The organism is Streptomyces sp. SudanB182_2057 (assembly GCF_964272715.1).
GTDB classification, from domain to species: Bacteria; Actinomycetota; Actinomycetes; order Streptomycetales; family Streptomycetaceae; genus Streptomyces; species Streptomyces rubradiris.
Genome location: NZ_OZ186798.1, coordinates 1,552,688 through 1,610,358, shown reverse-complemented (window position 1 = coordinate 1,610,358; position 57,671 = coordinate 1,552,688). Strand labels below are relative to the sequence as shown.

Annotated in this window: 50 protein-coding genes and 2 pseudogenes (2 of these 52 running past the window's edge); 34 read left to right on the top strand and 18 right to left on the bottom strand. The window is 72.4% G+C overall.

All coding sequences use genetic code 11. From position 1 onward, the window contains the following. Positions 1-578 carry the beginning of a M1 family metallopeptidase gene (locus ACSURM_RS06710; protein WP_436954024.1) on the bottom strand. It extends 910 nt beyond the left edge of the window, so 578 of the gene's 1,488 nt are visible here — the first part of the coding sequence; the start codon lies at positions 576-578; its stop codon lies off the left edge, out of view. Positions 579-757: 179 nt separating this feature from the next. On the opposite strand from ACSURM_RS06710, the gene ACSURM_RS06705 reads away from it, so the two are divergent. Beyond that, entirely contained in the window at positions 758-2,713 is a 1,956-nt protein-coding gene (locus tag ACSURM_RS06705; protein ID WP_436954023.1) for a Xaa-Pro dipeptidyl-peptidase, read from the top strand. Positions 2,714-2,924: 211 nt separating this feature from the next. Here ACSURM_RS06705 and ACSURM_RS06700 read toward each other — a convergent pair whose 3' ends face one another. After that, the gene (locus ACSURM_RS06700) at positions 2,925-3,839 is read right to left on the bottom strand and encodes an FAD-dependent oxidoreductase (protein WP_436960966.1); all 915 of its coding nucleotides are present in this window, start codon (positions 3,837-3,839) and stop codon (positions 2,925-2,927) included. A 149-nt stretch (positions 3,840-3,988) separates the two neighbouring features. On the opposite strand from ACSURM_RS06700, the gene ACSURM_RS06695 reads away from it, so the two are divergent. Next, positions 3,989-5,626 carry an ABC-F family ATP-binding cassette domain-containing protein gene (locus tag ACSURM_RS06695; protein WP_436954022.1) on the top strand — a complete coding sequence of 546 codons (1,638 nt, stop codon included), beginning with the start codon at positions 3,989-3,991 and terminating at the stop codon, positions 5,624-5,626. Here the strand turns inward: ACSURM_RS06695 and ACSURM_RS06690 are convergent. From ACSURM_RS06690 to ACSURM_RS06675, 4 genes are all read right to left on the bottom strand, one after another. Then, entirely contained in the window at positions 5,623-6,198 is a 576-nt protein-coding gene (locus ACSURM_RS06690; protein ID WP_436954021.1) for a DinB family protein, read from the bottom strand. The genes ACSURM_RS06695 and ACSURM_RS06690 overlap by 4 nt on opposite strands. An 85-nt stretch (positions 6,199-6,283) precedes the next feature. Further along, positions 6,284-8,725: a Tex family protein gene (locus tag ACSURM_RS06685; RefSeq protein WP_436954020.1), complete on the bottom strand. Its 2,442-nt coding sequence runs from the start codon at positions 8,723-8,725 to the stop codon at positions 6,284-6,286. Between the two features lie 104 nt (positions 8,726-8,829). Next, the gene (locus ACSURM_RS06680; protein ID WP_268253357.1) at positions 8,830-8,961 is read right to left on the bottom strand and encodes an LPFR motif small protein; all 132 of its coding nucleotides are present in this window, start codon (positions 8,959-8,961) and stop codon (positions 8,830-8,832) included. Positions 8,962-9,125: 164 nt separating this feature from the next. Next, positions 9,126-9,890 carry an enoyl-CoA hydratase/isomerase family protein gene (locus ACSURM_RS06675; RefSeq protein WP_436954018.1) on the bottom strand — a complete coding sequence of 255 codons (765 nt, stop codon included), beginning with the start codon at positions 9,888-9,890 and terminating at the stop codon, positions 9,126-9,128. Between the two features lie 268 nt (positions 9,891-10,158). Between ACSURM_RS06675 and ACSURM_RS06670 the strand changes: the two genes are divergently transcribed. Then, complete coding sequence (locus tag ACSURM_RS06670) at positions 10,159-10,653, top strand: ATP-binding protein (protein ID WP_436960964.1); 495 nt, start codon at positions 10,159-10,161, stop codon at positions 10,651-10,653. A 9-nt stretch (positions 10,654-10,662) separates the two neighbouring features. Here the strand turns inward: ACSURM_RS06670 and idi are convergent, their stop codons facing one another. Next, positions 10,663-11,256 carry an isopentenyl-diphosphate Delta-isomerase gene (gene idi / locus ACSURM_RS06665; protein WP_359049466.1) on the bottom strand — a complete coding sequence of 198 codons (594 nt, stop codon included), beginning with the start codon at positions 11,254-11,256 and terminating at the stop codon, positions 10,663-10,665. A 229-nt stretch (positions 11,257-11,485) separates the two neighbouring features. Continuing rightward, positions 11,486-12,427 carry a cation diffusion facilitator family transporter gene (locus ACSURM_RS06660; protein WP_436954017.1) on the bottom strand — a complete coding sequence of 314 codons (942 nt, stop codon included), beginning with the start codon at positions 12,425-12,427 and terminating at the stop codon, positions 11,486-11,488. Positions 12,428-12,986: 559 nt separating this feature from the next. Here ACSURM_RS06660 and ACSURM_RS06655 point away from each other — a divergent pair. From ACSURM_RS06655 to ACSURM_RS06560, 20 genes are all read left to right on the top strand, one after another. After that, positions 12,987-14,804 carry a DUF5941 domain-containing protein gene (locus tag ACSURM_RS06655; RefSeq protein WP_436954016.1) on the top strand — a complete coding sequence of 606 codons (1,818 nt, stop codon included), beginning with the start codon at positions 12,987-12,989 and terminating at the stop codon, positions 14,802-14,804. After that, positions 14,801-15,553, top strand: coding sequence for a sugar phosphate nucleotidyltransferase (locus ACSURM_RS06650; protein WP_436954014.1), 753 nt, complete (start codon positions 14,801-14,803; stop codon positions 15,551-15,553). Before ACSURM_RS06655 ends, ACSURM_RS06650 begins: the two co-directional genes overlap by 4 nt. Further along, positions 15,541-16,602, top strand: a complete 1,062-nt coding sequence (locus tag ACSURM_RS06645) for an iron-containing alcohol dehydrogenase family protein (protein ID WP_436954013.1) — start codon at positions 15,541-15,543, stop codon at positions 16,600-16,602. The genes ACSURM_RS06650 and ACSURM_RS06645 overlap by 13 nt, the downstream gene beginning before the upstream one ends. Beyond that, positions 16,580-17,359 (top strand): CDP-alcohol phosphatidyltransferase family protein, encoded by a 780-nt coding sequence (locus tag ACSURM_RS06640; protein ID WP_078637786.1) that lies wholly within the window; start codon positions 16,580-16,582, stop codon positions 17,357-17,359. The genes ACSURM_RS06645 and ACSURM_RS06640 overlap by 23 nt, the downstream gene beginning before the upstream one ends. Positions 17,360-17,367: 8 nt before the next feature. Beyond that, positions 17,368-18,240: a glycosyltransferase family 2 protein gene (locus tag ACSURM_RS06635; protein ID WP_436954011.1), complete on the top strand. Its 873-nt coding sequence runs from the start codon at positions 17,368-17,370 to the stop codon at positions 18,238-18,240. Between the two features lie 90 nt (positions 18,241-18,330). Further along, positions 18,331-19,260 carry an ABC transporter permease gene (locus ACSURM_RS06630; protein ID WP_436954010.1) on the top strand — a complete coding sequence of 310 codons (930 nt, stop codon included), beginning with the start codon at positions 18,331-18,333 and terminating at the stop codon, positions 19,258-19,260. Continuing rightward, positions 19,253-20,032, top strand: coding sequence for an ABC transporter ATP-binding protein (locus tag ACSURM_RS06625; RefSeq protein WP_387515176.1), 780 nt, complete (start codon positions 19,253-19,255; stop codon positions 20,030-20,032). The genes ACSURM_RS06630 and ACSURM_RS06625 overlap by 8 nt, the downstream gene beginning before the upstream one ends. A 361-nt stretch (positions 20,033-20,393) precedes the next feature. Next, a complete protein-coding gene (gene hpnC, locus ACSURM_RS06620; RefSeq protein WP_436954009.1) occupies positions 20,394-21,290 on the top strand; it encodes a squalene synthase HpnC in 897 nt (298 codons plus the stop codon). Then, complete coding sequence (gene hpnD / locus ACSURM_RS06615; RefSeq protein WP_436954008.1) at positions 21,287-22,237, top strand: presqualene diphosphate synthase HpnD; 951 nt, start codon at positions 21,287-21,289, stop codon at positions 22,235-22,237. Before hpnC ends, hpnD begins: the two co-directional genes overlap by 4 nt. Beyond that, positions 22,237-22,506 carry a DUF6380 family protein gene (locus ACSURM_RS06610; protein ID WP_436954007.1) on the top strand — a complete coding sequence of 90 codons (270 nt, stop codon included), beginning with the start codon at positions 22,237-22,239 and terminating at the stop codon, positions 22,504-22,506. The genes hpnD and ACSURM_RS06610 overlap by 1 nt, the downstream gene beginning before the upstream one ends. After that, positions 22,503-23,933, top strand: a complete 1,431-nt coding sequence (gene hpnE / locus ACSURM_RS06605) for a hydroxysqualene dehydroxylase HpnE (protein WP_436954006.1) — start codon at positions 22,503-22,505, stop codon at positions 23,931-23,933. The genes ACSURM_RS06610 and hpnE overlap by 4 nt, the downstream gene beginning before the upstream one ends. A 58-nt stretch (positions 23,934-23,991) precedes the next feature. Further along, the gene (locus ACSURM_RS06600) at positions 23,992-25,065 is read left to right on the top strand and encodes a polyprenyl synthetase family protein (RefSeq protein ID WP_436954005.1); all 1,074 of its coding nucleotides are present in this window, start codon (positions 23,992-23,994) and stop codon (positions 25,063-25,065) included. Positions 25,066-25,181: 116 nt separating this feature from the next. Beyond that, positions 25,182-27,212, top strand: a complete 2,031-nt coding sequence (gene shc / locus ACSURM_RS06595; protein ID WP_436954004.1) for a squalene--hopene cyclase — start codon at positions 25,182-25,184, stop codon at positions 27,210-27,212. A gap of 1 nt (position 27,213) precedes the next feature. Next, on the top strand, positions 27,214-27,897 hold the full coding sequence (locus tag ACSURM_RS06590; RefSeq protein WP_436954003.1) for a phosphorylase family protein: 684 nt from the start codon (positions 27,214-27,216) through the stop codon (positions 27,895-27,897). 5 nt (positions 27,898-27,902) lie between these two features. After that, positions 27,903-28,925, top strand: a complete 1,023-nt coding sequence (gene hpnH / locus ACSURM_RS06585; protein WP_436954002.1) for an adenosyl-hopene transferase HpnH — start codon at positions 27,903-27,905, stop codon at positions 28,923-28,925. A gap of 5 nt (positions 28,926-28,930) precedes the next feature. Next, positions 28,931-30,064 (top strand): flavodoxin-dependent (E)-4-hydroxy-3-methylbut-2-enyl-diphosphate synthase, encoded by a 1,134-nt coding sequence (gene ispG / locus ACSURM_RS06580; RefSeq protein WP_436954001.1) that lies wholly within the window; start codon positions 28,931-28,933, stop codon positions 30,062-30,064. Between the two features lie 31 nt (positions 30,065-30,095). Beyond that, entirely contained in the window at positions 30,096-31,994 is a 1,899-nt protein-coding gene (gene dxs, locus ACSURM_RS06575; protein WP_436954000.1) for a 1-deoxy-D-xylulose-5-phosphate synthase, read from the top strand. Then, entirely contained in the window at positions 31,991-33,376 is a 1,386-nt protein-coding gene (locus ACSURM_RS06570; RefSeq protein ID WP_289968896.1) for an aspartate aminotransferase family protein, read from the top strand. Before dxs ends, ACSURM_RS06570 begins: the two co-directional genes overlap by 4 nt. A 107-nt stretch (positions 33,377-33,483) precedes the next feature. Continuing rightward, positions 33,484-34,107 carry a helix-turn-helix domain-containing protein gene (locus ACSURM_RS06565; RefSeq protein ID WP_436953999.1) on the top strand — a complete coding sequence of 208 codons (624 nt, stop codon included), beginning with the start codon at positions 33,484-33,486 and terminating at the stop codon, positions 34,105-34,107. Further along, on the top strand, positions 34,104-34,226 hold the full coding sequence (locus ACSURM_RS06560; protein WP_037656302.1) for a DUF6126 family protein: 123 nt from the start codon (positions 34,104-34,106) through the stop codon (positions 34,224-34,226). The genes ACSURM_RS06565 and ACSURM_RS06560 overlap by 4 nt, the downstream gene beginning before the upstream one ends. Positions 34,227-34,243: 17 nt before the next feature. Here the strand turns inward: ACSURM_RS06560 and ACSURM_RS06555 are convergent, their stop codons facing one another. Continuing rightward, positions 34,244-35,041, bottom strand: coding sequence for a tyrosine-protein phosphatase (locus tag ACSURM_RS06555; protein WP_436953998.1), 798 nt, complete (start codon positions 35,039-35,041; stop codon positions 34,244-34,246). 272 nt (positions 35,042-35,313) lie between these two features. Between ACSURM_RS06555 and ACSURM_RS06550 the strand changes: the two genes are divergently transcribed. The 5 genes from ACSURM_RS06550 (at position 35,314) to ACSURM_RS06530 (ending at position 40,528) form a co-directional block, all read left to right on the top strand. Next, positions 35,314-36,099 carry an SGNH/GDSL hydrolase family protein gene (locus ACSURM_RS06550; protein ID WP_436960962.1) on the top strand — a complete coding sequence of 262 codons (786 nt, stop codon included), beginning with the start codon at positions 35,314-35,316 and terminating at the stop codon, positions 36,097-36,099. 309 nt (positions 36,100-36,408) lie between these two features. After that, positions 36,409-37,602 (top strand): MBL fold metallo-hydrolase, encoded by a 1,194-nt coding sequence (locus tag ACSURM_RS06545; protein ID WP_436953997.1) that lies wholly within the window; start codon positions 36,409-36,411, stop codon positions 37,600-37,602. Positions 37,603-37,772: 170 nt separating this feature from the next. Beyond that, a complete protein-coding gene (locus tag ACSURM_RS06540) occupies positions 37,773-38,609 on the top strand; it encodes an alpha/beta fold hydrolase (RefSeq protein WP_436953996.1) in 837 nt (278 codons plus the stop codon). A gap of 222 nt (positions 38,610-38,831) precedes the next feature. Beyond that, positions 38,832-39,917, top strand: coding sequence for an LLM class flavin-dependent oxidoreductase (locus ACSURM_RS06535; protein WP_436953995.1), 1,086 nt, complete (start codon positions 38,832-38,834; stop codon positions 39,915-39,917). After that, positions 39,914-40,528, top strand: a complete 615-nt coding sequence (locus tag ACSURM_RS06530) for an FMN reductase (RefSeq protein ID WP_436953994.1) — start codon at positions 39,914-39,916, stop codon at positions 40,526-40,528. The genes ACSURM_RS06535 and ACSURM_RS06530 overlap by 4 nt, the downstream gene beginning before the upstream one ends. Before the next feature lie 98 nt (positions 40,529-40,626). Here ACSURM_RS06530 and ACSURM_RS06525 read toward each other — a convergent pair whose 3' ends face one another. Both ACSURM_RS06525 and ACSURM_RS06520 read right to left on the bottom strand, forming a co-directional pair. After that, entirely contained in the window at positions 40,627-41,646 is a 1,020-nt protein-coding gene (locus tag ACSURM_RS06525) for an alpha/beta hydrolase (RefSeq protein ID WP_436953993.1), read from the bottom strand. Next, positions 41,643-42,698, bottom strand: a complete 1,056-nt coding sequence (locus ACSURM_RS06520; protein ID WP_436953992.1) for a helix-turn-helix domain-containing protein — start codon at positions 42,696-42,698, stop codon at positions 41,643-41,645. Before ACSURM_RS06520 ends, ACSURM_RS06525 begins: the two co-directional genes overlap by 4 nt. 342 nt (positions 42,699-43,040) lie before the next feature. Between ACSURM_RS06520 and ACSURM_RS06515 the strand changes: the two are divergent. Continuing rightward, positions 43,041-43,309, top strand: a pseudogene (locus tag ACSURM_RS06515) (alpha/beta hydrolase); the annotation flags it as partial. Positions 43,310-43,519: 210 nt separating this feature from the next. Here the strand turns inward: ACSURM_RS06515 and ACSURM_RS06510 are convergent. From ACSURM_RS06510 to ACSURM_RS06490, 5 genes and pseudogenes are all read right to left on the bottom strand, one after another. Next, on the bottom strand, positions 43,520-43,876 hold the full coding sequence (locus ACSURM_RS06510; RefSeq protein ID WP_436960960.1) for a GNAT family N-acetyltransferase: 357 nt from the start codon (positions 43,874-43,876) through the stop codon (positions 43,520-43,522). A gap of 135 nt (positions 43,877-44,011) precedes the next feature. After that, positions 44,012-45,550: pseudogene (locus ACSURM_RS06505) on the bottom strand (MFS transporter); the annotation flags it as partial. 159 nt (positions 45,551-45,709) lie between these two features. Further along, entirely contained in the window at positions 45,710-46,234 is a 525-nt protein-coding gene (locus ACSURM_RS06500; protein WP_436960958.1) for a DoxX family protein, read from the bottom strand. Positions 46,235-46,272: 38 nt separating this feature from the next. Then, the gene (locus ACSURM_RS06495; protein WP_436953991.1) at positions 46,273-46,935 is read right to left on the bottom strand and encodes a hydrolase; all 663 of its coding nucleotides are present in this window, start codon (positions 46,933-46,935) and stop codon (positions 46,273-46,275) included. Positions 46,936-47,056: 121 nt separating this feature from the next. After that, positions 47,057-48,943, bottom strand: a complete 1,887-nt coding sequence (locus ACSURM_RS06490; protein ID WP_436953990.1) for an amidohydrolase — start codon at positions 48,941-48,943, stop codon at positions 47,057-47,059. Between the two features lie 370 nt (positions 48,944-49,313). On the opposite strand from ACSURM_RS06490, the gene ACSURM_RS06485 reads away from it, so the two are divergent. Continuing rightward, positions 49,314-50,285, top strand: a complete 972-nt coding sequence (locus tag ACSURM_RS06485) for an alpha/beta hydrolase (RefSeq protein WP_436953989.1) — start codon at positions 49,314-49,316, stop codon at positions 50,283-50,285. 92 nt (positions 50,286-50,377) lie between these two features. On the opposite strand, the gene ACSURM_RS06480 is transcribed toward ACSURM_RS06485, so the two are convergent. After that, a complete protein-coding gene (locus tag ACSURM_RS06480) occupies positions 50,378-51,529 on the bottom strand; it encodes a low temperature requirement protein A (protein WP_436953988.1) in 1,152 nt (383 codons plus the stop codon). 65 nt (positions 51,530-51,594) lie between these two features. Further along, positions 51,595-52,851, bottom strand: coding sequence for an FAD-dependent oxidoreductase (locus ACSURM_RS06475; RefSeq protein WP_436953987.1), 1,257 nt, complete (start codon positions 52,849-52,851; stop codon positions 51,595-51,597). Between the two features lie 231 nt (positions 52,852-53,082). Here ACSURM_RS06475 and ACSURM_RS06470 point away from each other — a divergent pair, with 231 nt between their 5' ends. The 4 genes from ACSURM_RS06470 to ACSURM_RS06455 form a co-directional block, all read left to right on the top strand. Beyond that, positions 53,083-53,658 (top strand): Dps family protein, encoded by a 576-nt coding sequence (locus tag ACSURM_RS06470; protein WP_436953986.1) that lies wholly within the window; start codon positions 53,083-53,085, stop codon positions 53,656-53,658. 208 nt (positions 53,659-53,866) lie between these two features. Further along, complete coding sequence (locus tag ACSURM_RS06465) at positions 53,867-54,583, top strand: GPR1/FUN34/YaaH family transporter (protein WP_436953985.1); 717 nt, start codon at positions 53,867-53,869, stop codon at positions 54,581-54,583. A 149-nt stretch (positions 54,584-54,732) separates the two neighbouring features. Continuing rightward, positions 54,733-57,129 (top strand): ATP-binding protein, encoded by a 2,397-nt coding sequence (locus ACSURM_RS06460; RefSeq protein WP_436953984.1) that lies wholly within the window; start codon positions 54,733-54,735, stop codon positions 57,127-57,129. Positions 57,130-57,556: 427 nt separating this feature from the next. Next, on the top strand, positions 57,557-57,671 hold the start of the coding sequence (locus ACSURM_RS06455; protein ID WP_436953983.1) for a sensor histidine kinase. The gene runs 2,285 nt beyond the window's last position; 115 of the gene's 2,400 nt are visible here — the first part of the coding sequence; the start codon lies at positions 57,557-57,559; its stop codon lies off the right edge, out of view.

The following is a 57,671-nucleotide window of genomic DNA, read 5'->3' as shown; positions in this document are numbered from 1 at the left end:
CCGTTGGAGATGGCCTGGGTGCCGTCCGGGACGGACACCGACACGTCGTAGGTGGCCTTGTCGGTCGGGTGGTCGTTGCTCGGGAACCACCACCAGGCGGCCTCGGGCTCGTTGGCGGCCACCCCGCCGTCCGGGGTGCGGTGCCAGGAGGTGAAGCCGTAGGCGCTCTTGGCCGACGGCACCCCGCTGTAGCGGACCACGACCGTGAGCGGGGTGCCCTTGGGCAGCGGGGTCTTCGGGGTGACGACCAGCTCGTGCTCACCGGAGGTGGTGAAGGCGGCCTTGGCGCCGTTGACCCGCACCTCGCTCACGTCCAGCAGGAAGTCCAGGTCGAAGCGGGACAGATCCTGGGTGGTCTTCGCCACGATCGTCGCCGTGCCCTGCAACTCGTCCGTCTTCGGCTGGTATTGCAGCCTCAGGTCGTAGTGCGAGACGTCGTAGCCGCCATTGCCGTAGTACGGGTAGTAGGGGTCGCCGATACCCTGCGCTCCGGGGGTGTAGCTCGCGGCCGATGCCGGGATCGCCAGCAGGACGGAGGCCGCCGCCAATGCGCCCGGCGCGATGATTCTGCGGTGCACGTCAGCTCCAAGTCATCAGGACCACGGGTCCGTTCGGAAAGGCTCTGTTCCGCACCCTATTCATTACCCGCGTCTCCTGACCTGTCCATGGCACCTGCTGTCACATGATCGCCATTCGGCCGTCATGTGGCCCGGAGAGTCCTCTTTTTCAGGGGAGTTGACCGGAGTACCGTCCGCGCATGCCGACACGCACGCGCTCCGTGATCCGCAGAACGCTCGTCACCGCCGCCGTCGTCACCCTGACGGCCCTCCTGCCCACCCCGGCCGGCGCCCGGCCCGCGCCCCGGGAGAGCACCCCCGTCTACTCCTACGCCCAGGCGATCCGCGAGTCCGTATGGGTCGACACCGGGCTCGACCTGGACGGCGACGGGAAGCACGACCGCGTCGCCGCCGACATCGTCCGGCCCGCCGAACCCGCCCGGCAGGGCCGCAGGGTGCCGGTCATCATGGACGCGAGCCCGTACTACTCCTGCTGCGGGCGAGGCAACGAGAGCCAGCTCAAGACGTACGACGCCCAGGGCCGCGTCGTCCAGATGCCGCTGTTCTACGACAATTTCTTCGTGCCGCGCGGCTATGCCTTCGTCGGCGTCGACCTCGCCGGCACCAACCGCTCCGACGGCTGCGTGGACATCGGCGGCCCCTCCGACATCGGGTCCGCGAAGGCCGTGATCGACTGGCTGAACGGCCGCGCCAGGGCCTACACCAGCCGCACCGGCGGCACCCCGGTGCGGGCCGGCTGGACGAACGGCCGCACCGGCATGATCGGCAAGAGCTGGGACGGCACCATCGCCAACGGCGTCGCCGCCACCGGTGTCGAGGGCCTGAAGACCATCGTCCCGATCAGCGCCATCTCTTCCTGGTACGACTACTACTTCGCCCAGGGAGCGCCCCTCTACGACGGCGGCCCCGACCGACTCGCCGACCGCGTCGAGAGCGCCGGCGCGCGCGCCCACTGCGCGGCCGTACAGCGCGAGCTGGCCGAGGGCAGCCCGCGAGGCGGCGACTGGAGCCCGCTGTGGACGGAGCGGGACTACGTCAAGGACGCGGCCGAGGTCCGGGCCAGCGTCTTCGCGGTGCACGGCATGCAGGACCTCAACGTCCGCACCCAGCACCTCGGCCCGTGGTGGGACGCCCTCGCCCGGCACGGCGTCCGGCGCAAGATCTGGCTGTCCCAGACCGGGCACGTCGACCCGTTCGACTTCCGGCGCGGCGCCTGGGTGGACACCCTGCACCGCTGGTTCGACCACGAACTCCTCGGCTACGACAACGGCATCGACCGCGAGCCGATGGCCGACATCGAGCGCCATCCCGACCAGTGGGTCACCAGCCCCGTCTGGCCCCCGGCCGGCACCCGCGCCACCGTGCTGCACCCGGCCCCGGGCCCGCAGGCGGGCGCCGGCACGCTCGGCCCGCGCCGGGCCCACGGCACCGCGGTCTTCACGGACGACCCGCGGCTGGGCGAGGCCGACTGGGCCGCCCACGTCACCGCGGCCACGCCCGAGAAGGCGGGTTTCCTCACCGCGCCGCTCTCCCGCGCGCTCCGGCTGGCCGGTTCCGCCGAGGTGACGGTCACCGCCACCCCGACCACGTCCTCCGCCCACCTGTCCGCCGTCCTGGCCGACATCGGCCCGGACACCATCCGCGACTACGCCGACCCCGCCGAGGGCATCACCACCCTCGCCGAGCGCACCTGCTGGGGGGAGAGCACGGCCGGGGACAGCGCCTGCTACAAGGAGACCCGGGCCAAGGCCGCGGCCGTCGGCTACACCGTGGTCAGCCGGGGCTGGGCCGACCTCGGGCACCACGCCTCGGCGACGAAGGGCGTCCCGCTCACCCCGGGCAGGGCCTACACGATGACCCTCCGGCTGGGCGCCACCGACCACGTCGTCCCCGCCGGGCACCGGCTGGCGCTGATCATCGCGGGCACGGACAAGGACCTCCTCGAACCGCCGTCCACCCGGCCCACCCTCACCGTGGATCTTTCCCGTACGACGGCGAAGGTGCCGCTGGTGGGCGGGGCGGGGGCGTTCGCCCGGGCCACGTCCGGCGGGGCGGCGACTCCCGCGCCGACGGTGCCGACGGTACTGGAGGGGGTGAGGGCACCGCGAGCCGTTCCGCACATGCCGGTCGACTGACGGTTCGGGAACCCGGAGCGGGCGGGGTGGCTGGTAGGCGTGTTGGGCGGCGGGTGGTTGTGGGGGTGGCGGTGGCTGGTCGTGTTCAGCCGAACCCGCCAGGTCTCGCCAACGCTCAGCCGAAACCCTGACCCCGGTTCACGCCCAGCCGCCCAGCCGCTCACCCCGGGCGCCCCGGCAACGTGCCCTGCTCGCTGCCCGTAGCGAGGGCTCAAGACGCCGGAGACGCCAGCCGTGCCGCCTCCCGTGCGCAGCCCCATGCCACCGTGACGCCGGCGCCGCCGTGGCCGTAGTTGTGGACCAGGACGCGTCCGTCCGGCAGGAGCTGTCGTTCCAGGCGTACCGCCGTCCGGGCCGGGCGCAGGCCCACCCGGTGGGCGAGTATCCGGGCGCCGGCGATCTCGGGCCGGACCGACGCGCAGCGGGCGACGATCGACGCGGCGGTCCGGGGGTCCGGCTCCAGGTTCCAGTCGTCCTCCTCGGCCGTGCCGCCCAGCAGGAGCCGGTCCGGCTGCGGGATGACGTACGTGGACGTGGCCGAGGAGTCGTCGACGGTGGTGAACCACTCCGTGACGCCCGGGTTCTCCACCACGACCAGCTGCCCGCGCACCGGACGCACCGAAGGGTCCGGCGCCAGCGAACGGGCGCCCAGCCCCGCGCAGTTGACCACCACAGCGGCGGGCACGGCCGCGAGGTCGGCCACCTCGCGGAGTTCCACCGTGCCCGCCGCCCGCTCCAGCCGCCGCCGCAGCCACGCCAGGTGCACCGGCATGTCGGCCACCGGCAGCCGCGCCGCCAGGCCCCCGGCCACCGCCCGCAGCCCCGGCACCCGGCCCGCCCAGGCACCCAGCCCCGCGAGGCGCACCCCGTGGTGGACGCCCTCGACCAGGCGCACCCCGGTCTCCTCCGGCCGCGCCGCCAGCTCCTGGTACACGCGCAGGGACGTAAGGGCCCACGCGCCCACCAGCGGCTCGGGCTCGATGCGGTACGGCCACCACAGGCCGCCGGCGACCGCCGAGGTGGTCCGCTCGGCCGGCTCCCGCGCCCACACCCGTACCCGTCGCCCCGACTCGGCCAGCAGCACGGCCGTCGTCAGCCCGGCGACCCCGCCCCCGACCACGATCACTTCGTCACTCGGCTCAGAATCCACGCCAGGACGATAGGCCCCGTACGGCCCACCCCGGCAGACCGGGGGAGGGCCGCACCCCGGAGCCCGGTGACCGGCCGAGCAGGTGGCCGGGGCCGGCGCGGCACGCCGTTAGGATCGGCGTCCTGATGACTGCCACCCTCGTTGCCAAGAACCTCGCCGCCGGACACGGCGACCGGCCCCTGTTCTCCGGGCTCGACCTGGTCGTCGCGCCCGGCGACGTGATCGGGCTGGTCGGCGCCAACGGCGCGGGCAAGTCCACCCTGCTGCGGATGCTCGCCGGACTCACCCCGCCCGAGCAGGGCGAGCTGAGGCTGTCCCCGCCGGCCGCGACCGTCGGCCACCTGCCGCAGGAGCCGGAGCGCCGGCCCGGCGAGACCGTCCGGGAGTTCCTGGCCCGCCGCACCGGTGTCGCCGCCGCCCAGCGGGCCATGGACGAGGCCACCCAGGCGCTGGTCGACGGCGCGCCCGGCGCCGACGACGCCTACGCCACCGCCCTGGAGCGCTGGCTCGGCCTCGGCGGCGCGGACCTGGACGACCGCGCGGAGGAGGTCGCCGGCTCGCTCGGCCTGGCGGTGGACCTGGACCAGCCGATGACGGCCCTGTCCGGCGGCCAGGCGGCCCGCGCGGGCCTCGCCTCCCTGCTGCTGTCGCGCTACGACGTCTTCCTCCTGGACGAGCCCACCAACGACCTCGACCTGGACGGACTGGAGCGCCTGGAACGGTTCGTCACCGGGCTGCGCGCGGGCACGGTCGTCGTCAGCCACGACCGCGAGTTCCTCACCCGCACGGTCACCAAGGTCCTCGAACTCGACCTCGCCCAGCGGCAGATCAACCTCTACGGCGGCGGCTACGCGGCCTACCTGGAGGAGCGCGAGGTGGCCCGTCGGCACGCCCGCGACGAGTACGAGGAGTACGCCGACAAGAAGGCCGCCCTCCAGGAACGCGCCCAGACGCAGCGGTCCTGGATGGACAAGGGCGTGAAGAACGCGCGCCGCAAGGCAGGCGACAACGACAAGATCGGCCGCAAGTTCCGCAGCGAGGCCAGCGAGAAGCAGGCCGCCAAGGCCCGGCAGACCCAGCGCATGATCGAGCGCCTGGAGGTGGTCGAGGAGCCCCGCAAGGAGTGGGAGCTGCACATGGAGATCGCCTCCGCGCCACGCTCGGGCGCGGTCGTGGCGACCCTGCGGGACGCCGAGGTGCGGCGCGACGGCTTCACTTTTGGGCCGGTGTCGCTCCAGGTCGACTGGGCCGACCGGATAGCGGTGACGGGCGCCAACGGCGCGGGCAAGTCCACCCTGCTCGGCGCCCTGCTGGGGCGGATCCCGCTCGACTCGGGGCACGCGGCCCTCGGCTCCGGTGTGCTGGTCGGCGAGGTCGACCAGGCCCGTCGGCTGTTCCACGGCCCCGAGACCCTGCTGGACGCCTTCCGCGCGGCCGTGCCCGACACCGAGCCGGTCGAGGTCCGCACCCTGCTGGCGAAGTTCGGCCTGAAGTCCGACCACGTGCTGCGGCCCGCCGAGACCCTCTCCCCGGGCGAACGCACCCGCGCCGCCCTCGCCCTGCTCCAGGGCCGGGGCGTCAACCTGCTGGTCCTGGACGAGCCCACGAACCACCTGGACCTGCCCGCCATCGAGCAGTTGGAGGCGGCCCTCGACTCCTACGAGGGCACCCTGCTGCTGGTCACCCACGACCGGCGCATGCTGGACGCGGTCCGGGTGACCCGGCGCCTGGAGGTGGCGGACGGCAAAGTGACGGAGCGTTAACTCCCGCCCGGGGCGGCCTCCTTCGCCGCCCGTTCGACCCGGCCGTGGTGCTCCGGGTCGTGGGGCGCGACGTTGGGGCCGTCCGGCCGCTGGCCCACGGCGCCGTCGATCAGTTCGCGCACGATGTCGGCGTGACCGGCGTGCCGCTGGGTCTCGGCGACCATGTGGGTCAGCGTCCGGTGCAGCGTGATCTCCCCGGCCCCGCCCGGCAGCCGGCCGACCGCGTCCAGGGGGAGCGCCGCGATGGTCTCGTCCGCGTGCGCGCAGGCCCGCCGGTACCGCTCGGTGATCTCCTCGCGGGACTCGTCGGCCCGCGCCCACAGGTCCGAGTCCGGCTCGGCGTCACCCGTCACCCACAGGGGCGTACCGGCGAAGGGCCGGCCGAAGACCGCGCCGAAATACAGGGCCTCGGCACCCGCCAGATGCTTGACCAGGCCCAGCAGATTGGTGCCGGTGGGCGTCAGCGGGCGCCGGATGTCGTACTCCGCGAGGCCGTCGAGCTTCCACAGCAGCACGTCGCGCGCGTCCTGGAGATACACCTGGAGGTCGGCTTTCAGATCTGATCCCGTCATGGGACGAGTCTGACGATCAGATGATCTTTGTCCACGGGTTATCCGGGGCCGGGCGGAGATACCGCCCGGCCCCGGCCCCGTCGCGTCAGCGCTTCTTCTGGTCCAGCAGCCCCGCGCGGCGCAGGGCGTCCGCCATCGCGCTGTTGGCGGGCGCCGGCGCCTGGCGCCCGCCGCGGTCGCCACCGCCCCGGCCCTGCCGCTGCCCCTGGCCACCGCCCTGCCGCCGGCCCTGGCCGCCGTCCTGCCGTCGGCCCTGGCCCTCGCCGCCGCCCTGCCGCTGCTGGGGCGGGCGGGCACCGCCGCGCTGCGGCCGGCCGCCGCCCTGCCCCTGCGGGGCCGCCTCGTCGTCCAGCCGCAGCGTCAGGGCGATCCGCTTGCGCGGGATGTCCACGTCCAGGACCTTCACCTTGACGATGTCACCGGGCTTGACGACATCGCGCGGGTCCTTCACGAACGTCTTCGACATCGCCGACACATGCACCAGGCCGTCCTGGTGGACACCGACGTCCACGAACGCGCCGAATGCCGCCACGTTCGTCACCACGCCCTCCAGAACCATGCCGGCGGACAGGTCGGAGATCTTCTCCACGCCCTCCTTGAAGGTGGCCGTCCTGAAGGCGGGACGCGGGTCGCGGCCCGGCTTCTCCAGCTCCTTGAGGATGTCGGTGACGGTGGGCAGACCGAAGGTGTCGTCCACGAAGTCGGCCGGCCTGAGCGAGCGCAGCGCCCCCGTGTTGCCGATGAGGGACGCCACCTCCTGGCCCGTGGTCTTCACCATGCGGCGCACCACCGGGTAGGCCTCCGGGTGCACGCTGGAGGCGTCCAGCGGGTCCGTGCCGCCCCGGATGCGCAGGAAGCCCGCGCACTGCTCGTACGCCTTCGGGCCGAGCCGCGCCACCTTCTTCAGCTCCGCGCGGGAGGCGAAGGGACCGTTGGCGTCCCGGTGCGCCACGATGTTCTCGGCCAGCCCGGCGGAGATGCCCGACACGCGCGACAGCAGCGGCACGGACGCGGTGTTGACGTCCACGCCGACGCCGTTCACACAGTCCTCGACGACCGCGTCCAGCGAGCGGGACAGCTTCACCTCGGACAGGTCGTGCTGGTACTGGCCGACCCCGATGGACTTCGGGTCGATCTTCACCAGCTCGGCCAGCGGGTCCTGCAGGCGCCGCGCGATGGACACCGCGCCGCGCAGCGACACGTCCAGGTCCGGCAGCTCCCGCGAGGCGTACTGCGACGCCGAGTACACCGACGCGCCCGCCTCGGACACCATCACCTTGGTGAGCTTCAGCTCCGGGTGCTTCGCGATGAGTTCACCGGCGAGCTTGTCGGTCTCGCGGGAGGCCGTGCCGTTGCCGATCGCGATCAGCTCGACCGCGTGCTCCTTCGCCAGCCGCGCCAGCGTGGCGATCGCCTGGTCCCACTTGTTGGCGGGCACATGCGGGTGGATGACGTCCGTGGCGACGACCTTGCCGGTGGCGTCGACCACGGCGACCTTCACGCCCGTACGGAAACCCGGGTCGAGGCCGAGCGTGGCGCGGGTGCCGGCCGGCGCGGCCAGCAGCAGGTCCCGCAGGTTCGCCGCGAACACGTTCACCGCCTCGTCCTCGGCGGCCGTGCGCAGCCGCAGCCGCAGATCGATGCCGAGGTGCACCAGGACGCGGGTGCGCCAGGCCCAGCGGACCGTGTCCGTCAGCCACTTGTCGGCCGGGCGGCCCCGGTCGGCGATCCCGAACCGCGACGCGATGACGCCCTCGTACGACGACGGCCCCTCGGTGGGTTCCTCCGGCTCCAGGACGAGGTCCAGGACCTCCTCCTTCTCCCCGCGCAGCATCGCCAGGATCCGGTGCGAGGGCAGCTCGGTGAACGGCTCGGCGAAGTCGAAGTAGTCGGCGAACTTGGCGCCCGCCTCCTCCTTGCCCTCGCGCACCTTCGCGGCGAGCCGCCCGCGCACCCACATGCGCTCGCGCAACTCGCCGATGAGGTCGGCGTCCTCGGCGAACCGCTCGGTCAGGATCGCCCGGGCACCGTCCAGCGCGGCCTGCGGATCGGCCACGCCCTTGTCCGTGTCCACGAACGCGGCGGCCGCGGCCCGCGGGTCCACCGTCGGATCGGCCAGCAGCCCGTCCGCGAGCGGCTCCAGACCCGCCTCGCGCGCGATCTGCGCCTTGGTGCGCCGCTTGGGCTTGTACGGCAGGTAGACGTCCTCCAGCCGCGCCTTGGTCTCGGCGCCGCGGATCCGCGCCTCCAACTCCTCGGTGAGCTTGCCCTGCTCCCGCACCGACTCCAGGATCGCCGTCCGCCGGTCCTCCAGCTCCCGCAGATAGCGCAGCCGCTCCTCGAGCGTGCGCAGCTGCGCGTCGTCGAGCATCTCGGTCGCTTCCTTGCGGTAGCGCGCGATGAAGGGCACCGTCGAGCCGCTGTCCAGCAGCTCCACCGCGGCCTTGACCTGCCGCTCCCGTACGCCGAGCTCCTCGGCGATCCTGCCTTCGATGGACCCTGCTCCGAGGGACCCGGGTGTGGTCACGTCCCGTACCGCCTTCTCCACTGGGGTTGCGCGGCAATTGTGGCAGGTGACGCCGGCGACCGGGGATCAGGGCGGCGCCCGGCGGGGCGCCGGGCCCGGGGCGGTCAGGCCCGGCTGCCGCGCGCGGTGGACGAGGCCCCGCCGAACAGCCTGGCGAGCGCCCGGAACGGCAGCGTGACCACCGTCGCGACGGCTCCGCCGATCTGTCGCAGTACGTCTGCGAGGGCACGGAACACGGCACGGTCTCCTCTCATCGGGGAACTGTCGCGCACCGGGTACCGCACAACGGCCCGGGAAACCACGGGAGAGCGAACCCACGGCCCGGGAAAGCCGTCAGCGAGCGTGACCGGCTCGGTCACCGCTGGGCCTGGACACCGCGGGGCCCGGCCCGCACCCCGCATCAGCCCGGCGCGGACGCCGTGGACGTCGTCCACGTGAAGCGCGGCTGCCGGCGCTCCAGGAACGCGGCGACCCCCTCCGCGGTCTCGCCGCTCTCGCGCGCCCGCGCCGCCCAGTGGGCGTCCCGGTCGGTGCGGCCGGCCGCGAACTCCTTAGCGGCGGCCTGGGTGAGCTGCGAGCGGGACACCAGGACCCCGGTCAGCTCCGCGGTCCGCTTGTCCAGCTCGCCCTCGGGCAGCACCTCGTCCACCAGACCGGTGCGCAGCGCCCGCCCGGCGTCGATCAACTCGGCCGTGAACAGCAGGTACTTGGCGGTGGCCGGACCCACCAGCGACACCAGCCGGCGGGTGGCGGAGGCCGGGTAGACGATGCCGAGCCGCGCCGGGGTCACCCCGAACAGCGCCCCCTCCTCGGCCAGCCGCAGATCGCAGGCCGCCGCCAGCTGCGCCCCGCCGCCCACACAGTGCCCGCGCACCGCCGCGACGGTCGGCTTGGGGAACGCGGCGAGCGCCTCCTCGGCCGCCACCGCGAGACCCTGGGCCTCCTCGGGCGAGCCCTGGAGCGTGCTGATGTCGGCGCCCGCGCAGAAGGTGCCGCCCTCGCCGGTCAGCACCAGCGCCCGGACGTCCGGGTCGGCCGCCAGGGTGTCCAGCAGCGGGGGCAGGGCCCGCCACATCGCCGCCGTCATGGCGTTGCGCTTGGCGGGATGACGGATCACCACGGTGGCGACGGAGCCGGCGACGCGATGGGACAGCTGGGGGTCCATGCGGCGGATCGTAGCGGAGGCGTCTCGGGGAGCCGCGGGGCGCGGCCGGAGGGAGCGGGCGGCACGGCCGGGCAAACCCGTACAACCCGACTAGTTCGCGAACCGGCGCCCGGAGAACAGGAACAGTCCCGCCCGCGACCAGGTCAGACGCGGTCGGTCAGAAAGCGTTCGATACCCGCTGACTTGTGTTCAGGTATCCGGGTGGCAGCGCATCGTTACCAACACTCGACGTGTGGTGACAATCGAGCGCGAGGACGGCGACCGGACGATGGACGACCAGGGGCACGGACACGGCCCGTGCCCGGCGGAGGACGGCGGACGGCCGCAGGGCCCCCTGCCGTACGAGGGCGTCTGGCGGTTCACCGCCGCCGCAGTGGACGCCTCGGTGCCGCAGGCCCGGCACGCGGTACGGGACCTGCTGTCGCGCCAGGGCGTGCCGGTCTCCGACGACCTGGTGCACGGACTGCTGCTGATCGTCACCGAGCTGGTCACCAACGCGGTGCGGCACGCGGCGCTGCTCTCGCCGGTGCTCGCCGTGGAGGTGGCCGTGGGAGCGGAGTGGGTGCGGGTGTCGGTGGAGGACAACCACCCCTACCGCCCCACCCCCCTGGAGGCCGACCACGGCCGGACCGGCGGCCGGGGGCTGCTCCTGGTCCGCGAGGTGGCCCGGGAGGCGGGCGGGGTGGTCGACGTGGAGCACACCGCGAGCGGCGGCAAGGTGGTCTGGGCCGCCCTGCCGCTCAAGCCCCCGGCGCTGCCGTAGCGGGCGGGGTCACCAGCCGGCGGTCGGGCCCGTCAGCTCCCTGATCGCCGGCCGGGCCGCGTCCAGGACGGTCATGAACCACGCCGAGAACGGGTCCCGGGCGTGCCGTTCGGCCAGTTCGTCCGCGGTCACGAAGACGGTCTGGGCGACCTCCTCGGGGTCCGGCGCGGGCGGCGCCTGCACCAGGCCGACGAACAGGTGGTTGTACTCCTGCTCCACCAGGCCCGAGGCGGGGTCCGGGTGGTTGTAGCGGACCGTGCCGGCCGCCGCGAGCAGCGACGGCGACACGCCGAGCTCCTCGTGGGTGCGCCGGGCCGCCGCCGCGAACGGCGCCTCGCCCGGGTACGGGTGACCGCAGCAGGTGTTGGACCACACACCGGGGGAGTGGTACTTGCCGAGCGCCCGCTGCTGGAGCAGCAGCCGCCCCCGCGCGTCGAAGAGGAACACCGAGAACGCCCGGTGCAGCCGCCCCGGCGGCTGATGGGCGGCGAGCTTCTCCTCGGTGCCGATCGTCACACCGTCCTCGTCGACCAGTTCCAGCAAGATCGCCTCTGCGGTGTCCTCCGACGAGCCGTGCGTCGCGGTGGCGGGTGTGATCGGCATACGCATCCTTCGCTTCGGTCCCAGCTTCCCCAGTCTGCCGTACGGATCCGGCGCCCCGGGCACGCCCCGCGCCTCCGCGCGGCGCGGCACCGGCGCCGGACCCGGTAGCCCATCGTGCCCGGCCTCCGCCCCGGGAAACCGGCCGGGGCACGCCGGCGGTGAGGTACGGCCGGGCGGTGAGGCGCTGCCGGGCGCTGAGGCGCCGCCGGGCCGCGCGGCGCCCGCGCCGTCAGTGGCAGAGCCGTGCCTCGTGCTCCGCGTGCCCGCCCGGTTCCAGCTGGAACGTGCAGTGCTCCACGTCGAAGTGGTCGCCGAGGCAGCCCTGGAGTTCGTGCAGCATCTTCTCGTTCCCGATGGCGTTCAGCACCTCGGAGCTGACCACCACGTGCGCCGACAGCACCGGCATGCCCGAGGTGATGGTCCAGGCGTGCAGGTCGTGCACCTCCTCCACGCCGTCCAGCGCCAGGATGTGCGCCCGCACCTCGGCCATGTCGACGTCTTTGGGGGCCGCCTCCAGCAGCACGTCCAGCGTCTCGCGCAGCAGCTTCAGCGTGCGCGGCACGATCATCAGCCCGATGACCAGGGAGGCGACCGGGTCCGCCGGCTGCCAGCCGGTGACCAGGATCACCGCCGCCGACACCAGCACCGCCACCGAGCCCAGCGCGTCCGCGGCCACCTCCAGGAACGCGCCGCGCACGTTCAGGCTCTCCTTCTGCCCGCGCATCAGCAGCAGCAGCGAGACGGAGTTCGCGACCAGGCCCACCAGACCGAACACGATCATCAGCCCGCCCCGGGTCGGCGCGGGCTCGACGAACCGCTGGACCGCCTCGTACAGGACGTATCCGCCGACCCCCAGCAGCAGCAGACAGTTGGCCAGGGCCGCGAGGATCTCCGCGCGGGCGTAGCCGAAGGTGCGGTTGGCGCTCGGCGGGCGGCCCGCGAAGCGGATCGCGAGCAGCGCCATGCCGAGACCGACCGCGTCGGTCGCCATGTGCGCCGCGTCCGCGATCAGCGCGAGCGAGTCCGCGACCAGGCCGCCGACGATCTCCACCACCATGATCGTGAGCGTGATGCCCAGCGCCACGCGCAGCCGGCCGCGATAGGCGGCCGTGGCCGTACCCGGGGCCGGCGCGTGCGAGTGCGCGTGCCCGTGGTCGTGCCCTGCCCCCATGACTACCGCCTTCCGTTCGTCTGCCCGGAGGGCCAGTGAACTACGGGCAGGGGGTATTGGCAACGCGGCACTGAACACCGTTGTCATGTGCTGTGACCTGCGGAAACGCTGCGCAGGTCAGCGCGCTCGGGCCCGCCCGCCGCGGTCCCGTCCCCGGGCCGGTGGCCCGGCGTCGGGGACCCCCGCCCGGCGCGGGCGCCCGCGCCGGGCGGCGCCGTGACGCGCCCCGGTGGCCCCGGTCCCGCCGGCGCGACAGCCCGGCACCCCGGTCGCCCCGTGTCCGGGCTGCCCGGCGTCCCCGCCGCCCGGTGTTCTTGCCGTCCGGTGTCCCGGTTGCCCGGGTCTGCTCCACGGGTTTGTGGGCGGGGCCCCGGATCCCTGATGATGATCGCGGCAAAGGCCGGGTCAGCCCCGGTGGGCCGGGCCGTGAACGGCCGGTGAACGCGGGCTCCGGCCCATCCGATAGCCTCTGCCGACATGCCGCCCGGTGCCGCAGGCCGGGGCGCCCCACCATGCAGCAGACCGGCGCCGCGCGCCGGCACCCAGGGAGTGAGTTCGGTTGTCGACCGCCATCGTCACCGGTCAGCCGGTCCCCGGATCGTCACTGGAGAACGATCTGCGGTCCCTCGGCTTCGACGTGCGCGTGGCCGCCGACGCCGCCGAGACCGAGACCCTGCTCGCCGCCGTGCCGTCCGACCGGCGCGTCGCCCTGGTCGACGCCCGCTTCGTGGGCCACCCGCACGCGCTGCGCCTCGGCCTGACCGACCCGCGCTTCCCGCTCGCCGCCGTACCCGGCGCCGTCACCGCACGGCCCGCCGCCCGGCAGGCCCTCACCCGGGCCGTGGCCCGCGCGACCTCCGCGCCCGCCCGCGCCGCCGAGGGCGGCGCCCCCGCGCTCGCCGTGGACAGCCTCGCCGACCGCGTCGCCGGCGCCCTGGAGGACGACGGCGACGCGGTGCACCGGCCCGAGCTGGGCAGCCTGGTCGCCGCCGTGCCCGCCGATCCGGGAGCACGGGACGAGGCCCTGCGGGCCGTCGCCGCCGTCGACGAGGAGGCCGTCCGCCTGAAGTCGGCCGTGAAGTCCCGCGACGGCTTCTTCACCACGTTCTTCATCAGCCCCTACTCGCGCTACATCGCCCGCTGGTGCGCCCGCCGCGGCCTGACCCCGAACCAGGTCACCACGGCCTCGCTGCTCACCGCGCTGATCGCGGCCGGCTGCGCGGCGACCGGCACCCGCGGCGGCTTCGTCGCGGCCGGCGTGCTGCTCATCGCGTCCTTCGTGCTGGACTGCACCGACGGCCAGCTCGCCCGCTACGCGCTGAAGTACTCCACCCTCGGCGCCTGGCTCGACGCCACCTTCGACCGGGCCAAGGAGTACGCCTACTACGCGGGCCTCGCCCTCGGCGCGGCCCGCGGCGGCGACGACGTCTGGGCCCTCGCCCTCGGCGCGATGGTCCTGCAGACCTGCCGGCACGTGGTCGACTTCTCCTTCAACGAGGCCAACCACGACGCCACCGCCAACACCAGCCCCACCGCCGCCCTCTCCGACAAGCTCGACAGCGTCGGCTGGACGGTCTGGGTGCGCCGCATGATCGTGCTGCCGATCGGCGAACGCTGGGCGATGATCGCGGTCCTCACCGCGGCCACCACCCCGCGCATCACCTTCTACGCCCTGCTCGTCGGCTGCGCCCTGGCCGCGGCGTACACCACGGCCGGCCGGGTGCTGCGCTCGGTGACCCGCAGGGCCCGGCGCACCGACCGGGCCGCGCGGGCGCTCGCCGACCTCGCCGACTCCGGGCCGTCGGCGAACGCGCTGCGCCGGGTGTTCCGGCGCGGCCTGCCCGGTCTCGCCGTGCCCGCCGTCGCCCTGCTCGGCGGTGCCGCGGTCGTGGCCTGCTCCGCCCTCACCGACTTCGGCGGCGCGCTCCCGGTGGCCGGGGCCCTGGTCTACGTCCTCACCTCGGCGCTCGCCGTGGCCCGCCCGCTCAAGGGCGCCCTGGACTGGCTGGTCCCGCCGGTGTTCCGGGCCGCCGAGTACGGCACGGTCCTCGCCCTCGCCGGTAAAGCGGGGGTGAACGGAGCGCTTCCCGCCGCTTTCGGGCTGGTGGCGGCCGTCGCCTACCATCACTACGACACGGTGTACCGCATCCGCGGCAACGCCGGAGCGCCCCCGGCCTGGCTGGTGCGCGTCATCGGTGGCCAGGAGGGGCGGACGCTGCTCCTCACCGTCCTGGCCGCCGTGCTCACCGCGGCGCAGTTCAAGGCCGCGCTCACGGTTCTCGCCGTGGCCATCGCCCTGGTGGTGCTCGTCGAGAGCGTCCGCTTCTGGGTGTCCGCCGGGGCGCCCGCCGTACACGATGAAGGAGAAACCGCATGATCGGCCTCGTGCTGGCGGCCGGCGCCGGACGGCGTCTGCGCCCCTACACCGACACGCTGCCCAAGGCACTGGTGCCGGTGGGGCCCGAGGGTGTGGAGGGCGAACCGACGGTCCTGGACCTGACGCTGGGCAACTTCGCCGAGATCGGGCTGACCGAGGTCGCGGTCATCGTCGGTTACCGCAAGGAGGCCGTCTACGCGCGCAAGGCGGCGCTGGAGGCGAAGTACGGCCTGAAGCTCACCCTGATCGACAACGACAAGGCCGAGGAGTGGAACAACGCCTACTCCCTGTGGTGCGGCCGGGACGCGCTGCGTGACGGGGTGATCCTCGCCAACGGCGACACCGTGCACCCGGTCTCCGTGGAGAAGACGCTGCTGGCCGCGCGGGGCGAGGGCAAGAAGATCATCCTGGCCGTGGACACGGTGAAGAAGCTGGCCGACGAGGAGATGAAGGTCGTCGTCGATCCCGCGAAGGGGATGACGAAGATCACCAAGCTGATGGACCCGGCGGAGGCCACCGGCGAGTACATCGGCGTCACCCTGATCGAGGGCGACGCGGCGCCGGAGCTGGCGGACGCGCTGAAGACGGTCTGGGAGACCGACCCGCAGCAGTTCTACGAGCACGGGTACCAGGAGCTGGTCGACCGCGGCTTCCGCATCGACGTGGCGCCGATCGGCGAGGTCGACTGGGTCGAGATCGACAACCACGACGACCTCGCCCGGGGACGGGAGATCGCGTGCCAGTACTGACCCGGCTGATCCCCTCGCCGGTCGTCGTGGACATCCGCCCCGGTGCCCTGGACGACCTGGCCTGTGTGCTCGCGGACGAACGCATCTCGCAGTCGGGCCGGCTCGCCATCGCCGTCAGCGGCGGCTCCGGCGCCCGGCTGCGCGAACGGATCGCCCCGACGCTGCCCGGCGCCACCTGGTACGAGGTCGGCGGCGGCACCCTGGACGACGCCATCCGGCTGGCGGGCGACATCAAGGCCGGTCACTACGACGCGGTCGTCGGCCTCGGCGGCGGCAAGATCATCGACTGCGCCAAGTTCGCGGCCTCCCGCGTCGGCCTGCCGCTGGTCGCCGTCGCCACCAACCTCGCCCACGACGGCCTGTGCTCGCCGGTCGCGACCCTCGACAACGACGCGGGCCGCGGCTCCTACGGCGTGCCCAACCCGATCGCGGTCATCATCGACCTCGACGTGATCCGCGAGGCGCCCGTCCGGTTCGTCCGCTCCGGCATCGGCGACGCCATCTCCAACATCTCCGCCGTCGCGGACTGGGAGCTGTCCCACCGGGTCAACGGCGAGAAGGTCGACGGCCTGGCCGCCGCCATGGCCCGGCAGGCCGGCGAGGCGGTGCTGCGGCACCCCGGCGGGGTCGGCGAGGACGGCTTCCTCCAGGTGCTGGCCGAGGCGCTGGTCCTCACCGGTATCGCCATGTCCGTGTCGGGCGACTCCCGCCCGTCCTCCGGCGCCTGCCACGAGATCAACCACGCCTTCGACCTGCTCTACCCCAAGCGCGCCGCCGCCCACGGCGAGCAGTGCGGCCTCGGCGCCGCCTTCGCGATGTATCTGCGCGGCGCCCACGAGGAGTCGGCGTACATGGCCGAGGTGCTGCGCCGGCACGGGCTCCCGGTCCTGCCGGAGGAGATCGGCTTCACGGTGGACGAGTTCGTCCGCGCGGTCGAGTTCGCCCCGGAGACCCGGCCCGGCCGCTACACGATCCTCGAACACCTCGACCTCAAGACGAACCAGATCAAGGACATCTACGCCGACTATGTCAAGGCCATCGGTAGCTGAACTCCGTCCGGTCGTCCACCCCGCGGGGGTGAAGGACCGGCGCAGCGGTGAGCACTGGGCGGGACGCCTCTACATGCGCGAGGTGTCCCTGCGCGTCGACCGCTACCTGGTCAACACCAGGGTCACGCCCAACCAGCTCACGTACCTGATGACCGTCTGCGGCGTGCTCGCGACCCCGGCCCTGCTGGTGCCGGGGATCACGGGCGCGGTGCTCGGCGTGGTCGCCACCCAGCTGTACCTGCTGCTGGACTGCGTCGACGGCGAGGTCGCCCGCTGGAAGCAGCAGTACTCGCTGGGCGGGGTCTACCTGGACCGGGTCGGCGCCTACCTCACCGACGCGGCCGTGCTGGTCGGCCTCGGCCTGCGCGCCGCCGACCTGTGGGGCACCGGCCGGATCGACTGGCTGTGGGCCTTCCTCGGCACCCTCGCCGCGCTCGGCGCCATCCTGATCAAGGCCGAGACCGACCTGGTCGGCGTCGCCCGGCACCAGACCGGCAAGCCCCCGGTGCAGGAGGCCGCGTCCGAGCCGCGCTCCTCCGGCATGGCGCTGGCCCGGCGGGCCGCCTCGGCGCTGAAGTTCCACCGGCTGATCCTCGGCATCGAGGCCTCGCTGCTCATCCTCGTCCTCGCGATCGTGGACCAGGCCCGCGGCGACCTGTTCTTCACCCGCCTCGGCACCGCCGTGCTGGCCGGCATCGCCCTGCTGCAGACCCTGCTGCACCTGGTGTCCATCCTCGCCTCCAGCAGGCTGAAGTGAGCGCGCCCATGAAGGTCGGTGCCGTCATCATCACCATGGGCAACCGGCCCGAGGAGCTGCGGGCCCTGCTCGACTCCGTCGCCAAGCAGGACGGCGACCCGGTCGAGGTCGTCGTCGTCGGCAACGGCTCGCCCGTACCGGAGGTGCCCGAGGGCGTGCGGACCGTGGAGGTGCCCGAGAACCTGGGCATCCCCGGCGGGCGTAACGTCGGCATAGCCGCCTTCGGTCCCGGCGGCCGCGATGTCGACATATTGCTCTTCCTCGACGACGACGGCCTGCTCGCCCGCCACGACACCGCCGAGCTGTGCCGCGAGGCCTTCGCCGCGGACCCCGAGCTGGGCATCATCAGCTTCCGCATCGCCGACCCCGACACCGGCGAGACCCAGCGTCGGCACGTGCCCCGGCTGCGTGCCTCCGACCCGATGCGCTCCTCCCGGGTCACCACCTTCCTCGGCGGCGCCAACGCCGTGCGCACCCGCGTCTTCGCGGAGGCCGGCGTCCTGCCCGACGAGTTCTTCTACGCGCACGAGGAGACCGACCTGGCCTGGCGGGCGCTGGACGCGGGCTGGATGATCGACTACCGCTCCGACATGGTGCTGTACCACCCGACGACCGCGCCGTCGCGGCACGCGGTCTACCACCGCATGGTCGCCCGCAACCGGGTCTGGCTCGCCCGCCGCAACCTGCCCGCCCCCCTGGTCCCGGTCTACCTCGGGGTCTGGCTGCTGCTCACCCTGGCGCGCCGTCCCTCGCGACCGGCCCTGAAGGCGTGGTTCGGCGGCTTCCGGGAAGGCTGGTCCACGCCGTGCGGTCCGCGCCGCCCGATGCGCTGGCGTACGGTATGGCGACTCACCCGACTGGGCCGCCCGCCGGTCATCTGACAAGCTCGTCCCCGACGGGCCGGTGCCGCCGCGCGCGGCCGCCCGCAGGACGAACCAGACACGCGTACCCGAGGACGAAAGTTTCCACCTGTGAGTGAGACCATGCACGACGGCACGGTCGCGGTGACCGCGGCCGCGTCGCCCGACGCGGGACTGACGGCGGCCGAGCTCGCCGCCAAGTACGGGCTCTCCGTGAGCGGCGCCCGGCCCTCGCTCGTGGAGTACGTCCGGCAGCTGTGGGGACGGCGCCACTTCATCCTGGCCTTCTCCCAGGCCAAGCTGACCGCCCAGTACAGCCAGGCCAAACTCGGCCAGCTCTGGCAGGTGGCCACGCCCCTGCTGAACGCGGCCGTGTACTTCTTCATCTTCGGGCTGATCCTGCACGCCAGCCGCGGCATGTCCCAGGACGTGTACATCCCGTTCCTGGTCACCGGCGTGTTCGTGTTCACCTTCACGCAGAGCTCGGTGATGTCGGGCGTCCGCGCGATCTCCGGAAACCTCGGCCTGGTGCGCGCCCTGCACTTCCCGCGCGCCTCGCTGCCCATCTCCTTCTCGCTCCAGCAGCTCCAGCAGCTGATGTTCTCGATGCTGGTGCTGTTCGCCGTGGCGATCGGCTTCGGCAGCTACCCGGGCCTGTCCTGGCTGCTGATCGTGCCGGTGCTGGTGCTCCAGTTCCTGTTCAACACCGGGCTGGCGCTGATCGTGGCCCGCATGGGCGCCAAGACGCCGGACCTCGCGCAGCTGATGCCGTTCCTGCTGCGCACCTGGATGTACGCCTCCGGTGTCATGTTCTCGATCAACAACATGCTGGCGGGCCGCCCCGAGTGGATCGTCCGGGTTCTCCAGGTCAACCCGGTCGCGATCTACATGGACCTGATGCGCTTCGCGCTGATCGACGGCTACGGCTCGTCGCATCTGCCGCCGCACGTGTGGGCCATCGCCCTGTTCTGGGCCGTGGTCTTCTTCGCCGGCGGCTTCGTGTACTTCTGGAAGGCGGAGGAGCGGTACGGCCGTGGCTGAGCAGCACAACGAGGACCGGCGCCCGACGGTCATCGCGGACGACCTGCACATCGTCTACCGGGTCAACGGAGCCAAGTCCGGCAAGGGCAGCGCGACGGCGGCCCTCAGCCGCATCCTCCGGCGCGGCGAGGAGCGGGGCGTGCGCAAGGTGCACGCCGTGCGCGGCGTGTCCTTCGTCGCCTACCGCGGCGAGGCCATCGGCCTGATCGGCTCCAACGGCTCCGGCAAGTCGACCCTGCTGCGCGCCGTGGCCGGCCTGCTGCCCGCGGAGAAGGGCAAGGTCTACACCGACGGCCAGCCGTCCCTGCTGGGCGTGAACGCGGCTTTGATGAACGACCTCACCGGCGAGCGCAACGTCATCCTGGGCGGTCTGGCCATGGGCATGTCCCGGGAGCAGATCAAGGAGCGTTACCAGGACATCGTCGACTTCTCCGGCATCAACGAGAAGGGCGACTTCATCACCCTGCCGATGCGCACCTACTCCTCCGGTATGGCGGCCCGGCTGCGTTTCTCCATCGCCGCCGCCAAGGACCACGACGTCCTGATGATCGACGAGGCGCTGGCCACCGGTGACCGCAAGTTCCAGCAGCGCTCCGAGGAACGCATCCGGGAACTGCGCAAAGAGGCCGGAACGGTCTTTCTGGTCAGTCACAACAACAAGTCGATCCGCGACACCTGCAACCGCGTGTTGTGGCTGGAACGCGGTGAACTGCGGATGGACGGACCCACCGACGAGGTCCTGAAGGAGTACGAGAAGTTCACGGGCAAGTGACCCGTTTCGGCCAGGGCCCCGTCGGAATTTCGTCCGGCGGGGCCCTTCCACTGCAAAGGAAACGTCAACTCGGCCCGGGTGCAGGAATCTTGGAGCCAATCGGTGTGTTGTTGTGATGTGCGGGACACCCCGGCGATGGGCGCGACGTTGTACAACGTAAGCTGTACCGGTGCCGGAAACCGGCAAGTCCGGCGATAATGCGCGCCCTCCTTCGTGGGGGTGCCTTCGCGCATTGCGGGGCGGCGTGTCCGAAATAGTGTGTATTGGGTCGGCAGTGTAGAACGGGAGATGTGACGGCAATGGCTACGGAAACGCCCCAGCTCAACGCAGCGTGTGCCGTCCCCGCCCCGGGCAGCGCCCGATGACGGCCACCGATACGGCGTCCGGCCTGGAACGCGCCACCCTGGACAAGGCCGCGAGCGAGAACTTCCCGGTGGCCCCCTTCTTCCTGCCCCGGGCCTGGCGCGCCGACCTCATGGCGGTCTACGGCTTCGCCCGCCTCGTGGACGACATCGGCGACGGCGACCTCGCCCCCGGCGGCGCCGACGCCCGCGCGCTCGGCGTGTCGCCCGCCGAGGCCACCGACCGGCTGGTCCTCCTCGACGCCTTCGAGGAGGACCTGCGCCGCGTCTTCGACGGCACGCCGCACCACCCGCTGCTGCGCCGCCTCCAGCCCACCGTCCGGCGCCGCGCCCTCACCCCCGAGCCGTTCCTCGGGCTGATCGCCGCCAACCGCCAGGACCAGCTCGTCGCCCGGTACGAGACCTACGACGACCTCCTCGCCTACTGCGCGCTCTCGGCCAACCCCGTCGGCCGCCTCGTCCTCGGCGTCACCGGCACCTCCACCCCCGAGCGGATCCGGCTGTCCGACGCGATCTGCACCGCGCTGCAGATCGTGGAACACCTCCAGGACGTCGCCGAGGACTACGGCCGCGACCGGATCTACCTGCCGGCCGAGGACATGAAGCGCTTCCACGTCCAGGAAGCTGATCTTGGCCAAAAAACCGCGGGCGCATCAGTGCGCGCCCTGGTTGCATACGAAGCACAACGCGCCCGCGATCTGCTGGATGAAGGCGCTCCCCTGGTGGGTAGCGTCCACGGCAGGCTGAAGCTGCTGCTCGCGGGGTTCGTGGCGGGGGGAAAGGCGGCGGTCGAAGCGATCACCGCCGCCGGATTCGACGTACTTCCCGGCCCGCCCAGACCCGGCAAGGTCCAGTTGCTGCGTGAGGTGGGCGTGATCCTGCGAGGAGAGGGGTGATCCGGACCGTGGAGTCTGCGCCGCACGTGTCCGCACCGGTACTCGCCGCCTACAGCTACTGCGAGGCCGTCACCGGGCAGCAGGCCCGTAACTTCGCGTACGGCATCCGGCTGCTGCCGGCGGCCAAGCGCCGCGCCATGTCGGCGCTGTACGCGTTCTCCCGGCGCGTGGACGACATCGGCGACGGCGGCCTGGCCGACGAGGTCAAGCTGACGCGGCTGGAGGACACCCGGGCGCTGCTCGCCCGGATCCGCGCCGAAGAGGTCGAGGAGGACGACACCGACCCGGTGGCCGTCGCCCTCAGCCACGCCGCGCGGGCCTTCCCGATCCCGCTCGGCGGCCTGGACGAGCTGATCGACGGCGTCCAGATGGACGTGCGCGGGGAGACCTACGAGACCTGGGACGACCTCAAGGTCTACTGCCGGTGTGTCGCCGGTGCCATCGGCCGCCTCTCGCTCGGCGTGTTCGGCACCGAACCCGGCGCGCGCGGCGCCGAGCGCGCGGCCGAGTACGCCGACACCCTCGGCCTCGCCCTCCAGCTCACCAACATCCTCCGCGACGTCCGCGAGGACGCGCTCGGCGGCCGCACCTACCTGCCCGCCGACGACCTCGCCAAGTTCGGCTGCTCGGCCGGCTTCAGCGCGCCGGTCCCGCCGGAGGGCGCCGACTTCGCCGGCCTCGTCCACTTCGAAGTACGGCGCGCCCGGGCCCTTTTCGCCGAGGGCTACCGGCTGCTGCCCATGCTCGACCGGCGCAGCGGTGCCTGCGTCGCCGCGATGGCCGGCATCTACCGCCGGCTGCTCGACCGCATCGAGCGCGACCCGGAGGCCGTGCTGCGCGGCCGGGTCTCGCTGCCCGGACACGAGAAGGCCTACGTCGCCGTGCGCGGCCTGTCCGGCCTCGACACCCGCCATGTCGCCCGGGGCTCCGTCCGGAGGCGCGCCTGATGCAGCGCACCGAACCGGAGCCGGCCGCACCGGACGGCACGCGCCAGGCAACCCTCCACCCCGGCATGGCGTCCCTGACTGCGGCGGCCGACCGCGCGCCCTCCGCCCGGCATGCCCGCGCCCCGCAAGGGCGCGGAGCCGTGCCCGGCGCGCGGCCGGCCTCGTGTGGGCAGGCCCGGCCACACGACCGGCCACGACGAAGCCGCGGACGAAGGACGGCCCGCACCGGCCCGGCCCGCGCAGCGCTCGCACGGAAGGACGCACGATGAGCGACGGCTCCCCCCACCCCGCACCGGCACCGGCCGCCACCTCGCCGACGGCCGCCCGCAGCGCGGTCGTGGTCGGTGGCGGACTCGCCGGGACCACCGCGGCGCTCGCCCTCGCCGACGCGGGCATCCGCGTCACCCTGCTCGAAGGCAGGCCCAGGCTGGGCGGCCTCGCCTTCTCCTTCCAGCGCGGCGAACTGACCGTCGACAACGGCCAGCACGTGTACCTGCGCTGCTGCACCGCCTACCGCTGGTTCCTCGACCGGATCCAGGGCACGGCGCTGGCACCGCTGCAGGACCGCCTGGACGTGCCCGTCGTCGACGTCGCCAAGCCCGTGGGCCGGCGGCTCGGCAGGCTGCGGCGCGACCCGCTGCCCGTCCCCCTCCACCTGGGACGCAGCCTGGCCGCCTATCCGCACCTCTCGCTCGCCGAGCGCGCCGCCGTCGGGCGGGCCGCGCTCGCGCTGAAGGGGCTCGACCTCGCCGATCCGACCCTGGACACCCAGGACTTCGGCAGCTGGCTGGCCGCGCACGGCCAGTCCGCGCGCGCCATCGAGGCCCTGTGGGACCTGGTCGGGGTCGCCACCCTCAACGCGGTCGCGGGCGACGCCTCGCTGGGGCTCGCCGCGATGGTGTTCAAGACCGGTCTGCTGTCCGACCCGGGCGCGGCCGACATCGGCTGGGCCCGCGTCCCGCTGGGCGAACTGCACGACCGGCTGGCCCGCAAGGCGCTCGACTCCGCGGGCGTCCGTACCGAGGTCCGTACACGCGTCACCTCCGTCTCCACCCATGACAACGGCGGGTGGAGCGTCCGAGTTCCCGGCGAGACACTTTCCGCGGACGCCGTCGTCCTGGCCGTGCCCCAGCGCGAGGCCCACGACCTGCTCCCGCCCGGCGCCCTGGACGCGCCCGAGCGGCTGCTGGAGATCGGCACCGCGCCGATCCTCAACGTCCATGTCGTCTACGACCGCAAGGTGCTCGCGCGCCCCTTCCTCACGGCGCTCGGCACCCCGGTGCAGTGGGTGTTCGACCGCACCGACGCCTCCGGGCTGCGCACCGGGCAGTACCTCGCGCTGTCCCAGTCGGCGGCGCGGGACGAGATCGACACGCCGGTGGCCGAACTCCGCGAGCGCTACCTGCCCGAGCTGGAGCGGCTCATCCCGGGCACCCGCGCCGCCGAGGTGAAGGACTTCTTCGTGACCCGGGAGCGCACGGCCACGTTCGCCCCCGCCCCCGGCGTCGGACGCCTCAGGCCCGGCGCCCGGACCAAGGCCCCCGGCCTGTACCTGGCCGGAGCGTGGACCGCCACCGGGTGGCCCGCGACCATGGAGAGTGCGGTCCGCAGCGGAGTGAGCGCGGCCGACGCCGTGCTCGGCACGCTGGGCCGGCCCCGTCCCCGCCACCTCTTCGCGTTCGAGGAGGCGGCGTGACGCCCGGCCGGCGGGCGAACGCCCCCGCACCCCCGGTACCGCAACCAGAGGAGAGATTGTGCCCACTGTGCCCCCGGCCGCGACGCCCGCTCGGAGGCCCGCGGTGGACGTGACCGCGCTCCTGGAGCGCGGCAGGAACCTGGCCACACCGGTGCTGCGGGCGGCCGTCGACCGCCTGGCCTCGCCCATGGACACCGTGGCCGCCTACCACTTCGGCTGGATCGACGCCGCCGGCAACCCCGCGCACGGCGACGGCGGCAAGGCCGTCCGCCCCGCGCTGGCCGTGCTGTCCGCCGAGGTCACCGGTGCCGCGCCCGAGGCTGGAGTACCCGGCGCGGTCGCCGTCGAACTCGTGCACAACTTCTCACTGCTGCACGACGACCTGATGGACGGCGACGAGCAGCGCCGGCACCGCGACACCGTCTGGAAGGTGCACGGCCCCGCCCAGGCCATCCTGGTCGGCGACGCCCTGTTCGCCCTCGCCGGCGAGATCCTGCTGGAGCTCGGCACGGTCGAGGCAGGCCGCGCCGCCCGCCGGCTGACCGCGGCCACCCGCGCCCTGATCGACGGCCAGGCCCAGGACATCTCCTACGAGCACCGCGACCGCGTCAGCGTCGAGGAGTGCCTGGAGATGGAGGGCAACAAGACCGGTTCCCTGCTCGCCTGCGCCTCGTCCATCGGCGCGGTCCTCGGCGGCGCCGACGACACCACCGCCGACGCCCTGGAGCGCTACGGCTACCACCTCGGCCTCGCCTTCCAGGCCGTGGACGACCTGCTCGGCATCTGGGGCGACCCGGAGGCCACCGGCAAGCAGACCTGGAGCGACCTGCGCCAGCGCAAGAAGTCCCTGCCGGTCGTCGCCGCCCTCGCGGCCGGCGGCCCCGCCTCCGAACAGCTCGGCGAGATCCTCGCCGCGGACGCCAAGAGCAGCGACTTCGAGAACTTCTCCGAGGAGGAGTTCGCGGCCCGCGCCGCCCTCATCGAGGAGGCCGGAGGCCGCGAGTGGACGGCCGCCGAAGCGCGCCGTCAGCACACCATCGCCATCGAAGCCCTCGACGCCGTGGACATGCCCGACCGGGTACGGGACTCCTTCACGGCGCTCGCCGACTTCGTCGTCGTACGAAAGAGATGATCACCATTGGCTGGATAAGCCTCGCGTAGTCGCCGGCCGGTGTCGCCAAGTCAAGGACACCGGCCGACGGCGGACCCACAGCAGCACGACTCGCACGACTGCACGAAGGGGAAGCCATGACAGCGACGACCGACGGAAGCACCGGGGCCATTCTGCCGTCCCGGGCTGCCGCGGCCAGCGACTCCACCCTCACCATCCCCGAGACGGCCGGGGTACAAGAAGCCGCCACGCGCGCCGTACAGCGCGCCACCGATTTCCTGCTCGCCCGGCAGGACGCCGAGGGCTGGTGGAAAGGCGACCTGGAGACCAACGTCACCATGGACGCCGAGGACCTGCTGCTCCGTCAGTTCCTGGGCATCCTGGACGAGACCACCACACAGGCCGCCGCGAAGTTCATCCGCGGCGAGCAGCGCCCGGACGGCACCTGGGCCACCTTCTACGGCGGCCCCGGCGACCTCTCCGCCACCGTGGAGGCGTACGTCGCCCTGCGCCTGGCCGGCGACGCGCCCGACGCGCCCCACATGGCGAGGGCCTCGGCGTGGATCCGCGAGCGGGGCGGCATCGCCGCCGCCCGGGTCTTCACCCGGATCTGGCTCGCCCTGTTCGGCTGGTGGAAGTGGGAGGACCTGCCCGAACTCCCGCCGGAGCTGATCTTCTTCCCCACCTGGTTCCCGCTCAACATCTACGACTTCGGATGCTGGGCGCGGCAGACCATCGTGCCGCTCACCATCGTCTCCGCCAAGCGCCCGGTGCGCCCGGCCCCGTTCGCGCTGGACGAGCTGCACACCGATCCCGCCAACCCCAACCCGCCGCAGCCGCTCGCCCCGGTGGCGAGCTGGGACGGGGTCTTCCAGCGGCTGGACAAGGTGGTCCGCGGCTACCGCAAGGTCGCCGTGCGCAGGCTGCGCAGGGCCGCGATGAACGCGGCGGCCCGCTGGATCATCGAGCGGCAGGAGAACGACGGCTGCTGGGGCGGCATCCAGCCCCCGGCCGTGTACTCCGTCATCGCCCTGCACCTGCTCGGCTACGACCTCCAGCACCCGGTGCTGCGCGAGGGCCTCGCCTCCCTGGACCGCTTCGCCGTCTGGCGCGAGGACGGCGCCCGGATGATCGAGGCCTGCCAGTCCCCGGTGTGGGACACCTGCCTGGCCACCATCGCCCTCGTGGACGCCGGACTGCCCGCGGACCACCCGCAACTGGTCAAGGCGGCCGACTGGATGCTCGGCGAGGAGATCGCCCGGCCCGGCGACTGGGCCGTGCGCCGGCCCGAACTGCCCCCGGGCGGCTGGGCCTTCGAGTTCCACAACGACAACTATCCCGACATCGACGACACCGCCGAGGTCGCGCTCGCGCTGCGCCGGGTCCGCCACCACGACCCCGAGCACGTGGACCGGGCCATCGGCCGCGCCGTCCGCTGGAACCTGGGCATGCAGTCGAAGAACGGCGCCTGGGGCGCCTTCGACGTGGACAACACCAGCCCGTTTCCGAACCGGCTGCCGTTCTGCGACTTCGGCGAGGTGATCGACCCGCCGTCCGCGGACGTCACCGCGCACGTGGTGGAGATGCTCGCCGCCGAGGGCCTGACCGACGACCCGCGCACCCGGCGCGGCATCGACTGGCTGCTCGCCGAACAGGAGCCGAACGGCTCGTGGTTCGGTCGCTGGGGCGTCAACTACCTCTACGGCACCGGCTCGGTGGTCCCCGCGCTCACCGCGGCCGGGCTGCCCACCTCGCACCCGGCGATCCGGCGGGCCGTGGCCTGGCTGGAGAGCGTCCAGAACGACGACGGCGGCTGGGGCGAGGACCTGCGCTCCTACCAGGACGCCAGGGAATGGAGCGGCCGGGGCGCCTCCACCGCCTCGCAGACCGCGTGGGCGCTGATGGCGCTGCTCGCGGCGGGGGAGAAGGGCTCCGCGGCCGTCGAGCGCGGCGTGCGGTGGCTGGCCGACACCCAGCGGGAGGACGGCGGCTGGGACGAGCCGTACTTCACCGGCACCGGCTTCCCCTGGGACTTCTCCATCAACTACCACCTGTACCGGCAGGTGTTCCCGCTCACCGCACTCGGCCGGTACCTGCACGGGGACCCCTTCGAGCGCAATCTGCTCGCCCCGGCCGGGAAGGTCTCCGCGCGGGCCGAGGGAGACTGATGTGAGCCACCAGCCCGCTCCGGCTCCGCTGCTGATCGCCTGCGCGCTCGGCATCGAGCACCTCGCCCTGCGCACCGGCGACCGCCGGGCGCGCAGGACGGGCGCGCCGGTGCCGCGGGGCGCGGGGCGGGGGGCCGGCGGGCCGGTGACCTTCGTCCGCACGGGCATGGGACCCCGTGCGGCGGAACGCTCCGTCACCCGGCTCCTGACCGGCCCGGCACCCGCCGGCACGGCCGTCCTGGCCACCGGCTTCTGCGCCGGGCTGGCCCCCGGGATGCACCCCGGCGACCTGGTGGTCGCCGAGGAGACCCGGGACCCGCGCGGTACCACGCCGTGCGTGGGCACCGAGCTCCTGGCCAAGGAACTCGCGCGCCTGCTGCCCGGACGCGCCGTCCACACCGGCCCGCTCACCGGCTCCGACCACATCGTGCGGGGCCCCGAGCGTTCCGATCTGCTCGCCACCGGCGCGATCGCCGTGGACATGGAGTCGGCGGCCACGCTGCTGGCCGCCGTCCGCACCGGCGAGCGGCCGGTGGCCGCCGTCCGGGTCGTCGTGGACGCTCCCGAACACGAACTCGTCCGGATCGGCACCCTGCGCGGAGGGATATCGGCCTTCCGCGTTCTACGTTCCATCCTTCCCGCATTTTTCGATTGGCACCGTTCTTTGCTGCTCCCCCGGAGGTGAGCCAGATGGCCATGCCGCTGCGCCAGTCCATCAAGGTCGCTACATACCTGGCTGAACAGAAGCTCCGCAAGCGGGACAAGTTCCCGCTCATTGTCGAGCTGGAACCGCTCTTCGCCTGCAATCTGAAGTGTGAGGGCTGCGGCAAGATCCAGCACCCCGCCGGCGTGCTCAAGCAGCGCATGCCGGTCGCCCAGGCCGTGGGCGCCGTGCTGGAGTCCGGTGCGCCGATGGTGTCCATCGCCGGCGGCGAACCGTTGATGCATCCTCAGATCGACGAGATCGTGCGGCAGTTGGTGGCCAAGAGGAAGTACGTCTTCCTGTGCACCAACGCGATGCTGCTGCGCAAGAAGATGGACAAGTTCACCCCCTCGCCCTACTTCGCGTTCGCGGTGCACATCGACGGGCTGCGCGAGCGGCACGACGAATCCGTGGCGAAGGAAGGCGTGTTCGACGAGGCCGTGGCCGCCATCAAGGAGGCCAAGCGGCGCGGCTTCCGGGTGACCACCAACTCCACCTTCTTCAACACCGACACCCCGCAGACCATCATCGAGGTGCTCAACTTCCTCAACGACGACCTCAAGGTCGACGAGATGATGATCTCGCCCGCCTACGCCTACGAGAAGGCCCCGGACCAGGACCACTTCCTCGGCGTGGAGCAGACCCGCGAGCTGTTCAAGAAGGCCTTCGCTGGCGGCAACCGCCGCAAGTGGCGGCTCAACCACTCCCCGCTCTTCCTGGACTTCCTGGAGGGCAAGGTCGACTTCCCGTGCACCGCGTGGGCGATTCCCAACTACTCGCTCTTCGGCTGGCAGCGGCCCTGCTACCTGATGAGCGACGGGTACGTGCCCACGTACCGCGAACTGGTGGAGAAGACCGACTGGGACAAGTACGGCCGCGGCAAGGACCCGCGCTGCGACAACTGCATGGCGCACTGCGGTTACGAGCCGACCGCCGTCCTCGCCACCATGGGCTCCCTGAAGGAGTCCCTGCGGGCCCTGCGCGAGACCGTCTCCGGAAACCGGGAGTGACGGCGGTGACCGCCGTCCCCCTGGGCGTCCCCGAGGTACCGGCCCGTCCCATCGCGCAGCGGCGGCAGTCGCGGCAGATCCAGGTCGGGCCGGTACCGGTCGGGGGCGGGGCCCCGGTGTCGGTGCAGTCGATGACGACGACCCGTACGTCCGACATCGGCGCCACCCTCCAGCAGATCGCCGAACTCACCGCGTCCGGCTGCCAGATCGTCCGCGTCGCCTGCCCCACGCAGGACGACGCGGACGCCCTGGCGACCATCGCGAAGAAGTCGCAGATCCCGGTGATCGCGGACATCCACTTCCAGCCGAAGTACGTGTTCGCGGCCATCGAGGCCGGCTGCGCGGCGGTGCGGGTCAACCCGGGCAACATCAAGCAGTTCGACGACAAGGTCAAGGAGATCGCGCGCGCCGCGAACGACCACGGCACGCCGATCCGGATCGGCGTCAACGCCGGTTCCCTGGACCGCCGTCTGCTCCAGAAGTACGGCAAGGCGACGCCCGAGGCGCTGGTGGAGTCGGCGTTGTGGGAGGCGTCCCTCTTCGAGGAGCACGGCTTCCGGGACATCAAGATCTCCGTCAAGCACAACGACCCGGTCGTCATGATCGAGGCCTACCGCCAGCTCGCCGAGCGGTGCGACTACCCGCTGCACCTCGGCGTGACCGAGGCCGGCCCCGCGTTCCAGGGCACGATCAAGTCGGCGGTGGCCTTCGGCGCGCTGCTGAGCCAGGGCATCGGCGACACCATCCGGGTGTCGCTGAGCGCGCCGCCGGTGGAGGAGGTCAAGGTCGGCATCCAGATCCTGGAGTCCCTGGGACTGCGGCAGCGCCGGCTGGAGATCGTCTCCTGCCCGTCCTGCGGCCGGGCCCAGGTCGATGTCTACAAGCTCGCCGAGGAGGTGACGGCCGGCCTGGACGGCATGGAGGTGCCGCTGCGGGTCGCGGTGATGGGGTGTGTGGTCAACGGTCCGGGCGAGGCCCGCGAGGCCGACCTCGGCGTGGCCTCCGGCAACGGCAAGGGCCAGATCTTCGTCAAGGGCGAGGTCGTCAAGACCGTCCCCGAGTCGAAGATCGTGGAGACCCTGATCGAGGAGGCCATGAAGCTCGCCGAGAGCAAGAGCCTGTCGGACCAGGTGAGTTGAGGCAAGGCACGCAACGAGAGGGGGCCCGAGAGTGACCATTCTGGAGAGCATCCGGGGACCACGCGACCTGAAGGCGCTGTCCGAGGCGGAACTCGGGGAACTGTCCGGGGAAATACGTGAGTTCCTGGTGCACGCGGTGTCGAGGACCGGCGGTCACCTCGGGCCCAACCTGGGCGTGGTGGAACTCACCGTCGCGCTCCACCGGGTCTTCGAGTCACCGGTCGACCGCATCCTGTGGGACACCGGCCACCAGAGTTACGTACACAAACTGCTGACCGGCCGTCAGGACTTCTCCAAGCTGCGCGGCAAGGGCGGACTGTCCGGTTACCCCTCGCGCGAGGAGTCCGAGCACGACGTCATCGAGAACAGCCACGCCTCCACGGCGCTCGGCTGGGCCGACGGCCTCGCCAAGGCCAACCAGGTGCAGGGGGAGAAGGGCCATGTGGTCGCCGTCATCGGCGACGGCGCGCTGACCGGCGGCATGGCCTGGGAGGCGCTGAACAACATCGCCGCCGCCCGCGACCGGCCGCTGATCATCGTCGTCAACGACAACGAACGCTCCTACGCCCCCACCATCGGCGGCCTGGCCAACCACCTGGCCACCCTGCGCACCACCGACGGCTACGAAAAGGTCCTCGCCTGGGGCAAGGAGGTGCTCCAGCGCACCCCGGTCGTCGGCAGCACGCTCTACGAGTCCCTGCACGGCGCGAAGAAGGGCTTCAAGGACGCCTTCGCCCCGCAAGGGATGTTCGAGGACCTGGGCCTGAAGTACCTCGGCCCGATCGACGGCCACGACATCAAGGCCGTCGAGTCGGCGCTGCGCCGCGCCAAACGCTTCCACGGCCCCGTCCTGGTCCACTGCCTCACCGAGAAGGGCCGCGGCTACGAACCCGCCCTCGCGCACGAGGAGGACCACTTCCACTCCGTCGGCGTGATGGACCCGCTCACCTGCGAGCCCCTCGCCCCGTCCAAGGGGCCCTCGTGGACCTCGGTGTTCGGCGAGGAGATCGTCCGGATCGGGGAGGAACGCGAGGACGTCGTGGCGATCACGGCGGCCATGCTGCACCCGGTCGGCCTCGCCAAGTTCGCCGAACGCTTCCCCGACCGCGTCTGGGACGTCGGCATCGCCGAACAGCACGCGGCGGTCTCCGCGGCCGGTCTCGCCACCGGCGGACTGCACCCGGTCGTCGCCGTCTACGCCACCTTCCTCAACCGGGCCTTCGACCAGCTGCTGATGGACGTCGCCCTGCACCGCTGCGGGGTCACCTTCGTGCTCGACCGGGCCGGCGTCACCGGCACCGACGGGGCCTCCCACAACGGCATGTGGGACATGTCCATCCTCCAGGTCGTCCCCGGCCTCAGGATCGCCGCGCCGCGCGACGCCGACCAACTGCGCGCCCAGCTGCGCGAGGCGGTCGCCGTGGACGACGCGCCCACGCTCATCCGCTTCCCCAAGGAGACCGCCGGTCCGCGCGTCCCCGCCGTCGACCGGGTCGGCGGCATGGACGTCCTGCACCGGGCCGAACGCCCCGAGGTGCTGCTGGTGGCCGTCGGCGTGATGGCCACGGTGTGCCTGAAGACCGCCGAACTGCTCGAAGCCCGCGGCATCGGCTGCACGGTGGTCGACCCGCGCTGGGTCAAACCCGTCGACCCCGCCCTGCCCCGGCTCGCCGCCGGACACCGGCTGGTGGCCGTGGTGGAGGACAACAGCCGCGCCGCCGGTGTCGGTTCGGCCGTCGCGCTGGCCCTCGGCGACGCCGACGTGGACGTGGCGGTACGGCGGTTCGGCATCCCCGAGCAGTTCCTCGCGCACGCCAAGCGCAGCGAGGTGCTGGCCGACATCGGCCTCACCCCCGTCGAGATCGCCGGGCGGATCAGCGCGAGCCTGGCCGTCAAGGACGTCGACGGCACAGTCAAGGAGAGTGAATGACCACCGAGTTCGACCTCGGCGCCCTGCTCGCCGAGCGCGGAGCCGAACGCTACGAGCTGCACGCCAGGCACCTCAACCCGCAGCTGCCGCGGATGCTGCACACCATCGGCTTCGACAAGGTCTACGAGCGTGCCGAGGGAGCGCACTTCTTCGACGCGGACGGCAACGACTACCTGGACATGCTCGCCGGGTTCGGGGTGATGGGCCTGGGCCGCCACCACCCGGTCGTCCGCAAGGCGCTGCACGACGTCCTGGACCTCGACCTCGCCGACCTCACCCGCTTCGACTGCCAGCCGCTGCCCGGCCTGCTCGCCGAACGGCTCCTCGCCCACAGCCCGCACCTGGACCGGGTGTTCTTCGGCAACAGCGGCACCGAAGCGGTCGAGACGGCCCTGAAGTTCGCCCGGTACGCCACCGGCAAGCCCCGCGTCCTGTACTGCGACCACGCCTTCCACGGACTGACCACCGGCTCGCTGTCGGTCAACGGCGAGGACGGCTTCCGCGACGGGTTCGCCCCGCTGCTGCCCGACACCGCCGTGCCGCTCGGCGATCTGGACGCCCTCGCCCGGGAGTTGCGCAAGGGCGACGTCGCCGCGCTGATCGTGGAGCCGATCCAGGGCAAGGGCGTCCATGAGGCACCCCCCGGCTATCTGCGGGCCGCGCAGGAGCTGCTGCACAAGCACAAGGCGCTGCTCATCGCCGACGAGGTGCAGACCGGCCTCGGCCGCACCGGCGACTTCTACGCCTACCAGCACGAGGACGGCGTCGAACCGGACCTGGTGTGCGTGGCCAAGGCCCTGTCGGGCGGCTATGTGCCGGTGGGCGCCACCCTCGGCAAGGAGTGGATCTTCAAGAAGGTCTACTCGTCCATGGACCGCGTGCTGGTGCACTCGGCGAGCTTCGGCTCCAACGCCCAGGCGATGGCGTGCGGCCTCGCCGTGCTGTCGGTCATGGAGAACGAGCAGATCGTCGCCGGCGTGCGCCGCACGGGCGAACTGCTGAAGTCCCGGCTGGCCGCGCTGATCGACAAGTACGAGCTGCTCGCCGACGTACGCGGCCGGGGCCTGATGATCGGCATCGAGTTCGGCAAGCCGTCGTCGCTGAAGCTGCGCGGTCGCTGGACCATGCTCCAGGCCGCCCGCAAGGGGCTGTTCGCCCAGATGGTCGTCGTACCGCTGCTTCAGAAGCACCGGATCCTCACCCAGGTCTCCGGCGACCACCTGGAGGTGATCAAGCTCATTCCGCCGTTGGTCATCGACGAGGCCGACGTGGACCGGTTCGTGGACGCCTTCACCGCGGTGATGGACGACGCGCACAGCGGCGGCGGCCTGATGTGGGACTTCGGCAAGACCCTGATCAAGCAGGCCGTGGCCAACCGCTGACGGCCGCCCGGCGGGCGGGGCGCCGACGGCGGTGAACGCCGAGGCGCCCCTCTTGCCTCTCAGGCAAGAAAATTGCCCGACGGGCAAAGGTCGGGCTCAATGGAGGCATGAACGCCTCAGACGCCGTGCCGCCGGCGGCTGCGGACGGCGGCCTGCCCGCCGTCGCACCCCAGCTGCGCGCTCTGCGCCGGCGCGCCGGCCTCACCCTGGAGGCCGCGGCCCGCTCCGCCGGTCTCTCCCCGGCCCATCTGTCCCGCCTGGAGACCGGACACCGGCAGCCGTCGCTGCCGATGCTCCTCGCGCTCGCCCGCATCTACGGTACGACCGTCTCCGAACTGCTCGGCGAGACGGTCGCCGACCGGGACGCCATCGTGCGCGCCGCCGACATGGAGCCGACCCGGGCGGGCGGCTGGACGTACCTCCAGGCCGGGGCGCCCGGCCGCGGCATGCAGGCCCTGCGGGTGCGGGTGCCCTACGGCTCCCAGGGCGACATCGTGCGCGTCCACCCCGGAGAGGAGTGGCTCTACGTCCTCCAGGGACGGCTGCGGCTGCGGCTCGGGGACACCGCGCACCTGCTCGGCCCCGGCGACAGCGCGCACTTCGACTCGCTCACCCCGCACCGCCTCGCCGCCGACGACCACGACGGCGTGGAGCTGCTGTTCGTCCACACCCTGCTGCAGAGCCCCACGGCCACGCTGTGCCTGGGCTCGCCGACCGGAGAGCTGCCATGAGCGACTTCGAGACGAAGTTCCCCCGTTCCCTGTGGATCCGGCTGATCATCTACATCGCCCTCGGGCACGTCTTGGCCGCCTTCCTCTACCTGCTGTTCGCGGTGGGCGGCAAGGGCTGACCGCCCCCGCGCCCGCGTCAGTCCAGCAGGCGTTCGCGCAGCCGCTCACGCGCCTCGGGAGCGAACCGAAGGCCCCGCGTCAGATAGGTGTCGACGTCGCCCCAGGTCTCCTCGATGCTCGCGAACGCGGCCTCCAGGTACTCCGCGCGAGCGTCGAAGAGCGGGTCCAGCAGCTCCATCACCTCCGCCGTGTACGCCGTTTCCGCGCTGCCGCTGCGCCGGACCTTGTAGCGGCGGTGCTTGGCGCCGGACTCCAGGTAGTCGGCGACGATCGCCTCGCGCTCCACGCCCAGGGCGAGCAGCGTGACGGCGACGGACACGCCCGCGCGGTCCTTGCCGGCCGCGCAGTGCATCAGCGCGGGGACGCTGTCGTCGGCGAGCGCGTGCAGCACCCGGGAGTGCTCGGCGGTGCGGTGCTTGACCATCGTGCGGTAGGAGGCGGTCATCCGGGCCGCCCCCTTGCCGTCGGAGAGGATCGCGCGCAGCTGGTCGAGGTCGCCGTCGCGGACCATCTTCCAGAACTCGGCGCCGTCCGCCGGGTCGCTCAGCGGCAGGTTCACATTCCGCACGCCGGGCAGCTCGACGTCGGGGCCCTCCAGCTTCTGGTCGGCCGCGTTGCGGAAGTCGAAGATCGTGTGCAGCCCCAGAGCGGCGAGGAAGGCCGCGTCCTCCTCGGTCGCGTGCGCGAGATGCCCGCTGCGGAACAGCACGCCGTGGCGCACGCGCCGTCCGTCCACGGTCGGCAGCCCGCCCACGTCACGGAAATTGCGCACTCCTGCCAGCTCCGGCTCGGTCGACGGGACCTGCTGCGTCACGGGGGCTCCTCCCGGTCGTTCCCCGCCGTCGCGGCTCGCCGGCGGGCACTGAGATCGACCATACGGCATCGATTTCCTGCGGCAATGAGTTGTCCACAGGCACGGTCAGGCGGGTCCGCGGTCCTCGATGACGCCTTTATTCCTGTATTACGAAGACTTTAAGAGTGGCTCATCTCACCGTTCGTCAACCCCTGCCTACGGTCGCGTAGGTCACATCCGAAGGTGAATCATGGTCCGACGTGGCAGACGATTCGAAGAGTGACAGCAGATCAGTGATCGGGTCGTACGTGGCGGTGGGGGACAGCTTCACCGAGGGCGTCGGCGACCCCGGGCCCGACGGGGCGTTCGTGGGCTGGGCCGACCGGTTCGCGGTGCTGCTCGCCGACCGGCGTCCCGAGGGCGACTTCCAGTACACCAACCTCGCCGTGCGCGGGAAACTGCTCGACCAGATCGTGGCCGACCAGCTCCCGCAGGCCGTGGACCTGGCGCCCGACCTGGTCTCCTTCTGCGCCGGCGGCAACGACATCATCCGCCCGGGCACCGACCCCGACGAGGTGGCCGAGCGCTTCGAACGGGCCGTGGCCCGGCTGGCCGCGGCCGCCGGCACGGTGATGGTGACGACCGGCTTCGACACCCGCGGCGTGCCCCTGCTCAAGCACCTGCGCGGCAAGATCGCCACGTACAACGGGCACGTCCGTGCCATCGCCGACCGCTACGGCTGCCCCGTGCTCGACCTGTGGTCCCTGAAGTCCGTACAGGACCGCCGGGCCTGGGACAGCGACCGCCTGCACCTGTCGCCCGAGGGGCACACGCGCGTGGCGCTGCGGGCCGGACAGGTCCTCGGCCTGGACGTACCGGCCGACCCCGAGCAGCCGTGGCCGCCGCTGCCGCCCCGGGGCACCCTGGAGGTCCGCCGCGACGACGTCCACTGGGCGCGCGAGTTCCTCGTGCCCTGGATCGGGCGCCGGCTGCGCGGCGAGTCCTCCGGCGACCACGTGACCGCCAAGGGCACGCTCTCGCCGGACGACATCAAGATGCGCATCGCCTCCGTGGCCTGACGCCGCTCGCCGCCGGGGCCCGACGCCGCCGGCCGCGTCCTGGACTGCCCGCCCGGGCGGCCCAGGACGCGGCCCGCGTCGTTCGCCGCCCGGACGGCGTCCGCCCGCTCCGCAGGCCGTACCGGGCCACCGCCCGGGAAGGGCGCCGGCCGCGCCGCCGGTCCGGTCCCCGGGTCCGCGGGAACCGAACGGGCCCACGCCGACGGGCCTTTGGAGACGGCAGGGCGCGAAGAGGTACCCCGGCCCGACCCGGCTGTCGGAGGTGCCGACCATAATGGTGGGCCTCACCCCACTCCACCGGGAGGTACCGTGACCGGTCTGCGTTCTCCGGGCTCCGGGCCGCGTGCCCTGCGGCCCGCCGCGTTCGGAGCGGAACCGGGCGGCGCCCGCCTGGCGCGCATCCGCCGCTCGCCGCACTTCGAGGACGGCGCCTTCCGGAACCCCGGCGGCCCCGTCCGCACCCGGCCGAGCGCCTCGGCACTGGACCTCGCCAAGGTGTACCTGGACAAGGACGCCCGGCCGCTGCGCTCGCCCCTGGGCACCGTCCCGGTGCACCCCACCACCTTCGCCGACCTGGCCGAGCCGCCCGCCACCGGACTGCGGCTGACCTGGATGGGCCACTCCAGCGTGCTCGCCGAGATCGACGGCCACCGCGTGCTGTTCGACCCCGTCTGGGGCGAACGCTGCTCCCCGGTCCCCTTCGCCGGCCCCAAACGGCTGCATCCGGTCCCGCTGCCACTGGCCGCGCTCGGCCCGGTCGACGTCGTCGTCATCTCGCACGACCACTACGACCACCTGGACCTGCCCACCGTCAAGGCGCTGGCCGGCACGAACACCCTGTTCGCCGTGCCGCTCGGCGTCGGCGCCCACCTGGAGCACTGGGGCGTCGCCCCGGACCGGCTGCGCGAACTGGACTGGCACGAGTCCACCCGGATCGGCGGGCTCACCCTCACCGCCACCCCGGCCCGCCACTTCTGCGGCCGGGGCCTGCGCAACACCCAGCACACCCTCTGGGCGTCCTGGGCCGTCGCCGGCGAGCGGCACCGGATCCACCACAGCGGTGACACCGGCTACTTCGACGGCTTCCGGGAGATCGGCGCCGCGCACGGCCCGTTCGACGCCACGATGATCCAGATCGGGGCGTACAGCGAATTCTGGCGCGAGAACCACATGACACCGGAGGAGGGCCTGCGCGCCCATTTCGACCTCCAGGGCGGGGCGCCGCACGGCGTGCTGCTGCCCATCCACTGGGGCACCTTCAACCTCGCTCCGCACCCCTGGGCGGAGCCGGGGGAGTGGACGAAGGACGCGGCGGAGGAGGCCGGGCAGGCGGTGGCGCTCCCCCGTCCCGGCGAGCCGTTCGAGCCCGCGGGGAAGCTGCCCGCGGACGCTTGGTGGCGGCAGGCGTCCCGGCCGATCGCCCGTCCGTGGCGCCGGCCGAAGCCGGCGGAGACACCTGGAGAGCTTCCCCGAGCCGACCTTGACCTCGCGGGTGACAGGTGACATGGGATCAGGACGAGCCGGGCAGGGTGACACCCGCCGCACGGCACGGTGCCGGTGACCGCTGCGCCCGTGGTCAAGTACGGGTGCGCTGTGCGGCAATCGACGGCGTCATGTCCCGCATAGCGTGACGGAGTTCGCCGAGCGACATCCCGAAAACGAGGTACCAGCACATGCCGTTCATCACCGTTGGCCAGGAGAACACCACCGCCGTCGATCTCTACTACGAGGACCACGGCACCGGTCAGCCGGTCGTGCTCATCCACGGGTTCCCGCTCGACGGCCACTCCTGGGAGCGCCAGACCGCCGTGCTGCTGGACGCCGGATACCGCGTGATCACGTACGACCGCCGTGGGTTCGGCCAGTCCTCGCAGCCGACGACCGGCTACGACTACGACACCTTCGCCGCCGACCTGAACACGGTGATGGAGACCCTCGACCTGAACGACGCCGTCCTCGTCGGCTTCTCCATGGGCACCGGCGAGGTCGCCCGCTACGTGTCCGCGTACGGCTCGGCCCGCGTCGCCAAGGTCGCCTTCCTGGCCTCCCTGGAGCCCTTCCTGCTCAAGAGCGACGACAACCCGGACGGCGTGGCCCCGCAGGAGTTCTTCGACGGCGTCGTCGCCGCCGTCAAGGCCGACCGGTACGCCTACTACACCGCGTTCTTCAACGACTTCTACAACCTCGACGAGAACCTGGGCACCCGGATCAGCGAGGAAGCGGTCCGCAACAGCTGGAACACCGCGGCCCGCGGCGGCTTCTTCGCCGCGTCCGCCGCGCCGTCGACCTGGTACACCGACTTCCGGGCCGACATCCCCGCCGTCGACGTGCCCGCCCTGATCCTCCACGGCACCGCCGACCGCATCCTCCCCGCCGAGGGCACCGCGCGCCCCTTCCACAAGGCGCTGCCCTCCGCCGACTACGTCGAGATCGAGGGCGCCCCGCACGGCCTGCTGTGGACCCACGCCGAAGAGGTCAACGAGGCTCTCCTGGCCTTCCTGCGGAAGTAAGCCGCACCGGCCCGTCGCCCGCTCGAACGAGCGGGCGGGCCCGAACACGTCCACTGCCCGTCCGGTCATCCGGGCGGGCAGTTCCGCGTCTCCGCCGGCCATCCGGCCGCGGCCGGGGCGGGCGTTGCGAGACAACACCTCCTGCGCTCACGAGCACGAGGGTCACCCACGGAACACCTACATTCCGGGGAACGACACTGATGCACTACCAATGAGGCACTTATGCAGTTCGGAGTCTTTTCCGTGGGGGACGTCACCCCCGACCCGACGACAGAGCGCACCCCTACGGAGGGCGAGCGGATCAAGGCGATGGTCGCCATCGCGCTGAAGGCGGAGGAGGTCGGGCTGGACGTCTTCGCCACCGGTGAGCACCACAACCCGCCGTTCGTGCCGTCGTCCCCGACCACGATGCTCGGCTACATAGCCGCCCGCACCGAGAAGCTGATCCTGTCCACCTCCACCACCCTGATCACCACCAACGACCCGGTGAAGATCGCGGAGGACTTCGCGATGCTCCAGCACCTGGCCGACGGCCGGGTGGACCTGATGATGGGGCGCGGTAACACCGGGCCGGTGTACCCGTGGTTCGGCAAGGACATCCGGCAGGGCATCAACCTCGCCAAGGAGAACTACGCCCTGCTGCGCCGGCTGTGGCGCGAGGACGTCGTGGACTGGGAGGGGAAGTTCCGCACTCCGCTGCAGGGCTTCACCTCCACGCCCCGCCCGCTGGACGGTGTCCCGCCGTTCGTCTGGCACGGCTCCATCCGCTCCCCGGAGATCGCCGAGCAGGCCGCGTACTACGGCGACGGCTTCTTCCACAACAACATCTTCTGGCCCGCCGACCACACCCGTCGGATGGTCCAGCTGTACCGGCGGCGGTACGCGTTCCACGGCCACGGCCGGCCGGAGGACGCCATCGTCGGCCTGGGCGGCCAGGTGTTCATGCGGAAGAACTCCCAGGACGCGGTACGGGAGTTCCGCCCGTACTTCGACAACGCCCCGGTCTACGGCCACGGGCCCTCGCTGGAGGACTTCACCGAGCAGACCCCGCTGACGGTCGGTTCTCCCCAGCAGGTGATCGACCGGACGCTGTCCTTCCGGGAGACGGTCGGCGACTACCAGCGGCAGCTGTTCCTGATGGACCACGCCGGGCTGCCGCTGAAGACCGTCCTGGAACAGCTCGACATCCTCGGCGAGGAGGTCGTGCCCGTGCTGCGCAAGGAGTTCGCCGTCGGCCGCCCAGTCGACGTGCCGGACGCGCCCACACACGCCTCCCTGCGTGCCGCGAAGGAAGGAGCCGGCGCATGAAACTCGTCGCCGTCTCGGCGGGCCTGAGCACCCCGTCCTCCACGCGCCTGCTCGCCGACCGCCTCGCCGAGTCCGCCCGCGAGGACCTCGGCACCCAGGGCCACGCGGCCGAGGTGCGGGTCATCGAACTCCGCGAACTCGCCCTCGCCGTCGCCAACCATCTCGTCACCGGCTTTCCCGCTCCGCCGCTCGCCGCGGCCATCGACGCGGTCACGCGAGCGGACGGCCTGATCGCCGTGACCCCCGTCTTCACCGCCTCCTACAGCGGGCTGTTCAAGTCCTTCTTCGATCTGATCGACCCCGACGCCCTGACGGGCAGGCCGGTCCTCCTCGCGGCGACCGGCGGGACGCCCCGCCATTCACTGGTCCTGGACCACGCCCTGCGCCCGCTCTTCGCCTACCTGAGGGCGGCCGTGGTACCCACCGCGGTGTACGCGGCTTCCGAGGACTGGGGGTCCGGCGGCGACGAGTACACCGAGGGCCTGCCCGGCCGGATACGGAGGGCGGCCGCCGAGCTCGCCGCGCTGATGGCCGCCCGCCCGGCGCGGGAGGCGCCCGAGGACGACGTCACCGCCCTCGAACGTCAGCTCTCCGACCTCCGGTTCGACTGACGCACCGCGGGTCACCTGCCGCGCCCCGGGCCCTGATACAGGCTTGGGGCGCGCGGAGCTTCGAGGGAGCGTGCCCCGACGGCTCGTGCGGGGCCGGTTCAGTGGGCCTGGTCGCGACGCGTGTGCAGAGCCAGGTGGACGATGTCGAGCGTCTGGATGAGCGCCGCGCGGGCGGAGTCCGTGTCCCGGAGCCGGTCGAGGACCATGAAGCCGTGGATCGTGCCGTGGTACCGCATCGACACCACCTCCACACCGGCCGCGCGGAGCCTGGCCGAGTACGCTTCCCCCTCGTCGCGGACGACATCGGCCTCACTGGTGACCACCAGGGCCGGAGGGAGCCCCGCGAGCTGTTCGAGCGTCGCCCGCAGGGGCGAGACGGTGGCCAGGCCGCGCTGCCGGACGTCGGGCGCGTACCGGTCCCAGAACCGGCGCATCGTGTCGCGGCCGACGAAGTACCCCTCGGCGAACTCCCGGTAGGACGACGTGCCGAGATCGGAGTCGGTCACGGGGCACAGCAGCACTTGCCGCGCCAGCCGTACCCCACCTCGTTCCTTCGCGAGCAGGGTCAGCGCCGCCACCAGGGTGCCGCCGACCGAGTCGCCGACGGCGACCATCCGGCTGCCGTCCAGTCCGATCTCCCCGCCCCGTTCGCAGAGCCACCGCGCGACGGCGTAGCACTGCTCGACGGCGACCGGGTACGCGGCCTCGGGAGCGGACGCGTAGTCGACCAGGACGACGGCCGCGTCCGTACCGAGAGCGAACGTGCGCGCCAGACGCGAGGCATGGGTCGGGGATGACGTACGGGTGCCGGCATCTCCCAGGGCATCCCTCAGGACATGGCCCAGACCGTGGCCCAGGCCGTGCAGGAACAGGACGACGGGCAACGGCCCGACGCCGCCGACGGGCCTGACCACCTCCACCCGTACGTGACCGGTGGGCCCGCCGGGCAGCAGGAACCACTCCGTGGTCGTGGCATCCTCGTCGAGCACGGGGTCCGTGTGCCCGGAACGCGGTTCGAGCCGGTGTGGCACCGAAGACACCGACCCCTGGTCCACGAACTCCCGGGTGGGGCGGTCGAGGACGGTGCGCCGACGGGGCGGGGGCGGAAGGTCGCTCACGCGCTCTCCAGCCGGAGATGCCTCGGATGCCGCGGGCCGTCGGCCCTCGTCATCGACGAGGCCGGGGACGGGCCGGCGGGCACCGGGAGGAGCCGGCCCGGGGCGGAGTGCAGCGCGCGCCACTCACGGGGAGGGACACCGTAGGCGGCGCGGAACACCCGGCTGAAGTGGGCGGGGCTGCTGAATCCCCACCGGTGGGCGACCGCCGACACACTGGGGGTCGCCCTGCCGCGCCGGGCCAGCTCCCGGCTGCATTCCTCCAGACGCCGTCGCTGGATGAGCCGGCAGACGGTGGTCTCCTCACCCTCGAACAGCTTGTGGAGGTAGCGCACCGACATGCCGTGCGCCCGGGCGATGCTCTCCGGCGACAGGTCCGGGTCGCCCAGGTTGCGGTCGATGTGCTCACGGACGCGCAGCAGCAGGGCGGCGGAAGCGGTGTCCGTTTGTGCGCCGCCCGGATGCGACCGCTCGGTGAGCAGAGCGCTGAGCAGATCGACGAAGTCATCGGCCAGCCTGTGCGCGATGACGGGAGGATGGGCGCAGACCAGGGAGGCCAACGCGGTCAGGAAGGGATAGAGGGTCGCTCCGACGCCGGCGCTCGTGTGGACGGCGCTGCCGGCGATCCGGCGGATGTCGCTGTCCGGCACGGTCAGGGTGCGCCGGGGGAGCTGGAAGACGTGCGTGGTGAACCGCCGCGGGTAGTCGAAGGAGTACGGTCTCCCCGTCTCATACACCACCAGATCCCCTTCGTCCACCTGTGTCGTCCGGCCGCCCTGCGCGAAGGTGGCCGTGCCCGATACCTGGACGCCCACCGCCACCAGCGCTTCGGAGGACGGGGTGATGAGCGCCGGTGTACGGCTGACGAACTTCGCGTCGGCCTCCACGGTCGAGACCTGGAGGTATCCGATGTGGCGGGTGGCGATCCTGCCGTCGAAGGGGCCGGGCCCCCGGGGTGACACCGTCATCGGCACCAGTGTTCTGCTCATCACCTCGTTCCAGTACGTCACCTTCTGCTGGTCCGGTACGGAGTCGGTCGTCAGCACCACGCTCAAGCTGGCCTCCACTCAGGGACGGGTCTCTCCAGGGCCGAGGGCGAGGCAGCGGAGTGGGAAAGCCTCTGCGGAAGGCACGACCGAAGCCAGCCGTACCGTGCTGCCGCTCGCACGGACGGCAGCACGTGAGGACCGGCTCGCAGACCGTGTGACCTGCGGGTTCTCGCTCTCTGGGAACAGCCAAACATCCCGCGGGCGCCGGTCCCAGGCACAACAGAGGCAGAAATTCCCGCCGCTGCCGGGCGAGCCTCCCGCGACGGCCGGCCCGTACGGGGCCGGTGCGCAGGGACAGGCCACAACCAGGGCGCCGAGAGACGAACGCGCCCCACCGACCGTCACGGCGGAGGCGCCGTCATCACGGTCGCCGGCACGGAGGACAACGTCGAGGCGCTCGTCTACCTCGCCGGTTACGCCCTGGAGAAGGGCGAGACCTCGGCGAACTCCAGGGCCGCTTCCCGGACTCCGACCTCGCCGCCGCCCTGGTCCACACCCCCTTCCCCGTCGACGGCTCCACCGAGACCGGCACCGACGTGTCGTTCCGGCCCGACGAGTTCCCCGCCGTCTTCGCCGCCGACGTCGATCCCCGCCTCGCCGAGGTCCTCAGCGCGTCGCCGGGCTGATCGAGAAAGCGGTCCGGGCCACCCGCGCCTGACCTCCCGCATCGCCCGTACCGGACGCCTACGGGATGTCCCCCGGCCAGTGGCGAGCCCTGGCCTCCCCGTAAGGGATCGCCCTCTCGAACACCGGAGGGGCGGAGCCGATTCGCGGCGCCGCCCCTCCTACGCGTACCGGTCATGGGGAACCGGTTCCGGAATGCCCGCTCATGACTGCTTGGGAGCGTGGCGCAGCTCGGCGTCCAACCACTCGAGGATCTCCGGTGTCACGGGGTCGGTGACGGCTTCGTAGTCGTCGTGCTTCGACAGGAAGGCGGCCACGAACGGGCACACGGGCACGATGCGCATGCCCGAGGCGCGCACATCGTCGAGCGCGGCCCGGATCAGCCGTGACGCCAGTCCCTGGCCGACGTAGGCGTCGTCGATCTCGGTGTGGAAGAACACCCGCTGCCCGTCCCGGTCCCGGTAGGCGGTCAGGCCGGCCCGCCGTCCGTCGACGCGGATCTCGTAGCGGTGCCGTCCGTCGACGCGCTCGACGGCAGGAGTGGGGGAAGTGTCGGTCATGATGATCCTTTCGACTGCTGAAGAGGTCTCCGTCCGTTCGCCGTCCTCCGGGACGACAGGGCCCGCGGCCGTGTCGAAGGCGTGGGTGACGTGCGGGCGAGTGCCGGGGGCGAGGAGAAGACGGGCCCGGTCCTCGTGCTCCCGGTCGGTGAGAGTGAGCCTGACCCTGTGCTGAGCGAGGTGCTCCGACCAGGAGCCGACGAGGTAGTTCTCGATGAAGTGGGCCGGATCCTGCCCGTCTTGATACAGACCCCACGTCAGGGCGCCGGTGCGCCGCCGGGCCCGGCCGACGTGTTCCATGCGCTCGGTGAAGGCCGTGCCGTTCTCCGGAGCGACACGGTAGGAGACGGTGACCAGTACCGGGCCCGTGGCCGGCCCCGGTGCGAACACCAAGGGCGGGACGGGCCAGTGAGCGGAGGGGGAGGGGTCGGTCTCCTCCCCGTCCCGCAGGGGCCAGCGACGCAGACTGACGGCGCAGACGACCAGCAGCCCTCCGGCGGTCAGCAGCGGAACGGTGAGGCCCAGGCCGGCGGCGAGCGTGCCCCACAGCGGCGCGGCCAGCGCCTGCCCGCCCTGGAAGACGAGGAGGTAGACGGCGAGTCCGCGGGCCCTGACCCAGCCGGGGAGCTGCGTCTGCACGGCCGCGTTGAGCGTGGACAGGACGGCGATCCACGCCGCACCGGCGAACAGCAGCGCGACCGTGACCAGCCACGGGTCGCGCACGGTGGCCAGGACGAGGAGGACACCCGCCAGGAGCAGGGCGCCGCAGCCCAGGGTCCGGCTGGGGCCCAGCTTCCGGGTGCCGCGGGGCAGGACGACGGCGCCCGCCACCGCCCCGGCGCCCACGGCCCCCAGCAGCAGCCCGTAACCACCGGAGCCCAGACGCAGCGACCGGCTCGCGACGAGCGGCAGCAGGGCCCACAGAGCGGCGCCGCCGGGGACGAAGAGGATCGTACGGAGGAGGACCCGGCGGATACCCGGGGCGTGCCACACGTAGCGCCGGCCCGCGTCGAGGGCGGCCAGCAACCTCTCACCGCCAGGTACGGGGGCAGGGGGTCCGGGACGCCGCCAGAGCAGCAGGACGACGGCGATGCCGAGGTAGGAGAGGGCGTTGAAGGCGAAGACCCAGGCCGGGTCCGCCGTCGCCACCACCACGCCGCCCACGGCCGGCCCGACGGCCCGAGCCAGGTTCATGTTGACGCCGCCGAGGGCCGCGGCCTGCGCCAGTTGCCGCCGCTTCACCAGCTCGGGCTGGATCGCCTGCCACGCCGGCCCCATCAGCGCCGTCCCGCAGCCCAGCAGGAAGGTGAGGACGAGCAGCAGCGAGGGGGTGAGGAGATCCGCGAACGCCAGCGCGGTCAGCACGCCGGACACCGCGAACAGCGCGCCCTGGGTGGCCAGCAGCACCGTGCGGCGGTCGTGGCGATCGGCCATCACGCCGGACGGCAGGGCCAGCAGCACGACGGGCAGGCTCGACGCCGTCTGGACCAGCGTCACCAGTGCCGGATCGTGCCCGATCAGGAGCCATTGGGCGCCGACCAGCTGCATCCAGCTGCCGATGTTGGAGACCAGCTGGGCGATCCACAGGGCGCGGAAGACGCGCGCCGCGAGAGGGGCCCAGGGCGAGTCCCGCTCGGCGGGCCGGGCGGGTCGGGAAGGGAGCGTGAGGTTCATACGTGTCCCGGAGAAGGAGTACGAGCGCGTCCGCTCCGGGGAGGTGACGCGGTGGCGGCGGGCCGGGGGCGCGACACACGGCGACGGCCGGTCCACCGCCCCCTCCGGAGGCGGTGGGCCGTGCCGTCGTGTTCCGCGTGGCGCCGAGGAGCGGACTCGTCAGCGGGCGGACCGCGGGTGAGGGGTTCCGCTTCCCGCGGGGGCCGGCCGGTGCAGCACCAGCCGGGTCAGCAGGCCGCTCGCCGGCCCCACGACGATCACGGTCACGGAGACCCACACCGGCCAGGGGGTGACGGCCAGCGCGTGGTCTGCGGACCACCGGCCCGGCCCGGTGAGGGCCAGCGCGGCGCAGGCGGCCACGAGGACCAGGGGGTACTCGTAGCCGTCGTTCTGGACCCAGAGTCCCTTGGGCCACTTCACGGTGCCGGCGACCGTCATCACCCCCATGGCGGCCATCGCGGCCAGCGGGGTGAGCAGCCCGGCCGCCAGGAACAGGCCGGAGCCGATCTGGCCGGCTCCCGCGGTGAGCGCCGTCAGCCGGCCACCGCGGAATCCGTCCCCCCGGAATTCCTCGGTCCCGCCTGCCAGCCCCTTGCCGCCGAGGCGGAAGCTCACCTTCTGCACGCCGTGCCCGGCGATGAGGAGTCCCAGCACGAGCCGCAGGATCAAAAGTCCGGCGTCCATCATGTCCCTGCCTGTTCCCTACGTGTCCGTGGTGAAGGTCAGCCCGCCGCGTGGGCGCCGATGACGGCCTGCGCGTAGACCATGCCGAGGCCGTAGGCGCCGCCGTGCGCCTTGACCACGTCGCCCACCGCGGCGTACGTCTCGGTGCGGGCCCAGTCGCGCTGGAGCTCCAGCAGCACCTGCACCCAGGTGACCGGAACGGCGCCGGCCTGGATCATGCGCTGCACGGCGTGCTCGTGCGCCTGCGGGCTGACACCGCCGGAGGCGTCGGTGACGACGTAGACCTCGTAGCCCTGGGCGAGGGCGGAGAGGGCGGGCAGGACCACGCAGACCTCGGTCCACAGACCGGCGATGACGAGCTTCTTGCGGCCGGTGGCCTTGACCGCCTCGACGAAGTTCACGTCCTCCCAGGCGTTCATGGTGCTGCGGTCGACGACCTTGTGGCCGGGGAAGACGTCGGCCAGCTGCGGCATCAGCGGGCCCGAGAACGACTCGGCGGCCACTGTGCTCAGGACGACCGGCACGTCGAACACCTTCGCGGCCTTCGCCAGGCCCACGGTGGAGTTGATGATGGCCGTGCGGTCACCGCTGCCGGTGCCGAAGAACATCTGCGGCTGGTGGTCGACGAAGAGCACCGCGCAGTTGTCCGGCGTGAGCAGGTCGGGGCTGGGGGACGCGGTGACCTGGGAGATGTTGACCATGAGGAGGTGCCTTTCTCGGAAGGATGACGACGCGGACCGCTGTCCGTGCCGTGCTGGACCGTCCCCTCGGACGGGGACTCGGAGTGGGAAGAAGTGACCGGAGGTCAGGGCTTCCAGGGGTTCAGAGGTCGAAGCAGGGGTCGAAGGGGGCGCTCGCCGCCGCCGGGGTCAGGCCGCGGGCCGTGCGCCACCGGCGGTGCCGCTCCGACTCGGCGACGGCCTCGCCGAGCAGTTCCGCCTGGCGGGCACCGGCGAGGGCCGTGGGGCGGGAGGCCTGGTAGCCGCCGAAACGCGCGACCGGGCTCCAGGACGGGACCGGCGGGAGTTCCTCGTCGAGCCCTTCGTACTCGGCGGCGGCGTAGACGATCCGGCCGCCGGTGACGGTCAGGAGCGATTCGATGCCGGCGATCTCGGCTTCGGGCACGGTGAAGTAGTCGTCGGACAGCACCGCGAGGTCTCCGTAGCAGCCGGGCCTCAGGACGCCCTTGACGTCGTCCTCGCCGGTCAGCTGCGCGCCGGCGAGGGTGAACATCGTCAACGCCGTCTGCCGGTCGACGCGGTTGGCGGGCGGTCGCAGCGTCAGGTCGCCGACGGAACGGCCGCTGACGAGCCAGTGCAGGGCGACCCAGGGGTTGTAGGTGGAGACCCGGGTGGCGTCGGTGCCGGCGCCCACGGTCAGGCCGCGGTCCAGCATGGCCCGGATCGGCGGGGCGTCGGCCGCGGCCCCCGGCCCGTAGCGCCGCAGGAACGCCTCGCCCTGGAAGGAGAGACGGTTCTGCACGGACATCGCGCCGCCGAGGACGGCGATGCGGTCGAGGCTCTCCGCGGAGACGGTCTCGGCGTGGTCGAAGAGCCACCGGTTCCCGGCCGGGAAGAGCCCTTCCGCGGCGAGCTTCTCGAACACGCCGAGATCGCGGCGGATGGTCTCGTCATAGGTGGCGTGCAGCCGGAATCCCCAGCCGTTCTCCATGAGGAGGCGGACCGCCTTCTCGAATTCCACCTCGTAATCGGCGGAGAGTTCCGGTCGCGGCTGGGTGAAGTTCTCGAAATCCGCGGCGGCCCAGGTGAGATTTTCCCCGGCACCATTGAGGCGCAGCCATGCGTCGCCGTCCTCGGGGCGGGCCGTCTCGATCCAGCGCGCGAGATCGTCGATCTCCTGGCCCGGGGTCTGCGGAAAGAGGTGGTAAGCGATGCGGAGCGACAACTGGCCCGCCTTGGCCAGTTCGATGACGGTCGCATAGTTGTCGGGAAAGTTCTGGAACCCCCCTGCGGCGTCGATCGCCGACGTGAGCCCGAACCTGTTCAGCTCGCGCAGGAAATGACGCGTGGAGGTCTTCTTGTCCTCGCCCTCCAGCACCGGAGCCTTGGCGAGAGTGGAATACAGGATCAGGGCGCTCGGCGCCGCCAGCAGCATGCCGGTCGGCTCGCCGTCGCGGCCCCGCACGATCTGGCCCCCCTTGGGGTCGGGGGTGTCCTTGGTGAAGCCGGCGGCCTTCAGCGCCGCCCGGTTCAGGACGGCCGACTGGTACAGGTGCAGCACGAACACGGGAGTGTCGGGGGCGGCCGCGTTCAGCTCGGCGACGGTCGGCAGCCGTCGTTCGGTGAACTGCTCCGCCGACCAGCCGCCGACGACACGGACCCACTGGCCCTTGGGAGTGCGGGCCGCCTGCTCGCGGAGCATCGCCAGCCCCTGGCGCAGACTGCGCACGCCGTCCCAGCGCAATTCGAGGACGTAGTTGAGGCCCCCGCGGATCACGTGGAGATGGGAGTCGTTGAGGCCCGGGATCACCCGTCGCCCGAGCGCGTCGACCACCTTGGTGTCCGGGCCGATGTGGCCGGCCACGTCCCTGTCGTCGCCTATTACCGTGATGACACCGTCGCGGATTCCCAGTGCCTCGGCCCGCGGCCGCGACGGGTCCCCGGTGTGGATCTTGGCGTTGCGGACGACCAGTTCGGCGGCATCGTCGGTGGGCTGTGGAACCAGCCCGCCGACGGGCATTGTTGACATCTTCTGGGACTCCCTCTCCCGTTGGAAAAGCGACTTCGACCCGCATCACGAAATGGCAAGGCGGACTTCGGTAATCGCGACACCCTCGGCGACCGCGCCGCATCACCAAGGTAGGCGCTGTGGCCCGGCGGAATTACCCCCGAGTGCACAGCGCTTTGCCTGACCGCGCACCGTGCCGCCCGACCCTGCCCGGATGACGGCAGGAGCGGGTGGCCCGTGCACAGCGGGGAAAGAACGGGTGCACTGCCGGAGAAATCCTCCGGGACGACGGAATTAGCGTCGCGGGAAGTCACATCGGGTGTCGTCGTCGGCGGCGCCCGGCCCGTCATGCCGGAAGCACCGGCATGCTCCGTACCCCCTGGAGACACCTGTGTCCGATGCCATCGAGGCGGTTCAGCCTGTGCTGGAACCCGCGGCGGCCGCCTTCGCCAAGGCCACCGACGACCCGCCCCATCTGTTCGAACTGCCCCCGGCGGAGGGCCGGAAGGCCGTGGACGAGGTCCAGTCCGGCGCGATCGACAAGCCGGCGGTCGACGAGGAGTGGGTCAGCGTCCCGGGCGGCCCGACGGGCAGCGTCCGTACGCGGATCGTCAGACCGGCCGGCAGCGAAGGCCCGCTCCCGGTCGTCATCTACCTCCACGGCGCCGGCTGGGTCTTCGGCAACGCTCACACGCACGACCGTCTGGTCCGCGAACTCGCCGTCGGCGCCGATGCCGCGGTGGTCTTCCCGGAGTACGCGCTCTCGCCCGAGGCACGTTACCCGGTCGCCATCGAGCAGAACTTCACCGTGGCCCGCTGGGTCGTCGAGCAGGGCGCGGCCAAGGGGCTGGACGCCGGCCGCATCGCGGTCGCGGGCGACTCGGTGGGCGGCAACATGGCGGCCGCGCTGACCCTGATGGCCAAGGAGCGCGGTGGCGTTCCGCTGGTGCGGCAGGTGCTGTTCTACCCCGTCACCGACGCCGCCTTCGACACCGGCTCGTACCACCGGTTCGCCACGGGGTACTTCCTGCGCCGCGACGGCATGCGGTGGTTCTGGGACCAGTACACGACGAAAGAGGCGGAACGCGGGGAGATCACCGCCTCCCCCCTGCGGGCGACCACCGAGCAGCTCACCGGCCTTCCCCCCGCCCTGGTGATCACGGCGGAGGCCGACGTACTGCGCGACGAGGGCGAAGCCTACGCGGGCAAGCTCCGCGCGGCCGGTGTTCCCGTCGTCGCCGTCCGCTTCCAGGGCACCATCCACGACTTCGTCATGCTCGACGCCCTGCGCGGGACGCACGCGGCGACCGCCGCCATCACGCTCGCCGCCGACACCCTGTACGTCGCTCTGCACAGCGTCTGACCACGAGGAACCACTCCACGAGCACCCCTGTCCCACCGTCGCCTCGGCACCCCACGCGCGGCGCCGGGGAGGCGATCGACGCCGCTGTCGTCTCAGCGCCGTACGCCCCCGGCCCTCCCGGCCAGGGTGACGACGACGACCAGCACCGCCGCCAGGAGACCGGCCATGAGGGCCGGCGCCGGAGACCAGGCCGCTCCCAGAACGGCGACCGTTGCCACGGGATACGCGAACCGCTCGGTCCGGCCGTGCGGATGCGGCCGTACGTGCACGACCCACACCGCCGCCAGGAACAGCGCCAAGGGCAAGGTGATCGCGGCACCCGCCGGTGACGGCAGGAACGGGTCGACGGAGCGACGGGTGATCAGCTCGGCGTACGCCGCCAGGCCGGCTCCTTCCGCAGCCGCCGCGGCGAACACCAGGTAGTGGCCGTACGCCCAGGCGAACCTCTTGCGATGACCTTGATGCGTCGTGGCGAGCAGGGTGTGGGCCGGCTTGGCGAAGTACAGCCACCACATGGCGAAGACGATGAGCAGACCACCCCCGGCCAACGAGTACAGGGCCGTGGCGTCGTGACCGCGCCCGAACGCGTCACGGATCGCTTCCGATGCGGCCGCGACGGACTCGCCGAGCACGATGAGGACGAACAGCTCGTACCGCTCGGCTATGTGCCGCGGATGCCACGGGGTCGTCCCGGCGGACTGCGCCCACACCGGTACGGCCACCTCGGCGGCGATCAGCGCCGCGATGGCCGGGAGCCGGGCCGGCGCCGGCAGCAGGAGCGTGCACACCCACCCCGCCTGACAGCCCGTCACTCCGGTGGCGAAGCGCAGAGCTGTCCGCCGCCGGGGCGGGTCCGACCGGGCGGCCCGCAGCCACAGGACGGCCAGCGCCGTGCGCAGGACGACGTACCCCCAGATGACGACCCGCAGGTCCCCCGTACGGGAAGCCGGGGCGATGCCGGCGGCGAGGATCAGGGAGCCGGTGATCTGGACCAGCACCAGCAAGCGGTAGGGGACGTCGTCCGGGTCGTACGCGGAGGCGAACCACGTGAAGTTCATCCACGCCCACCAGACCGCGAAGAAGACCACCGCGAACCGCAGCACACCGGTGAAGTGGTGCCCCTCGACCACCGCCGTGCTCAGACCCGCGGAAGCCTGGGCCACCGCGATCACGAAGCAGAGGTCGAAGAGGAGCTCCAGGGACGTGGCGGTCCGGTGCGGCTCGCCGGGATCACGGCCGCGCATGCCACCGGCCGCGCCCCTGGCCCCTCTTCGTCCAGGCCACCGCACGTCCACGGAGGGAAGGCGACTCACCCCAGCCCTCCCAGAGCGGCTTCCACCGTGCGATGAAAGGGAAGACAAGCGGGAACCCAGGACCGCAGGCGTTCCACGGACATCGCGGTGTGGACAGCGACGTTCAGTCCGTACAGGACCTCTGCCCCCGCCGGTCCCGCGGAGGTGGCTCCGACGAGGACGCCACGGTCGGCGTCCTCGACCAGCTTGACGAAGCCCTCACGCCGCCGGCCCCGAGGTCCGCGAGAACCGAAGGAGTTGACCGGCAGCAGACTGGTGCGCACGCGCAGCCGTTGGTTCCGCGCCTGGCGCTCCGTGAGTCCCACGGCAGCGATCTCCGGGTCGGTGAAGACCAGGCGGGCCGGCTTCTCGTAGCCGGTGTCAGGGCCGGGCCACCCCAGGATGTCCCGCACGGTGACCTCGGCCTGGTACGACGCGACATCGGACGAGACGGGGCCGGTGACGTCGCCGACCGCCCAGAGGCCCTTCCCCGCACGCATCTGTCCGTCCGTGGGCACGGCCCCCGCCCGGGCGTCCAGCCCCACGGTGTCCGCCCCCAGCCCCACGAGGCCGGCCTCCTGCTCCATGGTGACGAGCAGCCGCTGGGCACGCAGCGGCTCCCTCCCGCCGTCGAGCCGGACCGTGAAGCCCGTGCCGTCGTGGCCGACCTCCGAGACCCCCGTGGAACTGAGGACGGTGACGCCGTCCCGCCGCAGAGCCCGCTCGGCCAATGTGCTGGCCTCCGGCTCCTCCTGAGGCAGCAGCCGAGGCCGCCGCTCCACCACGGTGACGGCGCACCGGAAGCGCGCGAAGAGCTGAGCGGTCTCCACGCCGAGTCCGCCGGAGCCCAGCACGATCAAAGACTCCGGCAACTCCATCGTCGCCAGGGCGTTCCGGTCGGTCCAGTACGGGGTCCCCGCCAGCCCTCGTACGGAGGGGAGCCGAGGCTGTGCGCCGGTGGCCAGGACGACACCCTTGCGGGGGCGGAAGGTACGCCCGCCGACCGTGACCCGGCGTGGCCCGGAGAGCCGGCCCTTTCCGTGTACGAACCCGACCCGCCCGACCGCCACGGGACCGGCGGCGAGCCGAGCCGCCGGGAAGCCGGACACGGAGCCGGTCGTCACGTCGGTGAAGCACCCGGGAGGCAAGCGCTCACCACCGACAAGCCTGGGTTCGATGCCCACCACGTCCAGGCCGGATTCCGCCAGCGCGCCCGTGACGTACCCGCCCGCGTGACCCAGGCCCAGGACGACCACGTCGACCTGCTCGTTCACACTAGTGTTCCTTCCTCATGCCCGACGGCTCCTTCATCGCGAACCTAGAGGCGGAAACGCGCCGGTCCATGCGCGCCGGCGCACAGGGACTTGTCCAGGAAGGCACGCCCGCGCATGCCGGGTCGGGCCGTGCGCTGCTGGACACCGTCACATGCGCTGACGGGCAAAGACCGCCCAGCGCCGGCACGTAGCGTCGCCTCCGCGAACACCCCGAACCGCAGGAGGCGGACCATGACCATCGAAGCGCGGCATATGAGCAGCCAGCCACGGCTGCATCAGACGGGCCCCGTCATCCAGGAGTTCGGGACTGTCAAGCAGCTTCCGCTCGGGCTCTCTTACGACGCCCGCATGTACTCCTGCCAGAGACTCAACAAGGTCCTGGCCGACACGCAGATCCTCTACGGCCTCTACAAGAAGCACCACTGGCTGATGCGCGGCGCGACCTTCCACCAACTGCACCTGCTGCTGGACAAGCAGGCGGGGGAGCAGCTCGACCTCGTCGACACCCTCGCGGAACGCGTCCAGACCCTGGGCGGCGTGGCGGTCGGAGACCCCCGGCACGTCGCCGAGATCACCTCGATCCCCAGGCCCCCGGACGGCGTCGAAGAAGTACCGGTCATGCTGTCGCGCCTGCTGGAGGCCCACGAAGCGATCCTCGTCGACGCCCGCGAGGCCGCCGCCCGGGTGGCCGAGCTGGGCGACGACGGCACCAACGACCTGCTGGTCTCGCAGGTGGTCCGGACCGGTGAACAGCAGGCGTGGTTCCTGGCCGAGCACTTGGTGGACACACCCCTGGTGCGGGCCTGAACGAGCCGGTCCCGGCCGTCCGCGCCCCGTCGCGACACCGGCGGGCACCACGCCGTGCCGTGCCGCGCCCGCAGGCGGCGCCGACCGGCCGACGGCTTCCACCCGATGAGGAACGGGGCCCGACCGCCCCGGCGCGGCGCCGCCGCCCTTCGCCGGCGCACCGATCCGTTCCGCTCCCTGGTGCGGAACGACTCACAGGAGAATCACCATGACCCACGACTCCGGCCCGCCCGCAGGGCAAACCCCCCAGGCCGCCCGGCACTTCGAGCCGGACCTGCGTCCGATGACCCGCATCAACCTCCGCCCCATCGCCTCCCCGATGCCGGTCGGCTTCTTCGCCGTGGCGATCGCGTCGTTCATCGTCGGAAGCCTGCAACTGGGCTTGCTGGGCGACGAAGCACACCTGGCCGTCGCGCTGACCATCCTCCCGGCCTTCATCCTGCAACTGATCGTCAGCATCCTGGCGTTCGGGGCGAGGGACGTGCTCGCCGCGACCCTGATGGCCTGCTTCTCCGGGACGTGGCTCGCGAGTTCCCTGGTCCTGGCATTCGATCCGCCCTCGGGCGCCCGCGTGCTCGGCGTACTCAACCTCGTGTTCGCCCTCTTCGCCCTCATGATGGCCACCGTCGCCCACCGCAAGCGCTCCATGTGGCTGGTGCTCTGCGTCGCCGTGCCGAGGTTCACCGTGGCAGCGCTCTTCAACTTCACCGGCGCCGCCTGGGTCGGGTACCTCTCCGGGGCGTTCGGCATGCTCCTGGCGGTTGCCGCGCTGTACGCGGCGTTCGCCCTCATGCTGGAGGACATGAGGGGCGAGGAGGTCCTGCCCGTAGGACGGCTCGGCCCCGCCCACGAAGCCGTGGAGGGCAACCTCGCGGTGCAACTGCGCAATCTGGAGCGACAGGCAGGGGTACGGCGGACACTGTGACCCGGCGCCCTGACGCCCCACCGCGCCCGGCCCGCCCGCCGGGCGGCGACCGTTCCCGCGCCATCGCATCCCGCGTGCCCGACTGTCCCGCACACGTGCCGCCCACATGCCGCACGGCAAAAGTAGTTGCCCGTTAAAATGTCTCGGACATGCTCGGGCAGCTCGGCGCGAGCGGGACGCCGGGAGGCAGGGTGGCGGGGGAGGGCACGGCGTTCGGGGCGCTGTTGCGGGAATTGCGGCTGGGAGCGTCGCTGACGATCGAGGCCCTGTCCGCGGCTTCGGGCGTGAGTGTGCGGGGCATCGGCGATCTGGAACGCGGCCGGCGAGCGGCGCCGCAGCGGGGAACGGTGGCCGCGCTCGCCGCGGGCCTGGGGCTGGGCGAGCCGGAACGGGAACGGCTGCTGGCCGCCGCCCGGGCCGGTCGCAGCCGGGGTTACAGTCCGCTGGGCGTATGCGCTTTCCCCCGCGGCATCGACGACTTCGTGGGCCGTGAGCGGGAGCTCGCCCGGCTGACGGAGCTCGCCGTCCGGGCCGCCGGCCTGCCAGGCCCTTCCGAGCGGGCGGAGCATCGCACCACGGCTGCGGAGCGTCCGGTGGTGGCGACGGTGTCCGGACCGCCGGGCGCGGGCAAGACCACGCTGGCGCTGCACGCCGCCCGGGAACTGGCCGACCGGTTCCCGGACGGGCAGCTGATGGTGGACCTGCGGGGCATGGACGAGGTTCCGCCCGAGCCGCCCGAGCTGATGCTGGGGGTGCTCAAGGCCCTCGGCGTGGCCGACCGGGACCTGGCGAAGGCGGGGCCGCAGGGCCGCCCCGGGCTGTACCGGCAGATGCTGGCCGACCGGCGGTACCTTCTGGTGCTGGACAACGCCCGCGACGAGGCCCAGGTCCGTCCGCTGCTGCCCGGCGCCGGTGCCGGCATGGTGGTGGTGACCAGCCGGAGGATGCTCACCGGCCTGGAGAGCGTGCACCGCCTGCCGCTGGGCGAACTGAGCGCGGAAGAGGCCGCCGCCTTCCTGACCGCCCTGGTGGGTACGGAACGAGCCGGAGCCGACCCGGCCGCGCTGGCCGAGGTGGCCGGCCACTGCGGGAACCTGCCGCTGGCCCTGCGCGTGGCGGGCAACTGGCTGGCCACCCGCACCGGTTGGTCGGTACGCCGCCTCGCCGACCGCCTCGCGATGGAAGAGCGCCGCTTGGACACCCTGACCGCGGGCGACCTCCATCTGGCAGCGGCCTTCAACCTGTCCTACCGCCAGCTCACCCCTGCCGCCGCCCGCATGTTCCGGCTGCTGTCCCTCGTCGACGGACCCGATGCGGGCGCCGCCGGCGCCGCCCGGCTGACGGGGCAGTCACTGTTCGACGCCGAGGACACCCTCGAAGAACTGGTCGAGACCGGTCTGTTGGGCGCGGACCGGGACCGCTACCGGTTCCACGACCTGCTGCGGCTCTACGCCCGGGGGTGCCTGCGGGCCGAGGAACCGGCCGGAGCCGCCGAGGCGGCCCGCTCGGCGCTGCACCGCTGGCTGCTGGAGACCACCGTCATGGCCGGCCGTTGGTACGAACCCGACCATGGCGCCCCGCCCGCCACCTGGCGGAGCGACGTCGACCTCTCCACCGCCGACCGTGCCCGTCAGTGGCTCCAGGACGAGGGCGCCAACTGGCTGGCCGCCCTGCGGGCGGCCGCCGCTGCGGGCGACCACGCGACCGTGGTCGAGGTGGCCGAGGCCCTGCACTGGTTCTCCGACCAGTGGATCTTCTGGGGCCACTGGCCCGAGGTCTTCGCCACCGCGGCCCGGTCGGCCCAGGCCCTCGGGGATCCCCTCCTGGAAGCCACCCAGATCAACTACCACGCCTGGGCCCTGCTCGTCTGCGAAGGCCGCCACCACGACAGCCTCGACCGCTCCGCCCAGGGCCTCGCCGCGGCCCGGCGTGCCGGTGACCTCTCCCAGCAGGGCTGGTCCCACAAGTACAGCGCCTGGGCCCTCCGGCTGCTCGGTGACCATGCCGAGGCGGCGCGTCACAACAGCGAGGCGGCCGCGCTCTTCGAGGCCGCCGGTGACCTGCACGGCGCCCTCCAGGCCATGGTCGAGCACGATCAGCTCCTTGTGTACGGAGGACGCCACGAGGAGGCCATCACGGCCGTCACGAACACGCTCTCCTTCCTCGACCAGGTCGGGGACCGCATCGTGTCCCACGTCGCCGAGTTCACCCGCATGAACCTGCGGACGGTCCTCGGCGGCGCACACGCCCGCCTCGGGAACTGGGACGCGTCCGTCGAGCACCTGCGCATCGCCGTGGAACTGTGCCGCGCCGGCGGCAACACGGCCATGGAGAGCCGCGTTCTGGTCCGCCTCGGCAACAGCCTGCTGGCCGCCGGCCGTGGTGCCGAGGCCCGGGACGCCTTCTCCCAGTGCCTCGCCCTGGGTGCGTCAGCCGACCCCAACAGCCGTACCGAGGCCCGGAAACACCTCGATGCGCTTGATGCCCTGACGTCCGATGGAGGGTCGACTTCGCCGACATCAGGCCAAGGCGACCACTCTCGGTGACATTCACCCGGCGGCCCCCCTGGGAGGGGGGCCGCCAGGCGGGCGGCCGAGGCGCACTGGCGTTCGCACGTTCACGCCCGACAGGGGGCGGCAGGCCGATCCGGCCCGCCGCCCCCGATCTCGCTTTCTGATCGCTTCCGACCAGGTCGCACCGGTCTCTTTCGCGCCGTCCGGGGGACAGTCGGCCGGGTTATCGGTCTGTCGTACGGCTCCTCATACCAGAGCGGGACGCTCCACGGGGGACTTTGTCAACTGCCCACCACACAGGATGCGCGGACAACTACTGTGAGTGTCCGTCGGGTGGCATGCGGCCGGATTCCCCGGTCCCGTCGGCCGACGCCGCGATGACGCGTGCCCGCATCGACGCATGCCCGCAGCGCGCACCGCACGAGGACCACAAGCCCGACGGACCAGTACGAGGACGCAGATGTCTCACCTCCGAGCGCCGGCCGCCCGCGCCGACCGTCGCGAGGGCGGCCGGCACGGGCGGCCGGTCGCCCGACCCGCTCCCGCACCGTCCGAGACGCACATACGGCCCCAGT

Coding starts and splice junctions, on each gene's coding strand:
- ACSURM_RS06690 (WP_436954021.1), bottom strand. CDS start 6,198: ATGACGGGATCAGATCTGAAAGCCGACCTCCAGGTGTATCTCCAGGAC.
- ACSURM_RS06570 (WP_289968896.1), top strand. CDS start 31,991: ATGACCACCGAGTTCGACCTCGGCGCCCTGCTCGCCGAGCGCGGAGCC.
- shc (WP_436954004.1), top strand. CDS start 25,182: ATGACAGCGACGACCGACGGAAGCACCGGGGCCATTCTGCCGTCCCGG.
- ACSURM_RS06695 (WP_436954022.1), top strand. CDS start 3,989: ATGACTGCCACCCTCGTTGCCAAGAACCTCGCCGCCGGACACGGCGAC.
- ACSURM_RS06565 (WP_436953999.1), top strand. CDS start 33,484: ATGAACGCCTCAGACGCCGTGCCGCCGGCGGCTGCGGACGGCGGCCTG.
- ACSURM_RS06635 (WP_436954011.1), top strand. CDS start 17,368: ATGAAGGTCGGTGCCGTCATCATCACCATGGGCAACCGGCCCGAGGAG.
- hpnE (WP_436954006.1), top strand. CDS start 22,503: ATGAGCGACGGCTCCCCCCACCCCGCACCGGCACCGGCCGCCACCTCG.
- ACSURM_RS06675 (WP_436954018.1), bottom strand. CDS start 9,890: ATGGACCCCCAGCTGTCCCATCGCGTCGCCGGCTCCGTCGCCACCGTG.
- ACSURM_RS06535 (WP_436953995.1), top strand. CDS start 38,832: ATGCAGTTCGGAGTCTTTTCCGTGGGGGACGTCACCCCCGACCCGACG.
- ACSURM_RS06480 (WP_436953988.1), bottom strand. CDS start 51,529: ATGCGCGGCCGTGATCCCGGCGAGCCGCACCGGACCGCCACGTCCCTG.
- ACSURM_RS06670 (WP_436960964.1), top strand. CDS start 10,159: ATGGACGACCAGGGGCACGGACACGGCCCGTGCCCGGCGGAGGACGGC.
- ACSURM_RS06650 (WP_436954014.1), top strand. CDS start 14,801: ATGATCGGCCTCGTGCTGGCGGCCGGCGCCGGACGGCGTCTGCGCCCC.
- hpnC (WP_436954009.1), top strand. CDS start 20,394: ATGACGGCCACCGATACGGCGTCCGGCCTGGAACGCGCCACCCTGGAC.
- idi (WP_359049466.1), bottom strand. CDS start 11,256: ATGCCGATCACACCCGCCACCGCGACGCACGGCTCGTCGGAGGACACC.
- ACSURM_RS06500 (WP_436960958.1), bottom strand. CDS start 46,234: ATGGACGCCGGACTTTTGATCCTGCGGCTCGTGCTGGGACTCCTCATC.
- ACSURM_RS06490 (WP_436953990.1), bottom strand. CDS start 48,943: ATGTCAACAATGCCCGTCGGCGGGCTGGTTCCACAGCCCACCGACGAT.
- hpnH (WP_436954002.1), top strand. CDS start 27,903: ATGGCCATGCCGCTGCGCCAGTCCATCAAGGTCGCTACATACCTGGCT.
- ACSURM_RS06460 (WP_436953984.1), top strand. CDS start 54,733: ATGCTCGGGCAGCTCGGCGCGAGCGGGACGCCGGGAGGCAGGGTGGCG.
- ACSURM_RS06530 (WP_436953994.1), top strand. CDS start 39,914: ATGAAACTCGTCGCCGTCTCGGCGGGCCTGAGCACCCCGTCCTCCACG.
- ACSURM_RS06560 (WP_037656302.1), top strand. CDS start 34,104: ATGAGCGACTTCGAGACGAAGTTCCCCCGTTCCCTGTGGATCCGGCTG.
- ACSURM_RS06465 (WP_436953985.1), top strand. CDS start 53,867: ATGACCCACGACTCCGGCCCGCCCGCAGGGCAAACCCCCCAGGCCGCC.
- ACSURM_RS06495 (WP_436953991.1), bottom strand. CDS start 46,935: ATGGTCAACATCTCCCAGGTCACCGCGTCCCCCAGCCCCGACCTGCTC.
- ACSURM_RS06540 (WP_436953996.1), top strand. CDS start 37,773: ATGCCGTTCATCACCGTTGGCCAGGAGAACACCACCGCCGTCGATCTC.
- ACSURM_RS06640 (WP_078637786.1), top strand. CDS start 16,580: ATGTCAAGGCCATCGGTAGCTGAACTCCGTCCGGTCGTCCACCCCGCG.
- ACSURM_RS06510 (WP_436960960.1), bottom strand. CDS start 43,876: ATGACCGACACTTCCCCCACTCCTGCCGTCGAGCGCGTCGACGGACGG.
- ACSURM_RS06610 (WP_436954007.1), top strand. CDS start 22,237: ATGCAGCGCACCGAACCGGAGCCGGCCGCACCGGACGGCACGCGCCAG.
- ACSURM_RS06705 (WP_436954023.1), top strand. CDS start 758: ATGCCGACACGCACGCGCTCCGTGATCCGCAGAACGCTCGTCACCGCC.
- ACSURM_RS06470 (WP_436953986.1), top strand. CDS start 53,083: ATGACCATCGAAGCGCGGCATATGAGCAGCCAGCCACGGCTGCATCAG.
- ACSURM_RS06660 (WP_436954017.1), bottom strand. CDS start 12,427: ATGGGGGCAGGGCACGACCACGGGCACGCGCACTCGCACGCGCCGGCC.